This window comes from Asticcacaulis sp. MM231 (assembly GCF_964186625.1).
Taxonomy (GTDB): domain Bacteria; phylum Pseudomonadota; class Alphaproteobacteria; order Caulobacterales; family Caulobacteraceae; genus Asticcacaulis.
This window is the reverse complement of the sequence record NZ_OZ075108.1, coordinates 3,375,499-3,430,405: the sequence shown is the minus strand read 5'-3', so window position 1 is coordinate 3,430,405 and position 54,907 is coordinate 3,375,499. Positions and strand designations below refer to the sequence as shown.

Annotated in this window: 59 protein-coding genes, 3 pseudogenes and 1 riboswitch (2 of these 63 running past the window's edge); of the genes and pseudogenes, 35 read left to right on the top strand and 27 right to left on the bottom strand. The window is 59.7% G+C overall.

Features of this window, described 5'->3' with window-relative positions:
• The 13 genes and pseudogenes from ABQ278_RS16780 to rplU all read right to left on the bottom strand — a co-directional run.
• Window positions 1-254: pseudogene (locus ABQ278_RS16780) on the bottom strand (DUF1428 domain-containing protein); it reaches 107 nt to the left of the window's first position.
• Window positions 255-349: 95 nt separating this feature from the next.
• Window positions 350-826 (bottom strand): RNA pyrophosphohydrolase, encoded by a 477-nt coding sequence (locus ABQ278_RS16775; RefSeq protein ID WP_349320609.1) that lies wholly within the window; start codon window positions 824-826, stop codon window positions 350-352.
• The gene (locus ABQ278_RS16770; RefSeq protein ID WP_349320608.1) at window positions 823-2,061 is read right to left on the bottom strand and encodes a divergent polysaccharide deacetylase family protein; all 1,239 of its coding nucleotides are present in this window, start codon (window positions 2,059-2,061) and stop codon (window positions 823-825) included. Before ABQ278_RS16770 ends, ABQ278_RS16775 begins: the two co-directional genes overlap by 4 nt.
• Window positions 2,062-2,210: 149 nt before the next feature.
• Window positions 2,211-3,701: a S41 family peptidase gene (locus ABQ278_RS16765; RefSeq protein WP_349320607.1), complete on the bottom strand. Its 1,491-nt coding sequence runs from the start codon at window positions 3,699-3,701 to the stop codon at window positions 2,211-2,213.
• Window positions 3,702-3,925: 224 nt separating this feature from the next.
• On the bottom strand, window positions 3,926-5,065 hold the full coding sequence (locus ABQ278_RS16760) for a peptidoglycan DD-metalloendopeptidase family protein (protein WP_349320606.1): 1,140 nt from the start codon (window positions 5,063-5,065) through the stop codon (window positions 3,926-3,928).
• A 47-nt stretch (window positions 5,066-5,112) separates the two neighbouring features.
• Window positions 5,113-5,775, bottom strand: coding sequence for an HAD family hydrolase (locus tag ABQ278_RS16755; RefSeq protein ID WP_349320605.1), 663 nt, complete (start codon window positions 5,773-5,775; stop codon window positions 5,113-5,115).
• A 139-nt stretch (window positions 5,776-5,914) separates the two neighbouring features.
• On the bottom strand, window positions 5,915-6,406 hold the full coding sequence (gene rlmH, locus ABQ278_RS16750) for a 23S rRNA (pseudouridine(1915)-N(3))-methyltransferase RlmH (protein ID WP_349320604.1): 492 nt from the start codon (window positions 6,404-6,406) through the stop codon (window positions 5,915-5,917).
• Window positions 6,407-6,416: 10 nt separating this feature from the next.
• Window positions 6,417-6,887, bottom strand: a complete 471-nt coding sequence (rsfS, locus tag ABQ278_RS16745; protein WP_026172590.1) for a ribosome silencing factor — start codon at window positions 6,885-6,887, stop codon at window positions 6,417-6,419.
• 116 nt (window positions 6,888-7,003) lie between these two features.
• Window positions 7,004-7,654 carry a nicotinate-nucleotide adenylyltransferase gene (locus tag ABQ278_RS16740; protein ID WP_026172589.1) on the bottom strand — a complete coding sequence of 217 codons (651 nt, stop codon included), beginning with the start codon at window positions 7,652-7,654 and terminating at the stop codon, window positions 7,004-7,006.
• 4 nt (window positions 7,655-7,658) lie between these two features.
• Complete coding sequence (obgE, locus tag ABQ278_RS16735) at window positions 7,659-8,711, bottom strand: GTPase ObgE (RefSeq protein ID WP_349320603.1); 1,053 nt, start codon at window positions 8,709-8,711, stop codon at window positions 7,659-7,661.
• A 100-nt stretch (window positions 8,712-8,811) separates the two neighbouring features.
• Window positions 8,812-9,411: a GNAT family N-acetyltransferase gene (locus ABQ278_RS16730; RefSeq protein ID WP_236621561.1), complete on the bottom strand. Its 600-nt coding sequence runs from the start codon at window positions 9,409-9,411 to the stop codon at window positions 8,812-8,814.
• Window positions 9,412-9,668: 257 nt separating this feature from the next.
• A complete protein-coding gene (gene rpmA / locus ABQ278_RS16725) occupies window positions 9,669-9,938 on the bottom strand; it encodes a 50S ribosomal protein L27 (RefSeq protein WP_018080507.1) in 270 nt (89 codons plus the stop codon).
• Window positions 9,939-9,965: 27 nt separating this feature from the next.
• Complete coding sequence (rplU, locus tag ABQ278_RS16720; protein ID WP_018080506.1) at window positions 9,966-10,490, bottom strand: 50S ribosomal protein L21; 525 nt, start codon at window positions 10,488-10,490, stop codon at window positions 9,966-9,968.
• Window positions 10,491-10,773: 283 nt separating this feature from the next.
• Here rplU and ABQ278_RS16715 point away from each other — a divergent pair.
• From ABQ278_RS16715 to ABQ278_RS16680, 8 genes and pseudogenes are all read left to right on the top strand, one after another.
• A pseudogene (locus tag ABQ278_RS16715) lies at window positions 10,774-11,872 on the top strand (GTP-binding protein).
• A gap of 166 nt (window positions 11,873-12,038) precedes the next feature.
• A complete protein-coding gene (locus ABQ278_RS16710) occupies window positions 12,039-13,031 on the top strand; it encodes a WD40 repeat domain-containing protein (RefSeq protein WP_349320602.1) in 993 nt (330 codons plus the stop codon).
• Window positions 13,032-13,051: 20 nt separating this feature from the next.
• Window positions 13,052-13,840, top strand: a complete 789-nt coding sequence (gene mtgA / locus ABQ278_RS16705; RefSeq protein WP_349320601.1) for a monofunctional biosynthetic peptidoglycan transglycosylase — start codon at window positions 13,052-13,054, stop codon at window positions 13,838-13,840.
• 182 nt (window positions 13,841-14,022) lie between these two features.
• Window positions 14,023-15,102 (top strand): IS630 family transposase, encoded by a 1,080-nt coding sequence (locus ABQ278_RS16700; RefSeq protein WP_349319295.1) that lies wholly within the window; start codon window positions 14,023-14,025, stop codon window positions 15,100-15,102.
• Between the two features lie 86 nt (window positions 15,103-15,188).
• Window positions 15,189-16,487: an IS701 family transposase gene (locus ABQ278_RS16695; protein WP_349320600.1), complete on the top strand. Its 1,299-nt coding sequence runs from the start codon at window positions 15,189-15,191 to the stop codon at window positions 16,485-16,487.
• A 110-nt stretch (window positions 16,488-16,597) separates the two neighbouring features.
• Entirely contained in the window at window positions 16,598-17,080 is a 483-nt protein-coding gene (locus ABQ278_RS16690) for a hypothetical protein (RefSeq protein WP_349320599.1), read from the top strand.
• A gap of 52 nt (window positions 17,081-17,132) precedes the next feature.
• A complete protein-coding gene (locus ABQ278_RS16685) occupies window positions 17,133-19,007 on the top strand; it encodes a M2 family metallopeptidase (RefSeq protein WP_349320598.1) in 1,875 nt (624 codons plus the stop codon).
• A 153-nt stretch (window positions 19,008-19,160) separates the two neighbouring features.
• Window positions 19,161-19,535: a hypothetical protein gene (locus ABQ278_RS16680; RefSeq protein WP_349320597.1), complete on the top strand. Its 375-nt coding sequence runs from the start codon at window positions 19,161-19,163 to the stop codon at window positions 19,533-19,535.
• Window positions 19,536-19,558: 23 nt separating this feature from the next.
• Here the strand turns inward: ABQ278_RS16680 and ABQ278_RS16675 are convergent, their stop codons facing one another.
• A complete protein-coding gene (locus ABQ278_RS16675) occupies window positions 19,559-20,125 on the bottom strand; it encodes an alpha/beta fold hydrolase (protein WP_349320596.1) in 567 nt (188 codons plus the stop codon).
• A gap of 4 nt (window positions 20,126-20,129) precedes the next feature.
• Window positions 20,130-20,549 carry an alpha/beta fold hydrolase gene (locus ABQ278_RS16670; protein ID WP_349320595.1) on the bottom strand — a complete coding sequence of 140 codons (420 nt, stop codon included), beginning with the start codon at window positions 20,547-20,549 and terminating at the stop codon, window positions 20,130-20,132.
• Between the two features lie 91 nt (window positions 20,550-20,640).
• Between ABQ278_RS16670 and ABQ278_RS16665 the strand changes: the two genes are divergently transcribed.
• A complete protein-coding gene (locus ABQ278_RS16665) occupies window positions 20,641-21,405 on the top strand; it encodes a LytTR family DNA-binding domain-containing protein (protein ID WP_349320594.1) in 765 nt (254 codons plus the stop codon).
• Between the two features lie 128 nt (window positions 21,406-21,533).
• On the opposite strand, the gene ABQ278_RS16660 is transcribed toward ABQ278_RS16665, so the two are convergent.
• Window positions 21,534-22,487, bottom strand: coding sequence for a 2-oxoglutarate and iron-dependent oxygenase domain-containing protein (locus ABQ278_RS16660; RefSeq protein WP_349320593.1), 954 nt, complete (start codon window positions 22,485-22,487; stop codon window positions 21,534-21,536).
• A 250-nt stretch (window positions 22,488-22,737) separates the two neighbouring features.
• Between ABQ278_RS16660 and ABQ278_RS16655 the strand changes: the two genes are divergently transcribed.
• Window positions 22,738-24,525 carry a serine protease gene (locus ABQ278_RS16655; RefSeq protein ID WP_349320592.1) on the top strand — a complete coding sequence of 596 codons (1,788 nt, stop codon included), beginning with the start codon at window positions 22,738-22,740 and terminating at the stop codon, window positions 24,523-24,525.
• 246 nt (window positions 24,526-24,771) lie between these two features.
• Window positions 24,772-25,446, top strand: a complete 675-nt coding sequence (locus tag ABQ278_RS16650) for an OmpA family protein (protein ID WP_349320591.1) — start codon at window positions 24,772-24,774, stop codon at window positions 25,444-25,446.
• A gap of 84 nt (window positions 25,447-25,530) precedes the next feature.
• Here the strand turns inward: ABQ278_RS16650 and ABQ278_RS16645 are convergent, their stop codons facing one another.
• Complete coding sequence (locus ABQ278_RS16645) at window positions 25,531-25,740, bottom strand: hypothetical protein (RefSeq protein ID WP_349320590.1); 210 nt, start codon at window positions 25,738-25,740, stop codon at window positions 25,531-25,533.
• Between ABQ278_RS16645 and ABQ278_RS16640 the strand changes: the two genes are divergently transcribed.
• From ABQ278_RS16640 to pseI, 4 genes are all read left to right on the top strand, one after another.
• Complete coding sequence (locus ABQ278_RS16640) at window positions 25,739-26,269, top strand: WecB/TagA/CpsF family glycosyltransferase (RefSeq protein ID WP_349320589.1); 531 nt, start codon at window positions 25,739-25,741, stop codon at window positions 26,267-26,269. The two genes, ABQ278_RS16645 and ABQ278_RS16640, sit on opposite strands and share 2 nt — an antisense overlap.
• Before the next feature lie 117 nt (window positions 26,270-26,386).
• Entirely contained in the window at window positions 26,387-27,439 is a 1,053-nt protein-coding gene (gene pseB / locus ABQ278_RS16635) for a UDP-N-acetylglucosamine 4,6-dehydratase (inverting) (RefSeq protein ID WP_349320588.1), read from the top strand.
• 22 nt (window positions 27,440-27,461) lie between these two features.
• Window positions 27,462-28,649, top strand: a complete 1,188-nt coding sequence (gene pseC / locus ABQ278_RS16630) for a UDP-4-amino-4,6-dideoxy-N-acetyl-beta-L-altrosamine transaminase (protein WP_349320587.1) — start codon at window positions 27,462-27,464, stop codon at window positions 28,647-28,649.
• Window positions 28,646-29,698 carry a pseudaminic acid synthase gene (gene pseI, locus ABQ278_RS16625; RefSeq protein WP_349320586.1) on the top strand — a complete coding sequence of 351 codons (1,053 nt, stop codon included), beginning with the start codon at window positions 28,646-28,648 and terminating at the stop codon, window positions 29,696-29,698. The genes pseC and pseI overlap by 4 nt, the downstream gene beginning before the upstream one ends.
• A 41-nt stretch (window positions 29,699-29,739) precedes the next feature.
• Here pseI and ABQ278_RS16620 read toward each other — a convergent pair whose 3' ends face one another.
• On the bottom strand, window positions 29,740-29,997 hold the full coding sequence (locus ABQ278_RS16620; protein ID WP_349320585.1) for a hypothetical protein: 258 nt from the start codon (window positions 29,995-29,997) through the stop codon (window positions 29,740-29,742).
• Between the two features lie 141 nt (window positions 29,998-30,138).
• Between ABQ278_RS16620 and ABQ278_RS16615 the strand changes: the two are divergent.
• Window positions 30,139-31,177, top strand: a pseudogene (locus tag ABQ278_RS16615) (IS110 family transposase).
• Window positions 31,178-31,386: 209 nt separating this feature from the next.
• Here ABQ278_RS16615 and ABQ278_RS16610 read toward each other — a convergent pair.
• Window positions 31,387-32,127, bottom strand: coding sequence for a hypothetical protein (locus ABQ278_RS16610; protein WP_349320584.1), 741 nt, complete (start codon window positions 32,125-32,127; stop codon window positions 31,387-31,389).
• Between the two features lie 123 nt (window positions 32,128-32,250).
• On the bottom strand, window positions 32,251-33,090 hold the full coding sequence (locus ABQ278_RS16605) for a pirin family protein (protein ID WP_349320583.1): 840 nt from the start codon (window positions 33,088-33,090) through the stop codon (window positions 32,251-32,253).
• A gap of 120 nt (window positions 33,091-33,210) precedes the next feature.
• On the opposite strand from ABQ278_RS16605, the gene ABQ278_RS16600 reads away from it, so the two are divergent.
• Window positions 33,211-33,759, top strand: coding sequence for a glycine zipper 2TM domain-containing protein (locus ABQ278_RS16600; RefSeq protein ID WP_349320582.1), 549 nt, complete (start codon window positions 33,211-33,213; stop codon window positions 33,757-33,759).
• 193 nt (window positions 33,760-33,952) lie between these two features.
• On the opposite strand, the gene ABQ278_RS16595 is transcribed toward ABQ278_RS16600, so the two are convergent.
• Window positions 33,953-34,921, bottom strand: a complete 969-nt coding sequence (locus ABQ278_RS16595; protein ID WP_349320581.1) for an acyltransferase — start codon at window positions 34,919-34,921, stop codon at window positions 33,953-33,955.
• Window positions 34,922-34,994: 73 nt separating this feature from the next.
• Between ABQ278_RS16595 and ABQ278_RS16590 the strand changes: the two genes are divergently transcribed.
• On the top strand, window positions 34,995-35,627 hold the full coding sequence (locus ABQ278_RS16590) for a trimeric intracellular cation channel family protein (RefSeq protein WP_018080486.1): 633 nt from the start codon (window positions 34,995-34,997) through the stop codon (window positions 35,625-35,627).
• 4 nt (window positions 35,628-35,631) lie between these two features.
• Here ABQ278_RS16590 and pseF read toward each other — a convergent pair whose 3' ends face one another.
• From pseF to ABQ278_RS16575, 3 genes are all read right to left on the bottom strand, one after another.
• The gene (gene pseF / locus ABQ278_RS16585) at window positions 35,632-36,318 is read right to left on the bottom strand and encodes a pseudaminic acid cytidylyltransferase (protein WP_349320580.1); all 687 of its coding nucleotides are present in this window, start codon (window positions 36,316-36,318) and stop codon (window positions 35,632-35,634) included.
• Window positions 36,319-36,408: 90 nt separating this feature from the next.
• Window positions 36,409-37,329 (bottom strand): phytanoyl-CoA dioxygenase, encoded by a 921-nt coding sequence (locus tag ABQ278_RS16580; RefSeq protein WP_349320579.1) that lies wholly within the window; start codon window positions 37,327-37,329, stop codon window positions 36,409-36,411.
• Between the two features lie 15 nt (window positions 37,330-37,344).
• The gene (locus tag ABQ278_RS16575; protein ID WP_349320578.1) at window positions 37,345-37,566 is read right to left on the bottom strand and encodes a phosphopantetheine-binding protein; all 222 of its coding nucleotides are present in this window, start codon (window positions 37,564-37,566) and stop codon (window positions 37,345-37,347) included.
• Window positions 37,567-37,701: 135 nt separating this feature from the next.
• Between ABQ278_RS16575 and ABQ278_RS16570 the strand changes: the two genes are divergently transcribed.
• From ABQ278_RS16570 to ABQ278_RS16505, 14 genes are all read left to right on the top strand, one after another.
• Window positions 37,702-38,799 carry a ketoacyl-ACP synthase III gene (locus tag ABQ278_RS16570; RefSeq protein ID WP_349320577.1) on the top strand — a complete coding sequence of 366 codons (1,098 nt, stop codon included), beginning with the start codon at window positions 37,702-37,704 and terminating at the stop codon, window positions 38,797-38,799.
• The gene (locus tag ABQ278_RS16565; protein WP_349320576.1) at window positions 38,799-39,893 is read left to right on the top strand and encodes an aromatic ring-hydroxylating dioxygenase subunit alpha; all 1,095 of its coding nucleotides are present in this window, start codon (window positions 38,799-38,801) and stop codon (window positions 39,891-39,893) included. Before ABQ278_RS16570 ends, ABQ278_RS16565 begins: the two co-directional genes overlap by 1 nt.
• Complete coding sequence (locus ABQ278_RS16560) at window positions 39,890-40,648, top strand: SDR family oxidoreductase (RefSeq protein WP_349320575.1); 759 nt, start codon at window positions 39,890-39,892, stop codon at window positions 40,646-40,648. Before ABQ278_RS16565 ends, ABQ278_RS16560 begins: the two co-directional genes overlap by 4 nt.
• Window positions 40,645-41,463, top strand: coding sequence for an alpha/beta fold hydrolase (locus ABQ278_RS16555; protein WP_349320574.1), 819 nt, complete (start codon window positions 40,645-40,647; stop codon window positions 41,461-41,463). The genes ABQ278_RS16560 and ABQ278_RS16555 overlap by 4 nt, the downstream gene beginning before the upstream one ends.
• Window positions 41,463-41,699 carry an acyl carrier protein gene (locus ABQ278_RS16550; RefSeq protein WP_018080477.1) on the top strand — a complete coding sequence of 79 codons (237 nt, stop codon included), beginning with the start codon at window positions 41,463-41,465 and terminating at the stop codon, window positions 41,697-41,699. Before ABQ278_RS16555 ends, ABQ278_RS16550 begins: the two co-directional genes overlap by 1 nt.
• A gap of 1 nt (window position 41,700) precedes the next feature.
• Window positions 41,701-42,771 (top strand): AMP-binding protein, encoded by a 1,071-nt coding sequence (locus tag ABQ278_RS16545; RefSeq protein WP_349320573.1) that lies wholly within the window; start codon window positions 41,701-41,703, stop codon window positions 42,769-42,771.
• Complete coding sequence (locus ABQ278_RS16540) at window positions 42,768-43,514, top strand: SDR family oxidoreductase (protein ID WP_349320572.1); 747 nt, start codon at window positions 42,768-42,770, stop codon at window positions 43,512-43,514. The genes ABQ278_RS16545 and ABQ278_RS16540 overlap by 4 nt, the downstream gene beginning before the upstream one ends.
• Window positions 43,514-44,518: a ketoacyl-ACP synthase III gene (locus ABQ278_RS16535; RefSeq protein ID WP_349320571.1), complete on the top strand. Its 1,005-nt coding sequence runs from the start codon at window positions 43,514-43,516 to the stop codon at window positions 44,516-44,518. The genes ABQ278_RS16540 and ABQ278_RS16535 overlap by 1 nt, the downstream gene beginning before the upstream one ends.
• Window positions 44,518-45,507 (top strand): UDP-2,4-diacetamido-2,4,6-trideoxy-beta-L-altropyranose hydrolase, encoded by a 990-nt coding sequence (gene pseG / locus ABQ278_RS16530; protein ID WP_349320570.1) that lies wholly within the window; start codon window positions 44,518-44,520, stop codon window positions 45,505-45,507. Before ABQ278_RS16535 ends, pseG begins: the two co-directional genes overlap by 1 nt.
• A complete protein-coding gene (locus tag ABQ278_RS16525; protein WP_349320569.1) occupies window positions 45,500-46,072 on the top strand; it encodes a GNAT family N-acetyltransferase in 573 nt (190 codons plus the stop codon). The genes pseG and ABQ278_RS16525 overlap by 8 nt, the downstream gene beginning before the upstream one ends.
• 46 nt (window positions 46,073-46,118) lie before the next feature.
• Window positions 46,119-46,601: a peptide-methionine (R)-S-oxide reductase MsrB gene (gene msrB / locus ABQ278_RS16520; RefSeq protein WP_349320568.1), complete on the top strand. Its 483-nt coding sequence runs from the start codon at window positions 46,119-46,121 to the stop codon at window positions 46,599-46,601.
• Between the two features lie 86 nt (window positions 46,602-46,687).
• Window positions 46,688-47,131, top strand: coding sequence for a hypothetical protein (locus ABQ278_RS16515; protein WP_349320567.1), 444 nt, complete (start codon window positions 46,688-46,690; stop codon window positions 47,129-47,131).
• Window positions 47,029-47,676 (top strand): CHASE4 domain-containing protein, encoded by a 648-nt coding sequence (locus ABQ278_RS16510; RefSeq protein ID WP_349322183.1) that lies wholly within the window; start codon window positions 47,029-47,031, stop codon window positions 47,674-47,676. The genes ABQ278_RS16515 and ABQ278_RS16510 overlap by 103 nt, the downstream gene beginning before the upstream one ends.
• Entirely contained in the window at window positions 47,603-48,865 is a 1,263-nt protein-coding gene (locus ABQ278_RS16505; protein ID WP_349320566.1) for a bifunctional diguanylate cyclase/phosphodiesterase, read from the top strand. The genes ABQ278_RS16510 and ABQ278_RS16505 overlap by 74 nt, the downstream gene beginning before the upstream one ends.
• Here ABQ278_RS16505 and ABQ278_RS16500 read toward each other — a convergent pair.
• The 3 genes from ABQ278_RS16500 to ABQ278_RS16490 form a co-directional block, all read right to left on the bottom strand.
• A complete protein-coding gene (locus ABQ278_RS16500; RefSeq protein WP_349320565.1) occupies window positions 48,855-49,259 on the bottom strand; it encodes a hypothetical protein in 405 nt (134 codons plus the stop codon). The two genes, ABQ278_RS16505 and ABQ278_RS16500, sit on opposite strands and share 11 nt — an antisense overlap.
• A gap of 323 nt (window positions 49,260-49,582) precedes the next feature.
• Window positions 49,583-51,016 carry an aldehyde dehydrogenase family protein gene (locus tag ABQ278_RS16495; protein ID WP_349320564.1) on the bottom strand — a complete coding sequence of 478 codons (1,434 nt, stop codon included), beginning with the start codon at window positions 51,014-51,016 and terminating at the stop codon, window positions 49,583-49,585.
• A 155-nt stretch (window positions 51,017-51,171) separates the two neighbouring features.
• Window positions 51,172-51,468, bottom strand: a complete 297-nt coding sequence (locus ABQ278_RS16490) for a hypothetical protein (protein WP_349320563.1) — start codon at window positions 51,466-51,468, stop codon at window positions 51,172-51,174.
• A 43-nt stretch (window positions 51,469-51,511) separates the two neighbouring features.
• Window positions 51,512-51,618: riboswitch (SAM-I-IV-variant riboswitch) on the bottom strand.
• A 168-nt stretch (window positions 51,619-51,786) separates the two neighbouring features.
• On the opposite strand from ABQ278_RS16490, the gene ABQ278_RS16485 reads away from it, so the two are divergent.
• From ABQ278_RS16485 to ABQ278_RS16475, 3 genes are all read left to right on the top strand, one after another.
• On the top strand, window positions 51,787-52,947 hold the full coding sequence (locus tag ABQ278_RS16485) for a DegT/DnrJ/EryC1/StrS aminotransferase family protein (RefSeq protein ID WP_349320562.1): 1,161 nt from the start codon (window positions 51,787-51,789) through the stop codon (window positions 52,945-52,947).
• 249 nt (window positions 52,948-53,196) lie between these two features.
• The gene (locus ABQ278_RS16480) at window positions 53,197-54,507 is read left to right on the top strand and encodes an ammonium transporter (RefSeq protein WP_349320561.1); all 1,311 of its coding nucleotides are present in this window, start codon (window positions 53,197-53,199) and stop codon (window positions 54,505-54,507) included.
• A gap of 366 nt (window positions 54,508-54,873) precedes the next feature.
• Window positions 54,874-54,907, top strand: the 5' end (the start) of a protein-coding gene (locus ABQ278_RS16475) for an NAD(P)-dependent oxidoreductase (protein WP_349320560.1). The gene runs 1,445 nt beyond the window's last position; only the first 34 of its 1,479 coding nucleotides appear in the window; it begins with the start codon at window positions 54,874-54,876; the stop codon falls past the right edge of the window.

The window sequence follows — 54,907 nt, the reverse complement described above, 5'->3', positions numbered from 1 at the left end:
CGGCGTCGCGGGCCTCTTTTGATGGCCAGGTGACCCAGGAAAAGACGACCACTTCGTCGGGTTCCAGTTTCACCGCCAGCGGGAAGGATGTGAGCTTGCCATCGGGCACATCGTCGCCCCAGCATATCGACGATATCGATGGCGCCGTGATCTTTCCAGACCTCGGCGGCCATTTGGGCCATCTTGAGATAGGCGTCTTTGTTGTCCTTGCGGACCGGGATGAGAAAGCCGTCGATATAGCCGTATTCGGACATGGTACGCTCCTGTGTGAGGGTGGCGCATTGTCGGCTTTTTCTGCGTCAGAAAAAGGCAGGATGTCGTGCCGGCCTGACACAAGCGCGTGATGGCGTCAGACCAGCGCCTTGAACTCCGCGATCACCTTGCGGTAGCTGTCGCGCTTGAAGTGGACGACGCGGTCGATGACCTTGTCCATGGTGCACCATTCCCAGCGCGAGAATTCCTGCTCGTGATGGGCCTTCAGGTCGATCTCTGATTCATCACCCACAAAGCGATAGGCGAACCAGATCTGCTTCTGACCCTTGAAATTCTTGCCGATCTTCTTGTTGGCCAGCACTTCGGGCGGGAAGTCGTAGACGATCCAGTCCTTTGTCCGGCCCATGGGCTCGACGGATTTGATGCCGGTTTCTTCCCACAGCTCGCGCAAGGCGGCGGCTTCGAGGTCCTCGCCCTCATCGACCCCGCCCTGGGGGAACTGCCAGGCATGGTCACCGTTCACGCCATAGCGATGCCCGATCCAGACCTGACCGGCGGCATTGAAGACGACAAGCCCGACATTGGGGCGATATCCGACAGGCCCTGCGCTCATTGGTGGGCAATCGCGGAAGCGGGCGCGAGCTGGATGCCCTTGGCCTCAAGCTGCTGCGTCCATTTTTGCGCCACGGCCAGGGTGACCGGATAGGAGAAGCCGGTGCCAAGCGCGGCCCCGCGGCTCTTGGCCGTGGCTTCCAGCCCCCCGAGTTGCGCGTAGATGGCGGTGGCGTTGATTTGGTTGTCGATGATGCGGTCAGCCGAGGCGCGCGCCCAGGCGCCATCCAGCCCCTTGGCGGAGCCATCGTCGATAAAGGCGACACCGCGCGATTTCAGGTTCTGCATCAGGGTCGAGACGCCCGACTTATCCTTGAAGAAGGCACCGCCCTGATAGTTCGATACGGCGAAGAACCCCGTGGCGCGCGACAGCGCCCAGTTGAGCTTGCTGATAACATCTTCGGTGCGGGCATTGGCCATCAGGGTCTGCGGGCCGGGGTCGTTATCGGGGAAATTGACCGGCTGCATCGGCACCTCGATCATGACCTCATGACCATTGGCGCGCGCCAGATCGATCCAGTTTTGCAGACCGGCGGCATAGGGCACGAAGGACAGCGTCACCTGCGGCGGCAGATTGATGATCGCCTCTTTGGTGGTGGCCGGGTTGAGGCCGAGACCGCCGACGACCAGCGCCACCATGGGCCGGCCATCGCTCTTGAACGGGCGGGCATAGGCAGTGGCTGGAGTCAGGCCGTTGGCGCCGATCATCGGCAACGGGCCGGTGTCGGTGGTCTGGACCAGCCCGCTGATCGGTGCGGGCGTCAGGGGGGAGGTGGTGAATTTGGGGGCGGCGCCGGCACCCACGCCGTTATCGCCCGGCATGGTGATCACCGCCGTGCCCTGGACGGGCGTGGCATTGGGGTCGTTGAGATTGAAGCCGTCGACCGGCGTATCTGAGAACAGGCCAAGCGAATCGAGGGTGAAAGACTGCATGCCGGACTGACTGTCGTCAGGTTTGGCATGTGGATCGGCCGCGGCAGCGGCAGGCTTGTTGAGGGTGACGCGCACGCTCGGCGAGGCGGCATCGGGGTCGCCGGCGAGGCTCAGAAAGGTGAAGACGGCGGTGGCGAAGAGGCAAAGCGCCGCCACGGGGGCGACATAGGGCTTCCTGAAGGTCTCGGCGATACGTGCGCCCACTAAGCCGGGTAATTCGCGCAGATGCGGCTTTGCGCCACGCGGCGGATCGAAGCGCGGGCGTCCTGGCAGGTCTGACGAGGCTTTGGGTTTGGCGAACATGAATTTTGGCGATTGAGACGTAAAAGCTAAGCCTTGACTGTGACGGATCAGGGTTAACAAAGACTAACGAAAGCTGAAGACTATGCGGTAAAATGCAAAAACCCCGATGCGGGAGCACCGGGGTTTTATAGCTATCACTGTCAGAGCTTTTACTTCTTTTCGACCGAAGACGCCGAGCTTGACGACGAAGCGCTTGCGGAAGACGAAGATGATGACGACGCGGCGGAGGATGCCGTGCCGGCCTTCTTGGCGTCCGGACCGGCCAGTTTGGCCTTGGCGTCGAACTTGGCGCCCGGCTTATCGACCAGATCGCTGTCGGCCAGCTTGGCGCCGCGCGGGTGGGCCGCGGCCAGCTTGACGTCGCCATTGTATTTCAGCACGTCGAGTGCGCGGGTCAGTTCGAAATCGCCGGTCTTGGTGTCGAAATCTTCCGGCGGCACTTCCTGAACGGCGTGGGCCGAGCGACGCGACTTGCCTTCGTCGGCATCCAGCGCATTGCCATAGGCGGCTTCGGTATACTGCATGGCCGAGGTGGCGATGTATTTCGCCTGTTCCTTCGTTTGCGCCACTTCGAGATCAGGCTCGATGCCGGTCTTCTGAATCGACTGACCGGACGGCGTGTAATAACGCGCCGTGGTCAGCTTGACGGCGCGGTTCTGACCGAGGTCGATCACGCTCTGGACCGAACCCTTGCCGAAGCTTGTCAGGCCGACAATGCTGGCGCGATGCTGGTCTTTCAGCGCGCCCGACACGATTTCCGCCGCCGACGCCGTGCCCGGATTGATCAGCACGACGATGGGCTTGCCGTTCAGCATATCGCCCTTCTTGGCCTGATAGCGGATGATATCCTTCGGATCGCGGCCGCGCTGGCTGACAATTTCGCCGCCATCGAGGAACAGATCGGCCACGCCGACCGATTGTTCCAAAAGGCCGCCCGGATTGTTGCGCAGATCGAGCACGAGGCCCTTCATGGTCGGATTCTTGGCGATCAGATCGGCCAGTTGCGTCTTGGCGTCATTGGCGGTGGTTTCCGAGAAGCTGGCGATACGCAGATAGCCGAAATCGCCTTCCATGCGCGTCTTGACCGACTTTACGGTGATGATTTCGCGTGTCAGCGGCACATCAAACGGCTCGGTCTTGCCGACGCGTACGATGGTGACGATCAGCTTGGTGTTGGGCTCGCCCTTCATCTTGGTGATGGCGTCGTTGAGCGGAAGGCCGATGATGCTGGTGCCATCGATGGCGGTGATGTAGTCGCCCGATTCGATTCCGGCCTTTTGGGCAGGGGTGTCGTCGATCGGCGTCACCACCTTCACCGCGCCATCCTCGCTGGAGACCTCAAGACCGATGCCGCCGTAGGAGCCGCGCGTCTTTTCCTTTAAATCCGTATAGTCGTCGTCGGACAGATAGTTGGAATGCGGATCAAGGCTGGCCAGCATGCCTTCGAGGGCTGCGTTGATCAGCTTCTTCGAATTGACCGGCACGACGTAATCCTGCTGAACCAGGGCCAGCACATTGCCGAACAGCTCAAGCTGCTGGTAGGTGTCCGAACGCGGCGAAAACACCGGCTGATTGGCATAGGCCACGGCCCCGATGCTCAGGGCGATAACGGCGACACCACCTAGGTACAGATTCTTCATAAAGGTCCTCAAAGGGAAAGCTACTCAACCTACATATAAGAGTGTGAGTGTGGCGTAAACGGGGCGTTGTTATTTAAGTTGGAACGCGGCTTTCAGGTTGCAACGAGCGAAGCGATTCCAGTTGCTTTTTTTGCAACTGGCAAGCCCGACCGGGCGCCCGAGCCTATGCGAGGAGCCCATTCTTATTGTTTAAATAATCTGGCGGCGTCTGAGCTGAAAAATTTTTAACGGCTGGAAACTTGTAATTGCGTGGCGGGATTGACCGGATCTTCACCGCGGCGCAGTTCCATATAGAGCAGGGTCTTCTTCTCCGACAGGTTCGGCATCCGGCCTAGCGGCTCCTGCCGCCCGACCGTCTGGCCCTTATCGACATAGATACGGCCGATTCCGGTGATGACGACGCGGTAATTGTTCCCGATATTGAGAATGACGACTTGGCCGTAGGAGTCAAGCGGGCCGGCGAACTCGACCTCGCCCTCGGCCGGCGAGGTGACCTGAGCGCCTGGCAGGGCGGCGTAGGTGGTGCCGCGATTGGACGGGCCGGCGCCATCGGCTTGCGCGAAGGCGCGGGTGACGTCACCGACCACTGGCTGCATCAGATGCGTGTTATCGGCCGGTGCGATACCAAGCATTTTCAGCGGGATATCGCCGCGCAGGCGGGCCTCTTTTGCCTTCAGTTCGGTGGCGCGGGCGTCCATCTGGTCGGCCTGGCCCAGAAGCTGGTCTTCCAGCCCCATCTTCTGGCTGATCAGGCGTTCGATCTCGTCGCGCTGATCGGAAATGTCACTTTCCGACACGAACAGGGCGTCATTTTGTGCTGCGGCCTGACGGCGTAGATTGACCAGATCGTTGTTCTGCTTGACCAGTCCGTTGGTGCGCTTTTGCAGCTCAGGCGTGATGGCGCGCATGATGATGGCGGCCAGCACGGCATCATTGGCCTTGCGGGGGGTGACAAAAAGCGCCGGCGGGGGATTACGCGAATAGATTTGCAGGGCGCTGAGCAGGCGGGCTTGCTTGGCGCGCTCAACGCTCAGCTTGCGCGTGATGTCGATTTCCTGCTGGTTGAGGGTTTCGAGACGGGCGCGGAAGATGGCCGAGCGCGTTTCACCGGTGCCCTGCTTCTTGGAGATGTCGATGATCTGCTGGCGCAGGGCTTCTATTTCCTGCGCGATCTGACGAGCATTGCGGCGCTGGGTGTCGCTCTTGCGTTCTTCGGCGCGGCGCTGGGTGGACAGATTATCAAGCGCGGCGCGATCGGCGGCGTTGAGGTCTTTCAGGCGCGTCTGCGCATCCGTCTGCATCGCCCCGAGCAGGGCGAAGACGGCAAGGCCGCTTAGCAGCAAATGGCGCGAAGACGCGAGCATGGTCTTGAGATAAGACGGTTCGCCTGAATTCTCAAGACGTGGTTTGATCAGGCCGCCAGGCGGATATAGCCGTCGCTGTCGATATGCGGGATGAGATCACGATAGGCCGGGATTTGCGGATGCGCGCTGGCCAGGGGCTGGTGGTGCGTTTCGGTGATGACGACGACGCGCGCGCCGGCGGCGTGGCCGGCTTCGATCCCGACGGCGGCGTCTTCGAACACCAGACAATCGGCGATATCGACGCCCAGCTTTTGCGCCGCCAGACGATAGCCCTGCGGATCGGGCTTACCGGCGCTCACGTCTTCGGCGGTGATCAGCAGAGGCGGAGCGGGCAGACCGGCTGCCTTGATGCGGGCTTCGGCCAGGGCGCGCGGCGCTGAGGTGACGATGGCCCAGCGATCGGCGGGCAGGGCGCTCAGAAATTTATGGGCACCGGAAATTTCCACGATACCGTCGGCGGTTTTAATCTCATCCTGCGTAATGCCATGCGCCTCGACTGCCGGATCAAGGCCCGGAATTTTCAGGGCGGCGATCGTATCAACCGAGCGGGCGCCGTGAATGGTGGGCAGGAAGGCTTCAACATCAAGCCCCTGACGTTTGGCCCAGGCGCCCCAGACGCGCTCGGCCGAGGCCATGGAATTCAGCAACGTACCGTCCATATCAAACAGAAAAGCGCGGTAACGACCTTCCAGCAACGCATTTACACTCATGACGACACCCACTCCATACCAAGTTTTACCGCGCCCACGTATAAATGGTGCAGTGCAAAATGTCATGGGGTGTAAGGCTAATTTTTGTTTTGACGCACTTTTTGATCTGAAAAGTGCGTTACACTTTTCGGAAAGTGCTCTAATCGCGATGATAGGGCAATCCGGCCAGAATGGTGGTGGCGCGGTACATCTGTTCGGCCAGCATCACGCGCACAAGGGCGTGCGGCCAAGTCTGTGGCCCGAAGGCAAGCGAAAAGGCCGAGGCTTTCAGCAGGGCCGGATCAAGGCCATCGGCCCCGCCGATCAGAAAGGTGACGCGACGCTCGCCGCGGTCCTTGTAGGTATTCAGGCGCGTGGCGATCTGGCGCGAAGTCAGTGGCTCGCCATGCTCATCGCAGGTGATCAGGATGCCGCCCTCACTGAGTGCGACCTTGATCGCCTCCATCTCCTGTGCTTTCAGCAGCGCTGAGGTGGCGGCCTTGGCGCCTTTTTTGGCTTCGACCTCGAGCAGGTCCACAGGCGAAATGCCTAAACCGCGCCCGGTTAAGGTGGCGCGGTTCAGATAGTCTTTCACGAGGGTGTTTTCGACGGTCGCGCCCAGTTTCCCGACGGCGCAGAGCGTGAGACGCATCAGGCCTAGCCTAGGCTTGAATCGTGTGGCCCGTGCCGTCAGCCGACAGCGACCAGATCTTTTCGATATTGTAGAAGGCGCGGACTTCCGGACGGAAGATATGCACAACAACATCGCCCACATCGATCAGAACCCAATCGCAAGCCGGCAGGCCTTCGATCTTGGCCTTGCCGAAGCCTTTTTCCTTGAGGGCGCGCACGACGTGATCGGCCAGCGCGCCGACATGGCGGTGCGAACGACCGGATGCGATGATCAGGGTATCGGCGACCGAGGACTTGCCTTTGAGATCGATACATACGATGTCCTGAGCCTTGTCATCGTCGAGACGTTCGACGATCAGGGTTTCCAGCGGCAGCATATCTTCGGTCGAGGGAGCTTCGTGGGAAGCGTTGACAACAGCTTCGGGAGCCTCAAACTGAGGGGCTTCGGGCGCAGTTTGCGCGGGTTGACGAGACAGGGCTTGGGTTCCTTTATGATCCACTATGCAAGCGCATTCCAAAAAAGTGTCAGAACTTTTTGGATCAAAATGCGCGTCTTGAAGAGGGTACATAGCACAAACTGCGCCAGAGGTCACCCTTTCATCGGGATTATCGTGTTTTAGCGTTTTGCCTTCAATTTCAGGCGTAAAGCCGTCGATGAATGGCTGTGTAACGGACCTTTGATATAGGTCCAGGCGGGAGGGCGGCGAAGGGCCAGGGTCGAGGCGGCGCGTTCATCGATCCGGTAGTGACCGAAACGCTGTGCCGCGGGTGAGAAGCGCGCCTTCATCAAGGCGCCGGGACGCGACACGACGGCGATCGGCACCATATGGACGATCTGTGTCCAGCCGCGCCACTTATGGAATTGCGCCAGGCTGTCGCCCCCCATGATCCAGACAAAATGAACGCCGGGATAGCGGGCCTTGAGGGCGCGCAGGGTATCGAGCGTATAGGTGGCGTGGATGCGCGTCTCGAAGTCGGAGATGATATCCATCGGGCCGATAAAGGGCTTTATCTGCGCGATACGGGTGCTTAAGGGCGCGGTCTCCGCCTTCGACTTCAGCGGGTTCTGCGGTGACACCAGCCAGATGATGCGGTCGAGCCCCAGCTTTTCACGCGCCGTGGCGGCGACGTGGCGATGCCCCTCGTGCGCCGGATTGAATGATCCGCCAAACAGGCCGATCTTCATGCCGGGTTCGAGATGAAAACCGCTGCGCAATCCCCCGGAGGAGACGGCAGGCCGCATCGGGGCAAGGCCAGCGCGAAACACGCTTTCAGGTGTCCATCGGGTTATAGGGCGCCGGCACGTCGGGTGTCGGATGCGCCTCTTCCAGCTTCTCGCCGGTGATGGTTTCCAGCGCCGCGAACAGCAGATCGCGCACGCCTTCGCCGGTGACGCCGGAGATCAGGAATGGGGTCTGGCCGCTGACCTTCTTGATCTTGGCGGCCAGCTTCTTGCGGGCGTCCTTGTCGAGCGCGTCGCACTTGTTGATGGCCACCAGTTCGGTCTTGGAGCCGAGGATCTCGTCGTAGGCGTTCAGTTCCTTGCGGATCACCTTGTACGATCCCACCGGATCGTCCTGGGTGCCGTCGATCAGGTGGATCAGCACCTTGGTGCGCTCGACGTGGCCGAGGAACTTGGTGCCGAGGCCGGCGCCTTCCGAAGCGCCCTCGATCAGGCCGGGAATATCGGCCATGACGAAGCGCTGCTCAGGGCCAAGATCGATGACGCCGAGATTGGGCACCAGCGTGGTGAAGGGATAGTCGGCGATCTTGGGCTTGGCGGCGCTGGAGGCGGCCAGGAAGGTCGACTTGCCGGCATTGGGCAGGCCCACGAGACCGGCGTCGGCGATCAGCTTGAGGCGCAGCCAGATCCACCGCTCCTCGCCATCCTGACCGGGCAGGGCGAATTTCGGCGCCTGATTGATCGGCCCCTTGAAGCGCGTATTGCCCCATCCGCCATTGCCGCCCTTGGCCAGCATAAAGCTTTTGCCCTCGACATCGAGATCGACGATCAGGGTTTCGTGGTCTTCTTCGAAGACTTCGGTGCCGACGGGCACATACATCACGATGTCTTCGGCATTGGCGCCGTGCATCTGCCGTCCCATGCCGTGGGTGCCGGTCTTGGCCTTGAAGTGCTGCTGATAGCGGTAATCGATCAGGGTGTTGAGGCCTTCCTTGGCCACGATCCACACATCGCCGCCCTTGCCGCCGTCGCCGCCGTCGGGGCCGCCATTGGGGATGAACTTTTCACGGCGAAACGAAACGGCGCCGGCGCCGCCGTTACCGGAACGGATATAGATTTTACACTGATCGAGGAATTTCATTGGGGTTCTTTGAAGCAAAACGTTTGAAAAAGCAAGAAACCCCACCACCACGTCGATAAATCGACGCGCTGATGGGGAGACGTTTCTTGCTCGGTGCGTTTTACAGTATGCGGATCATATGGAGCGCGAGGTGTTCGCCTTCGCGCGCCAGTGAGGTTTCCAGCGTCTTGCGGCCGGTATAGAGGAAGTCGGCGCTGATCAGGGCGCGGGCCGAAGGCTCGTTGTCGGCAAAGTGCGCCGCATGGACGATGCGGTGAACCTTGCGCTTCTTGCACCAGCGCAGCAGGCCGTCCGTCGCCTCGATCGCATAGCCCTGCCCCTGATAGGCGGGGGCGATAAAGACGCTGAGGTTAGGGCCAAACGCATGGATGCCGCCGGAGGTGCCGCAGGCCGATTTGGTCAGGCTGATGACGCCGATCAGGCGGTCATCCTCCAGTCGGATCGCCCAGTGACTCAAAAGATTGGGGCTGACGGGCGTCGCCGACATCTTGGCCAGCAGGGCCTCGGCCTCGTTTCGGTTCAGCGGGTGCGGAATGGCATGGGTCATGCGCGCCGAGTTCTTGTCAGCGAATACGGCCATGAAGGTGTCGAGGTCCGTCTTTCGCAAAGGCGTCAGGCTGAGGCGCGTGGTTTCGATGCTGCGGCCGCCATGCGGGGCTGCGGCTTTTTCGTGATCGGGCCGGATGTGTTCGTTGCGCATGATCATCTCTCTCACTCCGTAGCCCCGGCGCTGGTATAGCCGCAGGCTGAGGTCTATTTAGGGTCAAACTGTGTCAGTTCCACCACAGGTCTCGAAGAGCGGGATCACATTCAGTTGTTTCTAATTTGGCCGTTGCTTCCAAATTCGGCACAACTGAAAACGAAAAACGGGAGCCCGGTAAAATCCGGACTCCCGCTCTAAACTCGGTCCGGATCGGCTTAAAAACTTAAGCACGATCCGAAATATCGAAGGCGTGCTTATTCAGCGGCCGCAGCCACCGGCAGGATCGACACGTAACAACGGTCGTCGCGCTTTGTGGTGAACTTCACATTGCCTGTCGCCGTGGCGAAGAGGGTGTGATCGCGGCCGAGGCCGACATTGTCACCAGCGAAGAACTTGGTGCCGCGTTGACGAACCAAGATGTTGCCGGCGAGAACGAGTTCGCCGCCGTACTTCTTGACGCCAAGACGCTTGGACTGTGAGTCGCGGCCGTTACGTGACGAGCCGCCAGATTTTTTGTGGGCCATGGGAGGGTGTCCTCTTAAACTTTAATCTTACGCTTCGCCAGAATCGTCGGCTGCGGTGGTTTCGGTCTTCTTCTTGGCGGGGGCCTTCTTGGGCTTTTCAGCCGCAACAGGGGCCTCAGCTTCGACAGCCGGGGTTGCGATGGCGGCGGCCAGGTTGCGCGGCGCCAGGTTACGGGCGCGGGCGTCGAGTTCGGCCTTCGTGGTCAGCGAAACGGTGCCTTCCCACTTTGCCGACTTGCCGGCGCCGAGGATCGAGGTGATGCGCAGAACCGACTGCAGTTGGCGATGGCCGCGGGTACGGCGATAACCCTGACGACGGGTCTTCTTGAAGATGCGAACCTTCTCGCCCTTGCGGGTTTCGATCAGGGTGGCTTCGACAACGCCGCCGTCAACCAGCGGGGCGCCGACGACTGCACCGGCTTCATCGCCGAGCATCAGCACTTCGTTGAACTTAACAGCCGCGCCGGCTTCGCCTTCGAGCTTTTCGACAACGATCAGATCGCCAGCCGATACACGGTATTGCTTACCGCCTGTTTTGATGACCGCGTACATGGTCAAGAACCTTTGCGTAGGCACGGGGCTTTATAGAGAAAAGTCCTGCGCGGGAGAATGGAAAAACGCCCCAGGAACCATAAGGCTCCGGGCGAGAGGCGGCGACTTATACAAGGATATGTCGGTGAGTCAACGGGTTTAGAAGCGTAATTGGCTATTTTATTGCCGCCACACTTTCAAAACAAAGTCCTCACCTGCTTCTATATAACTCAAGGCTTGATTTCAATGCGCGAAGGCTTAACTAAGCGGCAGACCCTTTCCACCTTTATAAAGTAACACCACCATGGCCGATACCGCTTCTGTCACCGCAAAAACCCCCGTCACCGTCCTGACCGGCTATCTGGGCGCCGGCAAGACGACCCTGCTCAACCGCATCCTGTCGGAAAACCATGGCAAGAAATACGCCGTCATCGTCAATGAGTTCGGCGAAATCGGCATCGACAACGACTTGATCGTCGGCGCCGATGAAGAAGTGTTTGAAATGAACAATGGCTGTATCTGCTGCACGGTGCGCGGCGACCTGATCCGTATCCTGGCCGGTCTGATGAAGCGCAAAGGCCGGTTTGACGCCATCATCGTCGAGACTACGGGCCTGGCCGATCCTGGCCCGGTGGCGCAGACCTTCTTTGTCGATGAGGACATCAAGGCCAAGACCTATCTCGAATTCGGTGACCGCCCTGGTCGATGCCCTGCACTTTGATGAAGCGCTCAGGACCGACCGCGTGGTCAAGGAACAGATCGCCTTTGCCGACCATATTATCCTCAACAAAACCGATCTGGTTGATGACGCCAAGCTTGATGAGATTGAAGGCCGCCTGAAGGGCCTGAACCCGCTGGCCAGCATCACGCGCGCCCAGCGGTCTTTCGTCGATATCGCTTCGCTGCTCAATCAGCACCGCTTTGATCTGACCAAGATGGACAGCATCGGTCATGATGATCACGACCATCATCACCACGATCACGATCATCATGGTCACGATCACGGGCATGACCACCACCACCATGATCACGGCCCCGCGCACGGTGAGGCCGGTCACGTCCATGATGAGCATTGCAGCCACACCATCAATCCGATCCACGACGAAGAGATCAAGAGCATCTCGCTGAGCGCCGCAACGCCGATCGATGGCATTCGCTTTACCCAGTGGCTCGATAAGCTGCTGGCCGAAAAGGGACAGGACATCCTGCGCGCCAAGGGCATTCTCGACGTGAAGGGTGAGGACAAGCGTCTGGTCTTCCAGGCCGTTCACATGATCCTCGAAGGCGAGCTGCAGGGCGAATGGCGCGAAGGCGAAAAGCGTGTGTCGCGCGCCGTGTTTATCGGCCGTCATCTCGATACGGCGGCGATCAAGGCCGGCTTTGAGGCTTGCATCGCGGCGTAAGCCATCAGTTCCTCCCCTGTTTACGGGGGAGGGGCTTTGTCTCCCTCCCAAAGCGCCCCCTCCGTCAGCGACACCGGCTCTGCGAGCCTCGCGCTGACACCTCCCCCGATAAATCAGGGGAGGAGAAGGGTGTTCAAATCCCATCTCCTTGCTTATAAGCGCCCTCATGACCTTTGCTTATCAAAACTCCTTCGACTCCTATGTGGTCGCCGCCCTGTTCGATGCGCTCGATGAGCCCGTGGTGGCGCTGGCCGATGGCCGCGTCGTTTTCCCCGAAGCCAACGCGCGCTATGACGCGCACCCTGACGCCAGCATCCTGAGCGCTGTCATCCACCCGACCGGCCTTGGCGTCATCACCGGTGGCGATGATGGCCGCGTGGTGTGGACAACGAAGGAAGCCGGCCCGATCGAATTGGCGTCGCACAAGGGGGCGTGGATCGACGTCATCGCTGTGGCGCCCGAAGGCCAGGTGATCGCCTACGCCACCGCCAAGAAGGTACATGTGCTCGATCTGCTCAAGAAAGAGAGCAAAATCTTCACGCATGAGCATTCGGTCTCCGATCTCGTCTTCGATCCGAAGGCGCGCAAGCTCTACTGCGCCACCTATAATGGCGTGGTTGTGTGGTTCGCCCGCATCGATGAAAAGCAAAAGCCGACCAAGCTGTTCTGGGCCGGTTCACACACGAAAATCGCCATGGCGCCGTCGAGCGAATTCGTCATCACCGCCATGCAGGAAAGTGCCCTGCACGGTTGGCGGCTGAAGGATTCGAAAGACATGCGGATGGGCGGCTATCCCGCCAAGATCAAGAGCCTGAACTTCTTTGCCAAGGGCAAGCTTCTGGCCACCTCCGGCGCCAATGGCGCGGTGGTCTGGCCCTTCCTGCGCGCCAACGGCCCGATGGGCGAGGAAGCTTCCGAGATCAATCCGCTGGAAGGCACCATGGTCAGTTGCGTGGCAGGTGCGCCCGAGGAAACCATTCTGGCCGCCGGCACCGAGGACGGCCGCGTCTGGCTGGCTGAGCTGCAATCGACCCACATTGAGTGGATCAAGGGCGAAAAGGGCGCGGCCATCACCTCGCTGTCGCTCTCCGGCGAGGGCACGCGCATTCTGTTTGGTGATGAGGACGGAACCGTCTATATATTCGAACCTGCGGAGTAATTTGGACGCTGGGGGCGTGCATGAGTGACGGTAAGGGCGATGAGCCGGAGAATGACATTCCGGGTCTGAGTGAAGAGGTCATCTATGATGCCCCTCCGGAAGACACCACACCACCACCACCTGTAAAGCCTGTGCCTCTTAAACGTAAATTCCGTCCGTTCCGTTTCGCCGTCGGCTGTGTCGTCGGCTTCTTCGCCTTTTCGATCCTGTCGGTCGCCATCCATCGCTTTGTGCCGGTGCCGATTACGCTGCTGATGATCGAGCGGCTTGGTCATGGTAATGGCCTCGATCACCGCTGGGTGCCGGCGTCGCAGATCTCGGACAATCTCAAGCGCGCCGTCATCGCCTCGGAAGACGCCAAGTTCTGCACGCACGACGGCTTCGATATCCAGGCCATCGAAAAGGCCCAACGCTACAACGCCACCCACAAGAAGAAGCGCGGCGCTTCGACCATTTCGCAGCAGACCGCCAAGAATGTCTTCCTGTGGCCAGATCGTTCGTGGGTGCGCAAGGGTTTTGAGGTCTATTACACCTTCCTGATCGAGCATATGTGGTCGAAGGACCGGATCATGGAGGTCTATCTCAATTCGATCGAGATGGGGCCTGGCGTCTATGGCGCCGAGGCCGCCTCGCAATACTGGTTTGGTCACAGCGCAAAGACGCTCAGCCGCGCGGAAGCGGCGCAACTGGCGGCCATCCTGCCCAATCCGATCAAGCGCAAGGCCAAGGGCAACAAGCGCTCCGGCCGCATCGCCGCCAATGCGCGGACCGTGGTCAGTCAGGGGCTGGATGCCTGCGCGGCGGAATAGATAAGAGGCAAGCTTTGGGGGAATACGGCTATGCTCAATATATTGACTACTGGATATTCGATGGTGATGTACGGATGCCTAGTCTTCTTGCTCTTTAATTTTGCCATCACATTCCTGCTGCCTAGTGTTGCGGAATCAACGGATGGATTCCCTTGATCTTGCAAATATGCGAGTCTGTGTCGATGGACATGGACAAAAGGCTGTTGCTGTCGCCTGAGGCTCGGGTGCGGTTGGAAGGTTGGGTGGCGGACCGGAACACGCCGCAGAAGCTTGTTTGGCGTGCGCGGATCGTGCTGATGTGGGCGGACGCGGCGAGTTTGGCGTCGATTGTGCGGACGCTGGGCAAGACCAAGAAGACGGCCTACCGCTGGCGCGATCGTTATCTTGAGCAGGGTGTCGATGGGCTTGGGCGCGACGCGACCCGGCCTGGCCGTAAGACGCCGTTGAGCGCCGAAGTCATTGCGCGTGTGGTCGAGATGACGCTGCGACAGAAGCCACCGGCTGCCACGCAATGGAGCGCGCGCACGCTTGCCAAGGCGGTGGGTCTGAGCCACACCAGCGTACAGCGCATTTGGAGCGCGCATGGGCTCAAGCCCCATTTGACCAAGACGTTCAAACTGTCGAACGACAAGCAGTTCGTCGAGAAGGTGACGGACGTCGTCGGTCTCTATCTTGATCCGCCGGACCGGGCACTGGTGTTCTCGGTCGATGAGAAGTCACAGATCCAGGCGCTGGACCGCACCCAACCGGGCCTGCCAATGAAGAAGGGGCGGGCGGGAACGATGACCCACGACTATAAGCGGCATGGCACGACGACACTGTTCGCCGCCCTCGATGTCGCCACCGGCAGGGTGATCGGCGAATGCATGAAACGTCATCGGCACCAGGAATGGCTCAAATTCCTTCGACTCATCGACCGCAGCACGCCCAAGGGCTTCGACCTGCACCTGATCGCCGACAACTATGCCACCCATAAGCATCCGGCGGTCAAAGCATGGCTGGCCAAACATCCTCGCTTCCACATGCATTTCACCCCCACTTCGGCGTCCTGGCTCAATCAGGTCGAACGCTTTTTCGGCTTGATAACAGGCGATCGCATCCGCTGCGGCGTGTTCAAGAGTGTCGCCGAACTCGAAGGCGCAATTCAAGACTATCTCGATCATCACAACGCCGATCCAAAGCCCTTCGTTTGGACCAAATCCGCTACAGACATTCTTGAAAAGGTCGCCAGGGGGCGACAGGCGTTAAAGTCACAACACTAGCACTACTTTGGCAGAAAATGAATTTTGAGGATTCCCCCGGCTGACATTGCGTGATTCATAGAGAGCCAGCTTTAAGGAGACTGGCGATGTCGGAACATTGGCGCGTAGATTTGGAAGATTGGTTGACGCCCTTCCTGGTGGCCTTGCGGCATAAGACCCGGATGCGGCTGTGCCCTGCCTATATTGCAGGCCTGATTGGCCCGGGTGACCGCAAGAGTGTCCAGCCGATGGCCGCCCGCGATGGCGAGTTTGGCTATGACCAACTCCATCATTTTGTCTCTGACGGCGTTTGGGAAAGTGGACCGCTTGAAGCCGTTCTCCTGAAGGAGGCCGACCGTCTGGTGGGGGATGATGCCGGTTATCTTGTCATCGATGACACGGCGCTGCCGAAAAAGGGCAGCCATTCGGTTGGCGTGGCGGCGCAATATGCTTCCTCGCTTGGCAAGACGTCCAACTGCCAGTCGCTTGTTTCGGTGACGCTGGCATCGCGCGAAGTGCCTGTGATGGTGGGCCTGCGCCTGTTCTTGCCCGAGAGTTGGACGAATGATGTCGCGCGGATGAACCGGGCTCGGGTCCCGCAAGAATGCCAGGTTGCCCTGACAAAGCCGGAGATCGCCATTGAGGAAATTGATCGTGTTATAGCCTCTGGGGCCCGGTTCGGGTGCGTGCTGGCCGATGCTGGCTATGGGTCAAGCGGGCCGTTCCGCGAGGCCCTGAGCAAGCGCGACCTGTTGTGGGCCGTCGGCATATCACGGCGTCAGAATGTGTATCAGGCAGACGTCGGCCTAATCTTCCCGGAAGCGGCAACCGGAAGGCGGCGCAAATACCATGTCCCTGACGATGTTGCTGTCTCTGCCGAAAAGATGTTGGCTGATGGGAAATGGAAGAAAGTAAGTTGGCGGCGCGGAACCAAAGGCAAGCTGAACTGCCAGTTTGCCGCTTGCCGCGTTCGGGTCGCAGATGGCCACAGGCATCGTATGAGCGACGGTCGTGTCCAAGCCATGCCTGGCGAGGAGGAGGTCTGGCTGGTCGGGGAAAGGCGTTCAACCGGAGAACAGAAATACTACCTGTCAAACCTGCCTGCCGACGCCCCCCTCAAGATGCTAGCCGCGGCTATCAAGGCAAGGTGGATCTGCGAACAGGCACATCAGCAACTCAAGGAAGAGCTTGGGCTTGATCACTTCGAAGGCAGGTCATGGACCGGTTTGCACCGACATTGTCTAATGGCGATGATCGCTTTTGCATTTCTCCAATCCCGCCGCCTCAAAGCAGCGGGACGAAAAAAAAGTCGGGGGGCCACCGCCTCAGCCGACAATGCCCGCCATCCGCCAGGCCATTCTCGACCTCTTCATGCGACCGCCACCAAGGCGCTGTCCCCACTGTGACAAACGCCTCGCCGAGCCCGCCAAGAATAATATGCCAAAGTAGTGCTAGATGGCGAAGCAAGCGTAACCGTCTGGCCGGATACAATGGTGTGTCTGCGCGAGAGATTGATGTGCTGTTTTTGAGCGCACGCAAACCTTTGAACAGCTTTTTCAGTTTTGCCTTTGCAATGGTTCTGATTTTCTTTGGCTGCGTTATGATCGCCAGCCCGCTTCTGCTCTTGCCGCTCCAGTATGTACCCTTCCATACCGTCTTGCTGATTGCTTTGAAAACGAGCGTGCCGGTGCTCATACTCTCGCCCATGCTGGTAGGGCTCTGGTTGGTCGTGAAGGCCAGATCTATTGCGGCAGCCAATGATATTAATCACCACCTAAATTCTATGGTAGCGCAGGATGGAGTAGAAAAGCCTAAACGCGAAATAACACTGGCCATTCCATCGGATAAATTCAGAATTTATGGTTTTGGGTTCATTCTCATGAGCGCCTATTTGGCATATAAGTTCTTTCCGAATCCGGGTTTGCCGGACTTGCCGGATTTTGAGGATGTGATTTTCAAGCTTCTTGATTGGTTGAAAGCGCATAATGAATGGTCTTGACGCCCGCCACCAAATGCCTTTCCCTCTCGGCATTCACCTTGGGAGGTCTGTTATGAAGCGTCTATTAGCGTCCGCCGCGTGTCTTGCCCTGCTGACGGGCTGCGCCACCACCTCAGCCCCGATGGCGCCGGTCGCCGAAGCACCGCCTGCCGCCCCCGAACCGGCGGCCCCGCCGGTCGCGGCCGCCAAGCCCACCCCGGCCGAAGCCAAGGCCTTCGCCGATGAGGCCGAAGCCAAGCTGGCAGCGCTCAACGAATATGCCCAGCATGTGCAGTGGATGGGCGCCACCTTCATCAATTATGACACAGAGTGGCTCCAGACCCGCGCCGATGCCGCGCTCAATGAGGCTCAGGTCAGCCTGGCGCTGCAAGCCGCTAAATATAATGACGTTGATGTCGATGCGGTGACGCGCCGCAAGCTGTTGCTGTTGCGGGTGTCGCAGGTTTTACCGGCGGCCGACAAACCCGGCGCCGCGGCCGATCTGGCGGCGGTCAATACCCGCCTGGGTTCGACCTATTCGACCGGAAAATTCACCTGGAACGGCAAGGTCTATAATCTCGACGAGGCCTCGCGCACCATGGCCGCGTCGCGCGATCCGAAGGTCACCCGCGCCATGTGGGAAGGCTGGATGAGCATTGCCGCGCCCATGAAGGGCGACTACGCCAAGCTGGCGCAGCTTTCCAATGCCGGCGCCGAAGGGCTGGGCTTCAAGGATACCGGCGCGCTGTGGCGTTCGGGTTATGACATGGCGCCGGATGCCTTCGCCACCGAGACCGACCGCCTGTGGTCGCAGGTCGCGCCCTTCTATAAAAATCTGCATTGCTATACGCGCCGCAAGCTCAATGAGAAATATGGCGATAGCGTGCAGCCGAAGTTCGGACCGATCCGCGCCGACCTGCTCGGCAATATGTGGGCGCAGGATTGGTCGAACATCTATGACGTGGTGGCGCCAAAAGGCATCAAGTCGTCCTATAGCCTCGATAAGCTGCTGGTGCAGAAGAAGTACGATCCCATCAAGATGGTCAAGACCGGCGAGAGCTTCTACACCTCGCTCGGTTTCGCGGCCCTGCCGCAGACCTTCTGGGAGCGCTCGCAGTTCACCCGTCCGAAGGACCGCGAAGTCGTCTGCCACGCCTCGGCCTGGGACGTCGATAACCTGTCCGACGTGCGCATCAAGATGTGTACCAATGTCAATGGCGAGGACTTCTACACCGTCCACCACGAACTGGGGCACAACTTCTATCAGCGCGCCTACAAGGATCAGCCGTTCCTGTTCAAGAACAGCGCCAATGACGGTTTCCACGAAGCGATCGGTGATTTCGTCGGCCTGAGTTCGGTGACCCCGACCTATCTCAACCAGATCGGCCTGCTCGATAAGGTGCCGGACGAATCCGAGGATATCCCTTACCTGCTCAAGATGGCCTTGCAGAAGGTTGCCTTCCTGCCGTTCGGCGTGGAGGTCGATCGCTGGCGCTGGGAGGTGTTCTCCGGCAAGATCACCGAGGCGCAGTATAATCAGCGCTGGTGGGAACTGGTGGGCAAGTATCAGGGGCTTTCGGCGCCGGCCGTGCGTCCGTCCAATGCCTTCGATCCGGGCGCGAAATACCACGTGGCGGCCAGCGTGCCCTATACGCGCTATTTCCTGGCGGCGATCCTCCAGTTCCAGTTCCAGCGCGCGGCCTGCGATCAGGCCGGCTGGAAGGGTCCGCTGGCGCGTTGCTCGATCTATGGCGAGCGCGCCGTGGGTGAAAAGCTGAACGCCATGCTGGAGATGGGGCAATCAAAGCCCTGGCCGGACGCGCTGGAAGCCTTCACCGGCAAGCGCGACATGGATGCGACGGCGATTCTGGATTATTTCGCACCGCTGAATGCGTGGTTGGAAGAACAGAATAAGGGCCAGACCTGCGGCTGGGAAGGCTCGATATAAGGTATGGGGTTTGGGGCCTGCGGCCCCAAGTCTTCTCTCTTTCCGAAGAAGCCCGGCCCCTTTGAGGGACAGGCTTCTTCGGAACAAGGCAAGGTTTGTAGGGTCACAGACCCCACGCCCCATAGCTATACGCAATGATCTCTGGAGTATGCCTTGGTAAATTATGCCGCTCAAGATACCTATTATGTAGTTCAAAGCGGAACGTGGTGGCTTCCGGTTGTTATACTTGGGGGGGCGCTCGTAGCTGTTTGGCTGATGACGTTCTGGAAAGGCATCAAGACGGGAAGGCTAACTGCAATTGTCATTGCCATTGGTTTCGGCATTTTGACGCTCGTGCCTTATGTCTCAATGTATATCAATCTGGTCAAATTTGGCGCAGACATTTCAGTAATATTACCTTCTCTGCTGTCGTCGCTAGGCATGGTCGAGATTGTATGGTTGCCGTTGGCTTGGTTGACCGTGATTTATGGCAATTGGCTTTACCGGAAGCGCATCCGCGTGAAGACCAGCAGTCAGGTATTTGACTGACTGGGACCCCAAACCCCATAGGTTTATCTCAGCATATCGACCGCTGTATCGGTTTCTGCGGCTAAGGCTTTTTCATCAAACATCATCGTCATGTGTCCCTGATCCGGCAGAATTGTCACAGCGATCTTCGTATTGGCCTTACCGATTTCGACAGGATAAGCCGAAGCTGTGAAAAGCTCATCATGGGCGCCGATCAGGATGCGCGTCGGTTGCCGGATCGCCGCCAGTCTGGCCTGCCAGTCCTGTTGCAGATTGGCTGATGCCAGCAGGGCGTGACTATAGGTGCGCGGACGCTGGTTGTCGTTTTCCGGCACCGCCATGGCCAGAACGGTCAGGTGGTCAAGCGCCGAAATACCGAAGCGGTTGAGAATGGTCAGGACGACGATGCGCGGCACGCTGACCACCGTCCAACCGCCCTGCGAGGGGCGATCCATGGGTGTGTTGGGCGCGATGAAAGGCGACAGCGCCAGATAGCCGTTGAAGTTACCGGCATAGCGACTTGATGCGGTGCGCAGGATGACGGCACCGCCCATCGAATGCCCGATCAGCAGGCGCTTCTCGCCGGGATGTTCGCGTTCAATAAGCTTCACCAGATCATCGAGATCGTCTTCGTATTGCCCGCGATAGACGATATCTCCAAGCCGGCCGTTCGGGCCGGGAACTTATGCCATGACCGCGCAGATCAGGCGCGTAGACGGTGATGCCGCGCGCGGCATAGGCCTTGGCCAGACCGTGAACGGCCAGTGACGTGCCGGAGGAGCCATGCACCAGAATGGCCACGCCGCCAACGGGTTTGCCGGCATAATAATGATAGGCGAGCTTACCGCCATCCCGCGCCGTCAGGTAATGATAAGCGGGCAGTTCGCGGCTGAAACGCGCGAACGGATCATTGGCCTTTTCGACGGCGGCGATAGGGGGCGGCGCTTTCGGGGCTGTGAAGATCAGTATGCCGCCGACGACAGTGATCATGACAAGAGGTATAAGGATAAGACCGCGAAGAAGGTGTTTGAGCATGGGGCTCTCCTGTGAATGTGACCTCGCTTGCTTATGGGGCGCGTGCCTCGTAGTCTTGGCGTCTTTCGTGGATGGTCGCCAAATTTCGCCAATGGATTCGTTTCGTCTCTTACGCTTTCGCTATGCGCCGCATCGCTCATTGCAGGCGTTGCTGACCATGCCTTTTCTGGGGCTGTTGCTGGCCTTGTTCGGGCCTTTCGGCAGCTATACCACCATGGATTTCTGGGAGCGTTGCGCACATTTTTCGCTGTGTTTTACGGTTATTGGCTTCGTTATCATGGAGGGCGCTTACCGGCTGGCGCGGCGCTTTTTCGCCGGCAATTGGCCCTTGTGGGTAGCGTTGCTTTACGATGCCGTTCTGGTCTTGCCGGCGGCCGTTATCGTCTGGGGCTCGCTGCATGTTTTCGGCCGAGGCGCCTTGCGGTTTGTTCACTTCACGGACCTGCTGTGGCAGAACCTGTTCGTGATATGGGTGGTGCAGGCCGGCATCACGCTGGTGGCATGGCTGCGCCATAGCCGGTTGCCAAAGAATGAGCCAGCGGTGGCAGGGGAGGCGTTCCCCCTGGCGCATCGCTTGCCGTTCGCGCTGAAACGCAGCGCTGTGCTGGCCATGTCGTCGGAAGATCATTATCTGCGCATTTACACGGCGCGCGGCGAGGCGCTGATCCATATGACCCTGACCGAGGCGGTCGAATTGTTAAAAGACGGCTTCCAGATTCATCGTTCGCACTGGGTCCACGATGGTGCGGTCAAGGATTACAGAAACGGCTTGGTCGAGTTGAATACGGGTTTGAAGCTGCCGTTAAGCCGCCATCGTCGGAAAGAGTTCGAGGCGTGGCTGGAACAGATGACATAACTTACGGGGTTTGGGGCCAATGGCCCCAAGACTTCATCTCTTTTCAAAGAAAAACCCGACCCCAAAAGGGCCGGGTTTTTCTTTGAAGGGGTAAGGTTTGTGGGGTCACAGACCCCACGCCCCGTAAGTTACGCCAGCTTGATCTCGCGCAGCCTCTGCATCAGGAAGTCCTGCGCCGTGATCGGTTCGGCCCCCAGATCGGGATGCTCAGGCGTGATGCAGTTCGGCAGGGTTTCGATCACATAGGGCGGCTCGAAATGCAGGAAGAACGGCGTCGAATACCGCGCGAAATCCTTGCGCCCCTCAGCCGGATTGATGACGCGGTGCTGGGTCGACGGCAGAACCCTGTTGGTCAGGCGTGACAGCATGTCGCCGATATTGCAGACAATGCAGTCGGCGGGAGGGGTGATCGGCAGCCACTGGCCGTCGCGGTCGAGCAGTTGCAGGCCGGGCTCCTCAGCGCCCAGCAACAGGGTGATGACATTGATATCGCCATGCGCGCCGGCGCGGACGCTCTCACCCGGCGTGGTCATCGGCGGATAGTGCAGCAGGCGCAACACGCTGTTGCCATCCTTGACCGTGGACGTGAAAAACTCCGCATCGAGCTTCAGATAGGTGGCGATGGCGCGCAGCACCTTCTTGCCGAGCGTATCGAGCGCTTCGTAGAGCGCGTAGGTGCTGGCATGGAAGCCGGCGATCTCCTGCGGCCACAGGTTTTCCGGCATATAGTCCGTATACGGATGACCTGCGGGGAGCTCGCGGCCGATATGCCAGAATTCCTTGAGATCGTGGTGCGTGGCGCCCTTGGCGGTCTCGATGCCGAAGGGCGTATAACCCCGCGCGCCGCCCATGCCGGTCTGGCGATAATGCAACTTGGTGGCTTCGGGCAGGGCGAAGAAGGCCTTGGTGGCGCTGAGCGCCCGATCAAGCAAGGCCGGATCAAGCCCATGGCCGCCAAGCACTGCGAAGCCGTAACGCTCGAACGCCGCGCCAAGGCTCTGTGAAAAGGCAGCGAAATCGGCCTCATACAGTGCTAGCGGTACAGGCGGAATAGCGGAAACGGGGGCGGGGGTATCGGGCATGTCAGGCACTCTTGAAAGGGTTGGGCCTTCATAAGCTGCCAGCCCTTAGCCGACAAGAGCAACTAAAATCCCACAACCCCGATTAACCTTCGCTCAGGGGATGATTTTTGCAACAAACTCGGTTATGACCGCAGGAGGTGTAACGCAACTCGTGATGAGGGCGCGGTGTTTTGTGCTGCTAAGGCGGATACGGGTTGTTTCGAGTATGGGTGAGGGTCGTAAGGTTAGGATGTGGACGAGGGCAGCCGGCATGGTTATGGCCGCCGCGTCCCTGTTATGCCTGACCATCGCCAGTCTGCCGAGCCATGGCTGGGCGCAGAGTGACAGTGCGGATTCCAACCCCTCCATCGCGCAGCAGATTGCCGATTCCGACCTGCAGCCGGTCAATTCCACCAAGGCTTTGAGAAGCTCCGAGCAGTCGGTGGTGCGCGTTCTGGTCGTCTATCGCGGCTATGGCGGCGTGCCGCTCGATACGGTCGGCATGGGCTCAGGTTTTGTGGTGGCGCCCGGCTATATCGTCACCAATTACCACGTCATCCAGGTGCCGCCCGAAGCTTCCAGCGCCGATATCTATATCGTGCCGCATAAGGATTCCGGCGCCAGCTACCAGCCGGTGCAACTGGTCAAGCCGTGGGTCGAAGGCGATCTGGCCCTGCTGGCCGCGCCCGGGCTGAAAATCCCGCCGCTCAAGCTGTATCTGACCCCTTACAAGAACGAACGCGTCGTTTCGATGGGCTATCCGGACGTCACGGATCACCTGCTGAACCGCTCCGGCACCGCCTTGCTGGAACCGGCCGACGCCTATGTGACGCAAGGCTCCATCGCGCTGTTTGCCTCCACCAACCCGGACGGCAGCCGCGTCGAGACCCTGTTCCACACCGCGCCGATCAACCATGGCAATTCCGGCGGACCGCTGCTCAATGAATGCGGTCAGGTGGTCGGAGTCAACACCTGGACGGCGCCCTCCACCATGTCGGCCGGCGGCAATCTCGATATTTCGGCGGGCCAGTTCGTCGCCACCCATGTGTCGGCGCTCAACACCTTCCTGAGCTCGGCGGGTGTCAGCCCAGGCCTGGTCAGCGCGCCTTGTTACGCCAAGAGCGAGGACGAGATCGTCAAGGACGATGCCCTGTCGCGCGTACTGGCCGCCGCCGCCGAAGCGCAGGTTCAGCGCCTGGCCGAGCAGAAGAAGGCCGAAGCCGACCGCGCCACTCTGGAGCGTTTGCAACTGGGCGCCATGATCGTGCTGTCGGGGCTGGTGCTGGTGCTGATCGGCCTGATTATCCGTCGTGAAATCCTGCATCGCGCCGAGATTCATCGCAAGGAACACGGCGCACCGACCGCTTTTTCGGATGAGACGCCGTCGGAGTCACCGAAGCCCGGCAAGACCAAGCCGGTGCGCGCGGAAAGAGTACGGACGGACCATCTCGAAAAGGTGCGCACGGCCATTACCTCGCGCGTCAAGCACCCGATCCCGTGGGGCTGGATCTTCCTGGCGGCCGTCATCATCATCGCTGTGGCGACCTTCCTCATCAAGGATCACGACATTTATCGCCGCCTGACCAAGCCCAAGGTGGCCGCGCCGGTGGCAGCCGCGGCGGCCGTCCACATGGTCTGCGCCATCGACAAGGCGGCGTCGAGTAACCCTTTGAGCGACGCCGGTCCGGTCGAGTTCGATTTTGACGCCATCCACGCCTGCGTCAATGATCGCACGCCCTACGAGCCACAGGCCAATGGCACGCTTTTGCGTTTCACCACCGGTGACGCCAATCCGGTGGCGGCGCGCATGGAACTGGCGGCCGACGCCACCACCTTTATTCGTTACGAATACCGGATGGAGCCGGCGCAGTACGCGGCCTTCAAGGGGCAGATGAGCGCGCTTGGCTCGTTCCGCTGCTCGGCCCATGCCGATCAGGGTGCGTTGACGGCGCTGGCTGACAATCTTGCCCGTGTGCGCGGTTTGTCCCAGACCTATCTGACCATGGCGCCGGAGACCAAGACAGTCTGGCGTTGCGCACCGCAGACCGGGCAAGGTTAACCTGCGCCCTATCTATGCCTTCATGCTGTGTTCAGACGGTTATCTGTAAAGTTTACCCATGAGTTTTTATTTGCGCCTGTGGATCAACACCATGGCCTTATGAAATCCTAACGAGTCCGCGCGGTGTTCCTGCCAGCCTCCTTACCCGTCCTGTGCGATGGTTAAGGGGCTGACCTGAATTTGGCCCCGCCATTTTAAGGCTGACCGCCGAACGCGGTCGAAAACATACATCTGAGGAGTTATTCAATGCGTACTTTCAAACTGTCGAGCCGCAACGTGGTTCTGGCCCTGACCGGCGCGGCCTTTCTGCTGGCTGGTTGTGAAACCGTCGATACCAGCAATGGCGTCAAGACGAGCAGCAAGACCAAGTCCGGCGCCCTGATCGGCGCAGGCGCAGGTGCCGTGCTGGGCGCCCTATCCAACAAGAACGACCGCCGTAAGAACGCCGTCATTGGCGCCGGTATCGGCGCCTTGGCCGGTGCGGGCGTTGGCGCTTATATGGATCGCCAGTCCAAGGACCTGCGCGCCCAACTGGAATCGCGCGGCGTCTATGTCACCCGTCAAGGCGACAACATCGTCCTCAACCTGCCGTCGGACGTGACCTTCTCGACCGGCAGCGCCGATATCGCCGGTTCCTTCCTGCCGGTGCTGGATGATGTCGCCACCATCCTGAACCAGTATCCTTCGACCTATATCGACGTGGTCGGCCATGCCGACAGCCAGGGTTCGGACGCGTTTAACCTCGATCTGTCCGAGCGCCGCGCCAATGCCACGGCCGGTTATCTGGTGGCCCGCAAGGTCAAGAGCGAGCGTATCTATGTCGCCGGTATGGGTGAATCGCGTCCGATCGCCAGCAATGATACCGCCGAAGGCCGCGCCAAGAACCGCCGCGTTGAGATCACCCTGCGCCCGGTGGAATAAGACTTATTTACCCTGTTTTTTGAGGGAATATCAAAGTTACGGGTTTAGATTGGCGGCATGAAAACACCATGCCGCTTTTCGCTTTTAGGGGCTGAGGTCGATAGAGTGACCCCTGCCTGTGTGATGGAGTTCGTTGGCCGCAAGGTGGCGGCGAAAGAGCGCGCCATCGTGGCCAATCACAACCTGCACAGCCTTTATTTGTTCCAGAAGCGCGCCGACATGCGTGCCTTTTACGAAAAGGCCGATCTGATCGAGATCGAATTCGACGCCGATGATCGCCTGGGCCAAACTCATGGGCCATCCGGTGTCGCGCGATCATCGCTGCACCTATCTCGATTTCCGCGAAGATTTCTGGGCGTTGGCGCAAACGCATAACTGGCGTGTCTATCATGTCGGCGGTGAAGCCGCGCATAATGACGCCTCGAAGGCGGCGATCCTTGCGCGTTTTCCGAAGGTGCACCTCGACCTGCATACCGGCTTTTTCGACATGAAAGGGGCGGATAACGAGGCGCTATTAGCCGACCTGAAGGCGAAACGTCCGGACGTCCTGCTGGTTGGAATGGGTATGCCGCGTCAGGAAACCTGGATTCTCACCAATCTTGAGCGCTTGCCCGATTGCGTCATCCTGCCGGTCGGGGCCGCCTTTGATTATGAGGCCGGCGTCATGTACACGCCGCCGCGCTGGACGGGCCGGCTTGGCATCGAATGGCTGGTCAGGTTCTTCCATGAACCTCAGCGTCTGTTCGAGCGCTATTTTATCGAACCGTGGTGGCTTATACCGCAAGCCTTACGCGATGTATGGCGTCGCCGCTTGATCGCATGAGAGATCGTAGCGTTGTTAATCTCCATTAACAATCATAGTTAACGCCCCTTTAACCGCACACGGGCAAACTGCCGGCCACGGACGGATTGCGTCCGGATGTCAGTATCAAGGCGCCAGATGACCGCACTTCTTCATCGTGATTTCTCGCCACAGACCGATCCGGTCAAGAACAAGGTCGTGCTGATCACCGGCGGCACCGGCTCGTTCGGTCGCCGCATGGTCCAGACCCTTCTGGAGACATATGATCCGCGCAAGGTGATCATCCTGTCACGTGACGAACTCAAGCAATACGAGATGAAGAACGAGCTGGAGGAACGCTTCGACAAGGTGAAAATGTCGAAGATGCGCTTCTTCCTGGGCGATGTGCGCGACCGCGAACGCCTGAACATGGCCTTCCGCGGCGTCGATGTCGTCATCCATGCGGCGGCGCTGAAGCAGGTGCCGGCGGCTGAATATAACCCGTCGGAATGTATCGCCACCAATATCAATGGCGCGGAAAATGTGGTGGCTGCCGCGTTTGCCGCCCGTGTCAGGCAGGTGGTGGCGCTCTCCACCGACAAGGCGTGCTCGCCGATCAATCTCTATGGCGCCACCAAGCTGGCCTCCGACAAGATCTTCGTCGCCGCCAACAATATGTCGGGTGATATCGGCACGCGCTTTTGCGTGGTGCGCTATGGCAATGTCGTCGGCTCGCGCGGTTCAGTGGTGCCCTTCTTCAAGCGCCTGCTGGAAAAAGGCGCGACTGACCTGCCGATCACCGATCCCCGCATGACGCGCTTCTGGATCTCGCTCGATCAGGGCGTGGCCTTTGTCCTGTCCTGTCTGGAACTGACCCAGGGCGGTGAGATTTTTGTGCCGAAGATCCCGGCGACCCTGGTCACCGATCTGGCCACCGCCATGGCGCCGGAAGCCACCCAGACGGTTATCGGCATCCGTCCCGGTGAGAAGTTGCACGAGATGATGATCTCAGCCGATGACTCCCGCTCGACCTATGAGCTCGACGACCGCTATGTCATCGAGCCGGAATTCGCCGAATATACCCGCAAGAGCTTCTCCAAGGTGCGCGGCATCAGGAAGGTCGATGAGGGCTTCTCCTATGCCAGCGACAACAATGAAGAGCGTCTGGACGCCACAGGCATCAAGGACATGATGAAGGCGTACCTGTCGTGAGGGCTTCTGATAGGGCGATGATATGACCTTTCTTCCCTATGGCCGCCAGTCGATCAGCGAGGCCGATATTGAGGCGGTGGTGGCGGCTCTGCGCTCCGATTTCCTGACCACCGGCCCTCTGGTCGAACGCTTCGAAAAGGCGCTGGCCGATGCCGTGGGTGCTAAGGAGGCGGTGGTGGTTGCCAACGGCACGGCGGCCCTGCATCTGGCGGTCATGACCGAGGAACTGTCGGCGCGCTGCGCCGTGATTGTGCCGGCCATCACCTTCGCTGCCTCGGCCAATTGCGTCGCCTATTGCGGTGCGCCGGTGATCTTCGCCGATGTCGATCCGGTCACAGGCCTGATCACCGATGAAAGTTTCGATGAGGCACTTAAAGTCCTGGAGCGAGATCATCATGGTTATCGTCTCGGTGGGGTGATTCCTGTCCATTATGCCGGCCGGCCTGTCGATCTTTCCCATATTCATGAAGTATGTGACGAGCGCGGTTCGTTCCTTATCGAAGACGCCTGCCACGCCATCGGCACGGTGGGGCCGCAAGGTGCGGTCGGCAGTTGCCAAGCCTCCAACATGGCCTGCTTTTCATTTCACCCCGTCAAGACCCTGACCACCGGCGAGGGCGGGGCGATCACCACCCATGATCCGGTGCTGGCGCAACGCCTGCGCGCCTTGCGTTCACACGGAATCGAGCGCGATCCAGCGCATTTCGTGGGTCTGCGTTATGACGGCGAAGGCGATACCGGCCCGTGGGTCTATGAGCAACAATGCCTAGGTTATAACTATCGTTTGCCGGACCTGAATTGTGCGCTCGGACTGTCACAGTTGCAGCGACTGCCGGACTTCGCAGGCCGCCGCAAAACCCTGGTCAGGGCCTATCAAGCGGTACTGGAAGAAACGAACATTCCGGTAAACTGGAAGTCTTCGGAACATGATGCGGTGTTCCATCTTTTCGCGGTGAACATCGATTTCGCGGGTCTCGGCACCACGCGCGCGGCCGTCATGGCCGGTTTGCGCCAACGCGGTATCGGCACGCAGGTTCATTACATCCCGGTGCATCGCCAGCCATGGTGGCAGACCCAAGCGCTTGCCCAGCGTGCGCTGCCTGGCGCTGATCGTTTTTACCAAAACACACTCTCTTTACCGCTTTATGCTGACATGAGCGATGATGACCCGGCGCGGGTCATTGAGGCGTTGCGTGAGGTGCTGGGATGAGTTTGGAAGTTGTTATCGATGGTCGCAAGATCGGCGCCGATCATGAGCCCTATATCATTTGCGAACTCTCCGGCAATCACAACGGCTCGCTCGATCGCGCCCTGAAAATGATCGATGCGGCGGCTGAGACCGGCTGCGACGCCATCAAGCTCCAGACCTACACCGCCGACACCATCACCCTGGATTCGGACCGGCCGGAGTTTCATCTCCATGGCGGCCTGTGGGACGGCCGTTCGCTTTATGAACTGTATCAGGAAGCCCACACACCGTGGGACTGGCATCCGGCGCTGTTCGAGCGGGCTAAAAAGCACGGTGTGACGATGTTTTCATCGCCCTTCGACGAAACGGCGGTCGATCTGCTGGCGGGGCTTGAGGCGCCGGCCTACAAGATCGCCTCGTTCGAACTGGTTGATCTGCCGCTCGTCGCTTACGTGGCGCAACAGGGCAAGCCGATGATCATGTCGACCGGCATGGCCAATGCGCGTGAGATCGATGCGGCGGTCCAGACCGCGCGCAAGTTCGGCACCGGCGAAATCATCCTCTTGCATTGTGTATCGGAATATCCGGCCAATATCGCTGACGCCAATGTCCGCACCGTGCCCGATCTTGGCCAAAAATTCGGCTGCGTCTCCGGTCTCTCCGACCATACCTTCGGCACCGCGGCCAGCGTGGCGTCGGTGGCGGTGGGCGGCTGCGTGATCGAAAAGCATTTTACCCTCGCCCGCGCGGACGGCGGTCCTGATTCCGGCTTTTCGCTGGAACCCGCCGAGTTTGCGGCGCTGGTGCGTGACTGTAAGGACGCCTGGCGGGCTCTGGGTCGCGTCCATTATGAGACGCTCGGCACCGAGCAGGGTTCGAAAACCTTCCGGCGCTCGCTCTATGTGGTGAAGGACGTCAAGGCCGGCGAGGCGCTGACCAAGGACAATATACGCTCGATCCGTCCGGGCCTTGGCCTTCCGCCATCACGCCTGTGGGACGTGGTCGGCAAGGCGGCCAGCCGTGACCTGATGCGTGGTGAGCCGCTCGCCGACGACATGATCTCTCTTTAACTCAAAGCCGCATGGCGGGCTCGCGCCGGCTCGGGCTAGTATTAGTCCGCAGCTGCCGCTTTGATCGTCGGCCGGAACGGGTTCCAGCCCTTGCGCATCTTCAGGAAGGGGCGCTCGTAATAGGCGTAGGAGAGGGTTGCGATGACCAGGGTGACAGGGACGGTCATCAGGAAAAGCTCAACGGCAAAGACATGGTCTGAGATATTGGGCAGATGGTCGGTAATAAAACGGTCCATCCGCGCTATGATCAGCATATGGAACACATAGAAGCCGTAGGACACGACACCGACGAAGTGCATCGGGGCGATTTCCATAAAGATGGGGTAACGGGCCGGCTTTAGCCAGGGCTTGCGCTTTGGTGGTCGTCCCTCAGAATGATGGTGTCATCAACCAACGGCGTCAGGTTAGTGGCCTGCGCCAAGCATCATCGAGAGACGACCATGAAATACTATGCCGGAATTGATGTGTCTTTGGAACGTTCAAGTGTATGCGTTGTCGATGCGGCGGGCAAAATTTGTCGCAAAGGCGAAGCGTTGAGCGATCCTGAAATCCCTGGTCGCGTGGTTTGCGGCCTTCGGAGCTGAGCTCGAGCTCATCGGCCTTGAAGCCGGTCCGTTGTCGCAATGGCTCTATGCCGAGATGACGGCCAAAGGGTTATCCTGCGAACTGATCGAGACCCGGCATGTGCGCACGGCGTTTAAAATTATGCCGGTCAAGACCGACAAGAAGGATGCTCGCGGCATTGCTCAACTGATGCGGCTGGGCTGGTTCCGCCCTGTACATTGCAAATCTCAGCCGGCTCAGGAAGTCCGTGCGGTCTTGACCGCACGCAAGCTTCTGCAAACAAAGCTTCTAGACATCGAGAAAAGTCTTCGTGGTATTCTTCGGGGCTTTGGCCTGAAGGTCGGCGCCATATCAACCGGAGGATTCGAAGCTCGGATACTTGAACTTTGCGAAGGTCATGAGACGCTGACGCAGATCGCCAGGTCAATACTCGACGCCCGACAGGCCCTTCTGGAGCAGTTCAACCTTCTCCATCGAAAGGTTCTAGCTATGGCAAAGGCCGACCAGCGAACGTGTCGACTGATGACCATACCCGGCGTCGGCCCTCTAACCTCGCTGACTTTTGTATCTGCTATCGACCAAGCCGAGCGGTTCTCCTCGTCACGCGACATTGGTCCACACTTCGGACTGACCCCGCGAAAGTATCAGTCAGGAGAAACAGACTACACCGGCCGCATCTCAAAGACGGGGGATGCCAGCGTACGCACAGCTCTTTACGAGGCGGCGAACACAATCATGATCCGGCCCAGCAAAGCCATACGCCTGAAAGCGTGGGCGACAGCGATTGCCACGCGCTCGGGCCTGAAAAAGGCCAAGGTCGCCTTGGCCAGGAAGCTCGGCGTCATCATGCATGCCATGCTCCGCAATGGGCAGGACTTTGCGGCTACCCAAACAGAAAGGGCTGCCATGGCCTGACATATTACACCCTCAGGCCGCTCTACCATCCTCGGCCTGAGCCAGGTCCCTTCGCCGGGACGCGAGGATCGGTCAGACCGCATGTCCGCTCGCAGCCGAATAGGACTGCGACCTAAAGATTGGTCGGCCGAGCCTTTTTCCTACACCATCATGCAGCGCTCTCAGAGATGACTGCGGACAGAAGCACGAAGCCGGCGATCGGAAATGGCTCAAAAGGGATTGACTTTAAGTGGCCCGTTACAGAAGCGGACAAAGCCGGTTTGCGGGAATGCACTTATGGAAAGGACAAGCGCTGTAGCGAACAGGGGCGTAAATACAGTCGTTGTCGCGTCGTTGATCACAGCCAGATGCCCCTGGGAAAGGCCGCAGAAAACGATCAGGGCAAAAATACCGATCAGCAACGGATCGGCATAAGGGCGTAAGGACTCCAGCGTGACCTTGCCTACGCGAATATCCGCCAGCCTGCTCAAGCCGGCAAGCCCGCCGAGCGTTGCAAAGTAAAAGCCGAGAAACGACGTATAAATCGGCGTGAAGAAGGTTTGGGTTAAGCCGAGCGCTCCACCGAGCGCGATGGAAAAGACTGAAAAGCCAATAAGAAGGCGTTTCCAGTATTTTCCCGGCACGAACAGCAGCAAGGGTGCCAACAGGAAATAAAATTGCTGCTCCACGGCCAGCGACCAGAAGTGGCCAATCGAGTTCAGCATATTTTCCGGCGTGAACTCAGCATATATGTTGCCTGTATAGGTGAGGAACCACGGCAGGCCGCGCATCATGCACATATATTCGTAGCTGCTGGGCGCGAACTGACAATAGATATAGAGCGCCAGCAGAAAGCTGCTGATCACGAAAAAGATCCAGACGCAAATGCTGGCAAGGCCCCCCTCCGGTATGCCCGCATGGCAGGCGCATACCTCAACGGCGCAAAAAGCCGCGCAAACCATCGAGGCCAAGCACAGCCTTGCGGTTGCAAAGGATCGGATCAAAGATCGTCCTGCGAAAGAAACCCGTCAATGCCTGCATAGTCGTCCCCATAAGTCCTGAATAAACTTATCAGATAGAAGTAGATACGACAACTAGCCGAACTTACCCGCCTGATAATCGGCATAGGCTTGATGGATTTCCTGCATGGTGTTCATGACGAAAGGACCATGCGCGACGATCGGCTCGTTGATCGGCGCGGCGTGGCCGAACAGAAGGACGCTGTCTTTTACCGCTTCGATATCGACCAGATCGCCCTCGCCAAATTCGACCAGGTTGAAGTGACTGACATCGGTGCCATTGACCGCGACATCGCCGCGCACGACATAGCAGAAAACATCGCGGCCTGTGAGGCCGTCGAACATGATCCGGCCGCCGGCCTTCATATCGAGCGCGGTCATGAAGACGCCGGTCAGGGAGGTAATCGCACCTTTAAGGTCGCGCCATTCGCCGGAAATGAGATTGAGCGTCACCCCCTCGGCCTCGATGGTGGGGATCTGGTTTTTCTGCACGCCCGTATAGCGCGGCGCGGTCATTTTCAGGTGTGACGGCAGGTTGACCCAGAGCTGGAGAATCTCCATCGGGCCGCCGGCGCGTTTGAAGGCTTCGGGCGATACCTCTTCGTGGACGAGACCGCTGCCGGCCGTCATCCACTGCACGCCGCCGGCGAGGATGACGCTTTCGTGGCCGCCGGAATCGCGGTGGGCCAGATCGCCTTCCAGGATGAAGGTCACGGTCTCGAAGCCGCGATGCGGATGCGGGCCGAACGGCAGGCCGCGATTGCCCGGCGCGTAGGTCTGCGGGCCGTGGTGTTTGAGGAAGAGAAAGGCGCCGATATTGTTGAGCCTTCGGCTGGGCACGGGGCGGCGCGTCACCAGATCGGCGATATCATCGCGCGTGGCGGGATGCAGGTCGAGAACCGGTTTGGTGGTCATGTCAGGTACTCCTTTACAAGCGGGCGCACGCTGACCGTATATGACACAGAGGTCAAGCGGCAGGCCATGCGAAGGTCATAATTTTAGGATAGGTTCCCCTCTACAGTTGGAGCTGAGCGTATGAAACATCATCTTTTACTATGCGGCATGGCAGCCGGCGCCATTGTGATGCTGGCCCAGCCGGTTCTGGCGCAAGAGATGCGCCCCTACAGCCAGATCGAGTTGCAACAGGCGTATGAACGCGGTCGCGCCGATCAGGCGCGCGACACACGTAGCGCCACCACCCTGCCGCGTGACCAGTCCGATGGCTACTGCTATCAGCGCCAGGCCAGCGCCCGCGCCACCGGCACGATTGTTGGTGCTGTCCTGGGCGGGATGGTCGGCAACGGTCTGTCTGATCGTTGGAACCGTGGCGGGAATACGATCGGCGGCGCCATGGTCGGAGGCATACTGGGCTCGTCAGTCGGCGGTGATAGCGTGGCCTGCTATCAGGACGCCTACTACGCCTATGACGACGGCTATTATGCCCCGCCACCCCCACCGCGCGGCTATGTCACCGTTTTTTACAGCAGCCGTCCGTCCTATGGCTATGGCCAAGTCTATCGCCGCCCCTATGGTTATGACCGCCCCTATGACCGCCCCTATTACGGCCACCGTCACCGCTGGTAAGGTGAGTTGCCCTTAACATTTAAGCCCGCGAAGCCGGAGACAGCTTCGCGGGTTTTTGATTGAGCTTGAGAAAGGGGCGCTCTATCAGGAGGTAGGTCAGGCAGGCGATGAGCAGGCTGATGAGCGAGGCGATGACGAAAACGGCGCCTGAATAGGCCAGCTCGCCAAAGACGAAAGGCAGGGCGTCGACGATTTAGCCAGCCAGCAGTATGCCGAACAGATGGATAATGTAAAATCCATAAGACACGATACCCAACAGGTGCAACGGCCATACCTCGAGCAGGCGTACCAACCGGCTTAGTTGTGCGGACGCCGTGGTGATCAGCAAGGCGCCGGCGATCAGGGGCAGGCTGAACAGGCTCAGCATAAAGCCCTTTGGGCTGCCGTGCAGCGCCGACGAGATGACAATCAGGGCCATGAGAGCCAACAGAAGTGGGTCAGCGAAACGGCGCAGTTTGACCTGCAGGTTGTAACCGCCTAAGCCCGCCAGACCACCCAGACTGATGGCGTAAAAGCCTGAGAACGAATTGGTATAACTGCCGAGTTCAGTATCGTGGCGGTAAAACACGAGGACGATGACCATCAGCAGAAGGGCGCCGGTTATGAGCGCCGGGCGCCACAAACGGCTAGGTAACATAAGGAAGCAGGGCGCGAAGAGGAAGTAAAACTGCTTCTCGATCGCCAGTGACCAGAACACACTAAAGGCGTCGACCCAGTCGTGGATCACATGCGTTATATAGAGGTTGGTCGTATAGGTAACGAACCAGGGCCATCCTTTGAGCAGTTCGAGGTATTGCTCGTCTTGCGGTGAGACCTGACCCCATAGCCATACCGCCAGCAGGATGCCGTAATAGATCGGCAGGATACGCAGGGCGCGGTCTGTCATCAACAGGCGGATCTCTTCCAGCACGCGTGTTTGGTCGTTTTCGATGGGCTGGCGGGCGCGGAAGAGAATGGGAAAAATAAGGAAACCACTGATCGCAAAGAAGATCCAGACGGCGATGAGCGACAGGGCATCCAGTGGCAAGCCGCAATGATCCCCCACGACCGCCAGGGCACACAAGGCGCGCAAGCCATCCAGGCGATTGCCTTGCGCTTCAGCAAGGGGCCGGTGATCTCCCGATCTATGAAAGCTTTTAAGGTCTGCACGTTCGTCCCCCATGGTTGTAAAAACCTCGGTAGCATATCGCCCACGCACTGGCACTACCCTTAACGGATGTGATAAGTCGCCCGTCATGACCGCTTTTGAGACCGCCCTTTACTGGCTTGACTATGCCGCCGTCGCCGTTTTCGCCGCATCGGGCGCTTTGGCCGCCGCGCGCACACGTCAGGATATCGTCACCTTCGGCTTCTTCGCCGCCATTACGGGCGTCGGCGGCGGCACCATGCGAGACCTGCTGATCGGTGCGCCGGTCTTCTGGGTGCAGCGGCCCGGCTATATTGTGGCCTGTCTGGTGGCGGCGGTAGGGGTTTGGATCTTCGCCAGGCGCGGCTGGCGCTTCCGTGCGCTGCTGTGGCTCGACGCCGTCGGGCTGGCGGCCTATGCGGTCGTCGGAACGGCCAAGGCCCTGAGCCTCGGTGTTCACCCCTTCTCGGCGATCATCATGGGGGTTCTGACCTCGTGTTTCGGGGGCGTGATCCGTGACGTGCTGGCGGGAGAACCCAATCTGCTGATGAGCCGCGAAATCTATGTCACGGCGGCCCTGCTCAGCGCGGGCGTCTTCGCGGGTATGACCCTGATGGGGGCCGATTTCTGGCTGGCGGCCCTGGTCGGATTTTTCGCTGGTGTGGCCCTGCGGGCCTGCGCCATCCGCTACAATCTGCGCCTGCCAGGCTTTGCGCAGGGCGGCGGTGAGACGGAATACTAGAACGCTAAACGCCTTTCAGCACGCGGTAGGTCACTTCCGCGACTTCCCAGTCTTCGGGCGAATCGATATCGACCACCTGCGTGCGAGGCAGGATGACCGGCGCGGAGATGGGGGAGAAAGCGGTTTCACCGTTCACCCAGGCGTCGCTCCAGCCCCAGTAGAATTGCGCCGCATCATGATAGGCGGGTTCCAGATCCTGTGAGCGCTTGGTCAGGTTTTCCGGCCAGAACATATCGACGCTGCCATCGGCGGTCTTTTTCAGGGCGCGCTGGATCGGGAAGGCGTACGAGGTGACGGAAAAAGCAAAGCGCTTGCCCTGCAATCTGTCCCAGCCTTCTCTCAGGCGTTCGGGATCGAGCAGCGGGGCGGTGGCGTAGATGCAGCAGGCGGCGTCATAGGCCATACCGTGTTCAGCGAACCATTGCAGGGCATGGACGACGACCGCACCGGTGCCGGCATGATCATTGGCGAGATCGGCGGGGCGCATGAAGGGGATATCGGCGCCGAAGGACCGCGCAACATCGGCGATTTCCTCGTCATCGGTCGAGACAACGATGCTGTCGAACAGGCCGGACTCTTGCGCCGCGCGGATGGAATAGCCGATCATGGGCTGGCCGAAAAACGGCTTGATGTTCTTGCGCGGAATACGTTTCGAGCCGCCGCGGGCGGGGATGATGGCGACGCGTTTCATACAAGCGCAATCCGACAAGGTATCGGCACTTTTCGGATAAAGTGCGCGACCAGGAAAGGAACTGAAATGGGGTTATTCTTCATAAAAGTCTCATTTCAGGAAGAGCTTATTGATATAGGGATCATGCTGCGGCACGCGTTCCATTAGCGGCTGTTTGGGAGACAGCGGCGACGGGTAGAGATTATACTCGATCGCCAGCAGCAGGCGCGGCTTGTCGGCCGGCAACTGCCCTTTATGGAAGCCGTAAACATCCTCAAGGAACCACGAGCCGGCCGGCGCAGTGATGGTCTCGATGGCGTCCGCGCCGAAGGCCTCGATGATGGCGTCGTCGGTCTGGGCCTTGCCGCTTTCCAGCCGCCGATCCTGATGCGAGCCCCTGACGTATGTGTGCGGCCCTGACATCGCGTCGATATCGGTCAGATAATAGAAAGCCTTGAAGCAGCGCGAACAGTCGTAATCGCGGTGAAAGCGTTGGACGCCCTTGGCGGTGTTGCGGCCGGGATACCCCCAGGCGGCCCCGATATTGTCGATCACCGGCTTGCAGCCGAGATAGGCCTCGGCGACGGCCAGAATATCCGGATCATTCATCAGGTCGAGCATGTGCGGCGCGCGCAGAACCTCTTCCCAGGTATAATATCCGATATTGATCTCATCAGACGGTGGCTGATCCCAGTCAAAAAGACCAAGGTGCGGGCGATAGGGATCGTGGCACGGGGTGGTCTTGAAATAGCTGACAAGATCGCTGAGCACGCCGGCCGGCAGGGGCGGTTGCAAGCCCGTCAGGCCATCGCGGCGCAACTGCTCATGCAGGATCGCCTGAGCGTCGGTTAGCCTGAAGCCCGGCGTTTTGGGCGAAAAGGCCGCAAGCGTGCGGGAGAAGCCGTTGCGCTGATCGAGCCCCAGCACCGGCAGCAGGTCATAGGCCGGGTTGCGGGCGTCTTCGCGGGCGCGCTGAAAGAAGCGCTGCCAGTTCGGCACGCGGGTCTTCAGGCGCTCGGCTAAAGAAACCATGACAGGCCCGACTTTCTACAGGCCGACGAGCGCCGCCAGGTCGTTCAGGGTCTTGGCGTCCTTCAGCATTTCGGCATCGACGATCTGGTCCATATCGCTATCGACCATGGCGACGAACGAGATGACCGACAGGCTGTCCCAGTTGCCGATATCGTTGATGGTCTCAGCGCCGGTCAAGCCAGCGGGATCGGCTTCGAGGATCTCGGCGACGGCGGCGAAAAAGGCGGGCTTATCCATGGGGGTACTCCGGAAACGTAAGGCTTCAGTGAAATCCTGATTCCGTCAATATTCCCTTAAAGGGTTAATGCGAAGTGTTATGGTGGGGTCGCGCAAGCGAATCACCGATAAGCGTTGCGTAATTGAGGTGCGGTCATGACCGAGGCAGTTCTGAAAGGCGTCAGTTTACGTGGCATACGTGCCTGCGTGCCGGCGCAAACGCGCACCCTGGCCGAGGAAAACCTGATCCCCGACGAGGCGGAGCGCGAACGCCTGATCGGCACGATTGGTGTGCGTTCGCGTCATATCGCCCGTCCGGATATCCTGACCTCTGATCTGTGTCAGAAAGCGGCGGATGGCCTGCTTGATGAACTGGGCTGGGCGCGCGACTTTATCGATGTGCTGATCATGGTGACGCAAAGCGCCGATTTCGTCATTCCCTCCACCGCCTGCGCCCTGCAGGCGCGCTTGGGGCTAGGTTCCTGCCTCGCCTTCGATATCAATCTCGGCTGTTCCGGCTATGCCTATGGCCTGTGGACGGCGGCCTCGCTGATGCAGACCCTGAAAGTCTCCGGCCGTCCGGCGCGGGCTCTGGTTCTGGCCGGTGACGTCAGTACCTCGAAGCTTCTGGAAGGCGATCGCAGCACCATTCCGCTGTTTGGTGACGCCGGCTCGGCCACGGCGCTGGAAATTGATCCGCAGGCGGACGACATGCCAAATTCTCGCTGGCCAAACTCTGACTGGTATGGTGTCTTTGGCACAGATGGTTCGGGTGCGGCGCATATCATGGTCGAAGCCGGTGGTTTGAAGCACCCCTTGTTGCCGCCGAAAGAGCCGCACAGCCCCGAAAAACTTGAGGAGTTGTACCGCAAGTCGCGCCTGCATCTTAACGGCACCGAGGTTTTCAATTTCACGCTGAAAAACGTGCCGGGCCTGGTCAAAGCGATCTTTGAAACGTCGGGCACGACGATCGAAGACGTCGATTACGTCCTGTTCCATCAGGCCAATGTCTTCATGCTCAACCATTTGCGCAAGAAGTCGGGCCTGCCGGAAGACAAGGTGCCGGTGGCCATGGAAACCTTCGGCAACACCTCGTCGGCCTCGATTCCGCTGACCATCGCTGCGAAACTCTCGCAGGTTTTCGATAAGCCGCAAAGCCTGATCATGATGGGTTTCGGCGTCGGCTGGTCGTGGAGCGCCATCAAGTTGACCGTCGGCCCCATGCCGGCCCCGCAGATCGTCGAGCTGGCCTGATGACGTATCAGGACAGACTTGGACATATTCCGGCAGATCATTACTGGCGCGAGGACGTCCTGGCGGCCGAGATCGAGCATGTTTTCAAGCCGTCGTGGTTATGCGTCGGTTTTGTGCGCGATCTGCAAAACGACAAGGATTTTATCACGGCGCAGATCGGGCCGCATTCCATCGTGGTGCAGAATTTCGGCGGTGAGCTGAAGGCCTTCCGCAATGTCTGCTCGCATCGTTTCTCGAAGATTCAGTGCGGCAAGGGCAATCGCATCCTGCAATGCCCCTATCACGGCTGGACCTATGATGACTTCGGCAAGCCGATCGGCGTGCCGCTCAATAAGCAAAGCTTTGGGCTCGATGAGACCGATAAGGTGGCGCTGTCGCTGGAGAGCTATGAACTGGAAACGGTCGGTCATTTCGTCTTCGTGCGGATGAAGCGTGGCGGCCCTTCAGTGGCCGAATTCCTCGGCAGTTTTTATGACGATCTCAAACACGTCAGCGAGATTTGCCCGGACCATTTCGAACAGGAAAGCTATGACTGGGCGGCCAACTGGAAGCTTGGCATGGATAACGCCGCTGAAGGCTATCATGTGCCGCTGGTCCATGCTGAAAGCTTTGGCCTGATCCTCAGCATCGACCTGAAAATCTCGACCGACGCCGAGCACAGCCGCTATGTCGGCCATCTGAAAGAGCGCTCGCTGAAATGGTGGGGGCAGGTGGCGAAAAGCATCAGGCTCGAGCCCTCCGAACGCTATCCGCAATATGGCAACTTCCTGATCTTCCCCAATATCGTCGTCACCTTTTCCGCCGGCGCCTTCCTGACCTTCCAGACCTTCGAGCCGACGGGGCCGCAAACCCTGCGCATCCACTCGACCTCCTGGCTGGCCAGGAACAATGGGCGGGCCGCGCGCGGCATGGTGATCGACAGCCTGAAAGCTTTCTCCGCGCAGGTGCGTAACGAGGACCGCGACATCTGCGCCGTGGCGCAATTTGGCACACGCGATGCCCCCCCCGAGCGCCCGCCTGTTCTGGGCGAACTGGAAGGCCGCATCGCCCATTTTCAGCAGGCCTACGCGAAGCGCATGGAAAGTGTAATATGACATTTAATCCCATGTCCCTCGAAGGCCGTACCATCCTCGTCACTGGCGCCACCAGCGGTATCGGCAAGGCGACGGCCATCTATCTGTCGAAGCTGGGCGCGCGCGTCGTGGCTTCGGGGCGCAATGAGGCGCGCCTGGACGAAACATTGGCAGCGTTAGAAGGTCATGGCCATATCGGCCGTCTGTTTGATCTTGCCGATCTAGACGCCATCGTGCCGTGGCTGAAAGCCCTGTGCGCCGACATCGGGCCGCTCAACGGCATCGCCCATTGCGCCGGCGTGCAGGCCACTAAGCCGATCCAGTCGATCAACTCGGCCTTCGTGATGGACGTCCTGACGCAGAATCTCGGCGCTGCCCTGATGCTGGCGCAGGCCTTCCGCCTCAAGGCCTGCCACGGTTCTCCGGCCTCTCTGGTCTATTGCTCGTCGTCGGCCGCGCTGCGCACAGCGCCCGGCAATGTGGTCTATGCCTCATCCAAGGGGGGCATCGTTTCGGCCGTGAAGGGACTGGGCGTCGAACTGGTGCGCGATGGCGTGCGGGTCAACGCGGTCGCGCCGGCCATGGTCGATACGCCGATGTCGGATCAGTTTCGCACTATCCTCTCGGAAGAGAATTTCAAACGCGTGGTCGATATGCACCCGCTTGGCCTCGGAAGGCCGGACGATGTCGCCGCCGCCATAGCTTTCCTCCTGGCCGACACCTCGCGCTGGATCACCGGTTCGATACTGTCCGTAGACGGAGGATTTCTGGCGTGAACGCACATGCGCCGATCAAGCCGTCGCGTAAAATCAGTCTGTCGCTGTCGGAAAAGCACAGCCACGGACCGCTCAGCTATCTCGAAATGGGCAATCCGGCGGGTGAAACCGTGGTCTTTGTCCATGGGTTCGGCGCCGACCTCCTGACCTGGCAACTGTGCCTTGTGCCGCTTGCCGCGACATACCGCCTGATCGCGCTCGATCTGCCGGGTCATGGCCGCGGCGCGTCCGATGTTGGCGATGCGTCGCTGGTCTTTATGACCGGCTGGCTGAAAGAAGCGTTTGATGTCCTCGATATTGCGTCCGCGCATATCGTTGGCCATTCCATGGGCGCCAAGATCGCGCTCGGTTTTGTTTTGAGTCATGCTGAGCGCGTCAAATCGCTGTCGCTGATCGCACCGGCGGGGCTTGGTGGCAATTTCCACCTTGACGCGCTGGATGCCTTTTTGGGCGGTGACGATGCTGAAGCCCTGGCACGTCAGTTACTTGGGCCGCGCGGGCAAAATCTCGGCGCGTCCCTGACCGCCTCATTGCAAAATGCGGCGGCCGATCCGGCGCGCCGTGAGGGGCTGAAAGCTTTGCTCGGCAACGCCAAGGCCTATGGTCTGGCGCTTTCGCCCGAAGGTTTTGACTGGAACCGCGTCATGTGTCCGGTTCAGATCATGTGGGGCGACCACGACCGTTTGATCCCCATGCCACAAGCGCATCGCCTGCCCACATCCGCGCCCTTGCACCTGATCGAAGGCGCCGGCCATCTGCCGCATATGGAGGCCTCTGCCACCGTTGTCGCTCACCTGAAGGAATTTTTGCCGTAATGACTGCCCTCGACATGATCCGTGAAGACCTTCGCACGCTCCTGCATGATAAGGGCGCGCAGACCGGCGAGATCAACGCCGATACGCCGCTGCTCAATGGTCCCTATGATATCGACAGCCTCGATCTGGCGACGCTTGTGGTGACTTTGGAAGAAAAAACCGGCCTGACGCCCTTCGCCAACGGCTTTGTGCTGTTCCATACGGCAGGGGAACTTGCCGCACTGTTTGGCGGCTGAAATGGACGCCCTGAACCCCGGTTTCACCCTGATCGAAGGTGATCATACGCTTTCGAGCGACGATTTACGCCCGGATGGCGAGTCGGTCGTCGAGGTTGCGAAAACGGGTGTAAAGGGTGTGGTCGCTGCGCTTCTGGGAACCGGCGATGTTTTCGTGGTGCGCGACGCCTCGGTGCCGTTGCCGCAAGTCGCCGAGGATAAGGTGTGGCTGCAGACGTCCGGTACGACCGGCGCGCCGAAATGGGTGGGGCATAGCCGCGACCGTCTGAAAGCACGGATCAGGGCCGGTGGTGACAGGGCGCGCTGGCTCCTGACCTTTCATCCGGGAAGTTTTGCCGGCCTTCAGGTGATCCTCACCGCTATGGCCGGTGGCCATATCCTGATCGCACCGGGCCATGGTGCCAGCATAGCCGATCTGGCCGATCTGGCGGTGGCGGAACAGGCCACGCATATCTCCGGCACGCCGACCTTCTGGCGCGCCTTCCTCATGGCGCTCGGTGACCGATCGCTGCCCCTCAAAAGCGTGACCCTGGGCGGTGAGGCGGCCGATCAGACCCTGCTGGATGCTGTGAAAGCGCGCTTCCCGCAGGCACATCTGCGTCATATCTACGCCACGACCGAGGCCGGCACCGTCTTTTCGGTACAGGACGGTCTGGCCGGTTTTCCGCGCGACTGGCTGAACGATGATCTGTCCGTCACCGAACAGGAAACGCTCGAAGTGAAAGGGCTCGATACCGGCGATATTGTCGAACTGACGCCAAATCGTGTTCTCTTCAGGGGGCGCCGCGACGCCATGGTCAATGTGGGCGGTGTCAAGGTCTATCCGGAAGCGGTGGAATCATGCCTGTTAGAACTTTCGTTCATACAAGATGTGCGCGTTTCAGCGAGGCCTAATCCCATCACAGGTCATGTGCTGGTGGCGGATATCGTGCTCAAGCCAGATTCCGGTTTTGATGAAGCGCAAATCAAGGCACACTTGCAGGGGCTGCCGCGTGCGCAGCGTCCGGTCAGCCTGCGCTATGTCGACGCGCTCGATATCAGCGCCACCGGCAAGAAATCGAGGTCCGTATGAATGAGCTTCCGCACAAATGGCTGATCGTCAGCGGCGTCAGCCGGGGCCTGGGTCTGGCGCTGGCTCGCGACCTGCTGGCGCAGGGCTATGGCGTGGCCGGTTGCAGCACCACCTTTGGCGAGGATTTGCAGGCGCTGAAGGATGTCCATGGTGGCAAGTTCGTCTGGCAGGCGGTCGATATGGCCGATACAACAGCCATCGAGGCCTTTGTCAGCAGCGCGGTCGCGGCCTTTGACGGTCAGCGCCTATGGGGCGTGGTCAATAATGCCGGCATGTCGGTCGAAGGCATCCTGTCCACCCTGCCGGTCAGCGACATAGAGCGCGTCCTGCAGGTCAATCTGACCGGCGCGATCTGTCTGGCGCGGTCAGCCCTGCGGCGCATGATGAAGACTCGCAAACCCGGTCGCATCATCAATATTTCCTCGATCACGGGCCTGCGCGGCTACACGGGCCTGAGCGCCTACGCGGCGTCCAAGGCTGGCCTGGATGGCTTTTCCCGCGCCTTGTCGCGTGAGGTCGGACGCATCGGCATCACGGTCAATTCGGTAGCGCCGGGCTATATGAAGACGGCGCTGTCCGAAGGTCTGGACGACCGGCAACTCGACCAGATTGTCCGCCGCACCCCCCTTGGCCGGTTGTGCGAGCTGGCCGATATCGTTCATCTGGTGCGCTTCCTGCTGTCCGAAGAGGCCGGCTTTATCACGGGGCAAACCCTGGTGGTTGACGGGGGACTCACGTCCTGATGGTCAGTTTCACAGCCAGAGCCCCGAAACTGTGCGGGATCGTTACCGCAATGCCGGAGGCTGTCAGCGAGAACGCCGACCTGGCGGCCAGTTTTGGCGCCGAAACCATGGCCAAGATCATGGCCGCCACGGGCATCGAGCGCCGTCCGGTCGCTGATCGTCATACGGTCAGCCAGTTGGGTGAGGCCGCGGCTGTGGTGCTGCTGGAAAGGCTGGGCTGGACGCCGGACAGCATCGATCTGCTGATCGTGGTGACTCAAACGCCCGATTATCCGCTGCCCGGCACCGCCAGCTTGCTGCAAAACAGGTTGGGATTGGCCAAATCGACCGCGGCTTTCGATATCAGCCTGGGCTGTTCCGGCTATGTCTACGGGCTTTCGGTCGCCCACGCGATGATGCAGTCCGGCAACATCCGGCGCGCGCTTCTGGTGACGGGCGATATTACCTCGCATATGATTTCGGAGTTGAATCGTGCGCTGGCGCCTTTGTTTGGTGACGCCGTGGCGGTGACGGCGCTCGAACTTTCCGAGCACGGACAGATCGCGTTTGACCTGGGTTCCGATGGCTCCGGTGCGCCCTATCTGATCTCAAAAACCGGCGGTCTGGCTGAGCCTGGCGCGCCGGAACTCTTCATGGACGGCACACAGGTCATGGCGTTCTCGCTCAAGCAGGTGGCGCCTTCGATTGAACGCGCGCTCCATGAGGCCGGCAAGACCATGGGCGATATGGACTACGTGGTGCTGCATCAGGCGAACGCCATAATGCTGAAAACGCTCGGCCAGAAGATTAAGGCGCGCGAGGACCAACTGGTTTATGCCGTGCGTGATTTCGGCAATACCACATCGACCTCGATCCCTTTGGCGCTGTGCGATCATCTGAGCAAGGTGGCCGCGGCCCCGCAGCTCACCTTGCTGTTGTGCGGTTTCGGCGTTGGCTGGTCCTGGTCGACGGCGGTGTGGCAAACCGAGGCGCCGCTCTGTCACGATATCATCCGGGTGGCCTGATGCGGCTGTTTATTCGCACCGAAGCCTCGACCCAGATCGGCCTTGGCCATTTCATGCGCTGTTTCGCCATTGCCGAAGAAGCACGAGCCCAAGGCATCGAGGTCACCTTCCTGCTCAATGAACTGGGTGAGGCGGTCATGGCGCGGCTGGAAGAGATCGGCGCCAAAGGTGTGCGCATCGATGGTTCTTTGGGCAGCGCCGCCGATTTCATGGGTATGGCGGCACTGGATTTGACGCGCAAGGATTGGCTGCTGATCGATGGCTATGCCGCTACTGAGGACTATATCGCCCTGCAAAGCCAGGCCGTGCGTGTAGCCGTCGTGGATGATCTCAATGTGCTCGAACGCTTCGATTGCGACCTGCTGATCAATCCGGCGCAGGCGGCGAAACCGGCGGATTACAAGCGAAAAACACGCGCAAGGCTAAGGCTCGGTCCTGACTATGCCCTGATCCGCAAAGAGTTCACCCAAGCCTGTCCGGTTAGCGCGGAGGCACCGTTTGTCACCATCATGTTTGGCGGCAGCGACCCTTCACAGCTCACAAGCCTTTGTATAGAAGGGATCTATCGAAACATAGAAAGTGTCCACGTGAGGACAATCGCGGGTCCCGCCAATGTTCATACAAACGATCTAACAAAATTAGAACAAAAGTTAGAACGATATCGCCTCTACGCGTCTCCCCCAAGTGTAGCAAGGGTTTTGGCTGGCAGCGCCCTGGTGATCACGGCGGCGGGCGGGAGTGTCGGCGAGGTGGCGGCCATGGGCCTGCCGGCGCTGGTTCTGGTGGTCTATGACAATCAGGCCGCGGCGCTGAAGGCCTGCCCCTATCCGGTAATCGATGCGCGCGCCGGACTACCCGATGATCTCGGTGCGCAGGTCAAGGCGCTGCTGGATGACCCGGCGCGTCTGGCCGAGATCGCCCGTAACGCTCATGCCGTGGTCGATGGTGAAGGGCCGCGCCGAATTGTGGAGGCCTTGCGCCATGTATAGTTTTCTCAGCTACCGCCGTATCACACCCGATGACGCCCAGATGCTGCTCGACTGGCGCACCGCGCCGCATATCACGCAATATATGCTGACCGATGTGCCCTACGATATCGAGCGCCAGAAAGCCTGGATCGAGCGCTGCAACGCGCGTGACGATTATCAGCACTGTATTATCCAGATCGAAGGCCGCGACGTCGGCTATGCGTCGATTACCGTCACCGACCGGGCTTCCGGCATTGGGGAAATCGGGGTCTATGTCGGTGATGCGGCCGCGCCCAAAGAACTGACCATCTATAACTTCGTTGGCACGCTCAACCATGCCTTCGTCACGATGGGGCTGCACAAGATCGTCAACCATGTCGTGGCCTGGAACGAGCGCACCGTGCGCCTTCAGCAGTTTAACGGCTATCGCCATGTCGGTGTGTTGAAGGATCACGCCCTGAAGGACGGCGTGCGCCACGACCTGCATATTTTCGAGCTGTCGGCGGCGCACTGGGCGGATTTTCGCAAAAAATTTCCGCACAAGGATAACTGGTGGGGCGAGGAGACCGTATATAGGGAGCAGTAAGTTTCCTCCCACCTGTAAAAGGACGGGAGAAGAAAGGTAAGTCTGGATGACCAAATCTTCGCTCGGTTTCGACCTCACCCCGCCCACGGCAGAGCAAAAGCAGCAACTGGCCGCGCGGCTTGATCCGGAAGCCCGCCGGATCCTGCTCAATGCCGGCACCGAACCGGCCTTCTGCGGCAAGTTCGATGAATACGAAGACGAGGGCGCCTATGTCTGCAATCTCTGCGACCTGCCGCTCTTCGACAGCCACGCCAAGTTCCATTCGGGCTCCGGCTGGCCAAGCTTTTATCAAGGCATCGACAAGGATCACATCCGCAACATTGTCGACCGCTCTCATGGCATGACGCGGATCGAAATCCGCTGCGCCCGCTGCGATTCACACCTTGGCCATGTCTTTGAAGACGGCCCAAGGCCCACCGGCCTGCGTTACTGTTTGAATTCTGTGGCGATGGAGTTCATTCCTGAAGGCCAGCCCCTGCCGGACCGCCTGGGCCGTGGGGCACCCGAGGGCGACGTGCTCAAGCTCTGAAAACCCTGAAATACCCGCATACCGCTTGTAAGTAAGAAATTCACGTTTGCACAGCATACTATCTCTCTTCTGAGGGATAGGTGCACATGCAGAAGCTGTTGCAATGGGTTGTCAATCTTAAGGCGCGGACCCTGTTCACGCTGGTGTTCGTGTCCGGTATCGTTCTGGTGATGGCCGTGATGGTGCTGCTCCATACGTCGCTGGCGATCGTCACCGAGAAGACCAACGATATTGATACCCACCGGGCGCAGGAAACGGCGCAGGCCGCCCTCACGACCCAGACCGCCAGCCTGACCGAAACCCTGCTGGACAATGCTGTGTGGAACGGTGGTCAGGAACAGATCTATGGCCGCGGTCTTGAAACGCAATGGCTGCGGTCGACCTGGGCGGCAAGGCCAGCGATCGCAACGGTTATGACGGCGTCTATATCCTTGATGAACAATACCGCATCCTGTGGGGGGCATCGCGCGGCAAGGCCTATATGCGCGGCGGGCTGGAGCGTTTCGGCAAGGACTTCAAAGCGCAGGTAGAGCACAATGGCGCCCTGTTGCGCGACGGCAAGGGCGTGGTGACAGGCTTTTCCAAAACCCGTTCAGGCCCGGCTCTGGTCGCCATCACCCTGATCCGGCGTTCGGATTCCGGCATTGCCAATCTGGGCACCGTGCGGCGTTATCTGGTCATGACGCGCCACCTGACACCGGCCAAACTCAGCGCGATGAGCGAGACCTTTGGGCTGGCCGGTTTGCGTCTGGCCCCGGCGGCGGAACAGGTTGCGCCGGCTTATGCTTTGCGTGGCGAGGCCGGCAAGATTGGCCAACTGACCTGGACGGAGCGCCGGCCCGGCAAGGAGGCTGCGCGTGCGGCGTCCGGCAGTATTCGCCAAGTCGCGGGCGTTACGGCGCTGATTATCCTGATCTTTGTTTTGGTCAGCGCTTTTGCCCTCTATAAAATGGCCAAGAGCGAGAAACTGGCGCGGACCCTGGCCCTGACCGATGGCCTGAGTGGCCTGCCCAATCGCCGGGCGCTGTTCGAACTGGTGCAGAAATCCAGAATTCGGCGGGTCTTCGGTCTATAAGACCGTCGTTTATCTCGATCTCGATGGCTTCAAGGAGGTCAATGATATTTACGGTCACGCCATCGGTGACAAGCTTATTGTGATGGTGGCGGCGATGCTGAAAAGCAAGCTGCCGCCCGGCGCCATGCTGGCGCGCATGGGCGGTGACGAATTCGCCATGGTGCTGACAGGGTCCGAGGCCATGAAGCCCTCCCTGGATTTTGCCCAGAGTGTCCTCGATTTTTTCGCGCGGCCCGTCCATATAGACGAACGCAGTCTGCAGGTTGGCGCCAGTATCGGCGTCGCCACGGCGGATATCAAGGCGGTGCGTAGCGAGGAACTGTTCCGCCGTGCCGATATGGCGATGTATGAGTCCAAGAGCGCCGGCAAGAACCGCATTACCCTCTACGACGCCACGCTCGATGCCGAGCGCCTGCGCAAGACCGAGATCGAGGATGGTATTCGTAAAGGTCTGGAAAATGACGAATTCGATGTTGTCTATCAGCCGATCGTCGAGGCCCGCAGCGGTGTGATCAGCAGCGTCGAGGCGCTGGTGCGCTGGCCGCGACGCCCCGAAGGGGCGATGATGCCGGACCAGTTTATCGATGTCGCCGAGTGCAGCGGCCTGATCCATCCGCTGGGCCAGTTCGTGCTGCGGAAGGCCTGTCTCGATCTCGGCGCCGTGCCGGGTTTGCGCCTGAGCGTCAACTTGTCGCCGGCGCAGTTCCGCGATCCGGAGCTTGAGGCCAAGGTGGCAAAAACGCTGGAAGAGACAGGTTTCCCGGTGGAACGGCTGGAGCTGGAAGTGACGGAAGGCTACCTGATCGAAAATCCTGCGCGGGCTGTCGCCGCCATCGCCAATCTCAAGGCGCTGGGGGTTTCGATGGCGCTGGATGATTTCGGCACCGGTTATTCGAGCATCGGCTATCTGCGCCGTTATGCCTTCGACAAGATCAAGATCGACAAGTCTCTGGCGGGAACGGTGGACCGCGATCCGCAGGCGGCCGCGCTTGTGGCCGGCACGGTGGCTATCGCCCAGGCCCTGCATATCTCGGTGACGGCCGAGGGCGTCGAGACGGAGGACCATGTGCGCCTGCTGAAACTGGCCGGCTGTCAGTACCTGCAGGGCTTTTACTACAGCCGCCCGAAACCGCTTGCGGAGGTGCTGGAGTGGTGCGAAAAAGCGAGCGCGGACAAGCTTACGGCCTGACGGCGGCCATCACGGCCGCAAACCTATCCTTGTCCTTGTCTTTCAAAGCCAGAAGGTCTTCGATTAAGCGATCCTGACGTGCCGCCTGAGCCGCCTGTTTAGCGAGGTCAATTCGGCCTTTTAGCTCTTCCAGGGCTTTAACGCGGGTGTCATCCTTCAGCGTTGGATTGACCTTCTCGGCTTCCTTAACCAGCACGTCGACAACGTCCATCAGGCGGCCGATCTGGCGACCGTAGGAGTCCTGCGAAACGATGCGACGTTCCGTATCCGGCGCCGAGGAATTACTTTCATTAACGGTGAAGAACGACCAGCCTGGCAGGATCGGCTGATTGAGATTGGCTGGCGCAATGGATGGCCAGTTGTTCGGGTCTAACCACGGGAAGAAGGCGGACATGGGACAAGCCTTTCTGGAGAATGGGAAGTAGGTTACTGTATCCTAAATTGCGTGAAGATGGCAGGGATATGCGAACATTCGATTCGATGGTCTATGGCGGAATAAGAGGTGTAATGTTGCCTTATTGGCCAGGTTTTTTAACCGTCGAGGGAATATTCTCTGATGTTTGAAAGAGATAATTGATAGTGCGAAATGTGTGGGAGAGGCAACTGTATTGGCTACTTGCTCATTCTGGTGACGCGCCGACAATTATTTTCAAAATCGAACAATAAAAAAGCGGCCCCTTTCGGAGCCGCTTTTCACTTTATCCGTGTTCGGACGGTTTAGCCGGCGAACTGATAAGCCGTCTTCACGATGGTGTAGAATTCCTTGGCGTACGCGCCTTGTTCGCGCGGGCCGAAGCTGGAACCCTTACGGCCACCGAACGGGACGTGGTAGTCAACACCGGCGGTCGGCAGATTGACCATGACCATGCCGGCTTCCGAACGGCGCTTGAAGGTTTCGGCCGACTTCAGCGACGAGGTGCAGATGCCTGCCGACAGACCGAACTCGGTGTCGTTGGCGACCTTGATGGCTTCTTCGAGATCCTTGACGCGGATGACCGAGGCGACCGGTCCGAAGACCTCTTCCTTGTTGATCGACATGTCCGGGGTGGTCTTGTCGATCAGGGTCGGGGCGTAATAGTAGCCGGGGGTGCCAAAGGTCAGGTCTTCGCCGCCGGAGAGCACCACGCCGCCTTCAGCCTTGGCCTTGGCGACCGCGTCACGGGCGATGGTGAGTTGTTCCTGCGAAGCGATCGGGCCCATCTGGACGCCGTCAGCTCTGCTGTCGCCGACCTTGATGGCCTTGGCGGCTTCGGCAAGCTTGGCGACGAACTGGTCGGCGATGCCTTCGGTGACGATGATGCGCGACGAGGCCGTGCAGCGGTGACCGGAGGAGAAGAAGGACGAGTTCAGCACCGAATTGACGGCGATGTTGAGGTCGGCGTCATCGAGCACGACGACGGGGTTCTTGCCGCCCATTTCGCACTGGACGCGCTTGCCCTTGGCCACGGCCTGATCACGGACGCGGGTGCCGGTGGGCACGGAGCCGGTGAAGGAGATGGCGTCACAGCCGTCGATCAGCAGCGGGCCGGCGACCGAGCCACGGGCGAAGACCACGTTCAGCACGCCCTTGGGCAGGCCGGCGCGGTTGAGGATGTCGGCCAGTTCCCACGCACAGGCGGGGGTCAGTTCGGCAGGCTTGCAGACAACCGTGTTGCCGAAAGCGATGGCCGGGGCCATCTTCCAGGCCGGGATGGCGATGGGGAAGTTCCACGGGCAGATCAGGCCAATGACGCCGACCGGCTCGCGGGTGATTTCCACCTTGACGCCAGGACGGACGGAATCGAGCACTTCGCCATGGGCGCGCAGGGCTTCACCGGCAAAATACTTGAAGATGTGACCGGCGCGGGTGACTTCGCCGATACCTTCCGGCAGGGTCTTGCCTTCTTCGCGCGACAACAGCGCGCCGAGTTCGGCCTTGCGGGCGAGGATTTCGGTGCCGGCGTTGTCGAGCACATCGAAGCGCTGTTGCGGCGTCGAGAACTGCCAGGTCAGATAAGCTTCCTTCGCCGCGGCGATGGCGGCCGAGACCTCGGCTTCACCCGCTGTCGAATAGGTGCCGACGATGTCGTTGGTGTCCGAAGGGTTGATGTCGTTGAAGGTCTTGTCGATGACGACCCATTCGCCGTTGATCAGATTGCCTTTAGTGGTCATGGCCGAAGCTCTCCTGAGGATGTGTGTGGCGTTATGAAGCAAGCACTGGGACGGCTCTATAGGCCGTTGTGGTAGCGCTCACAAGGGAATGTTGTGCGCCTCTATATAGTCAGACAATAGTGGTTTGTCATCGGCAGAGGCCGTAGATTTTGAAATTATACACGGCTGATCAGGTGTTCAACCTGCGCTCCGGCGACGCCGGGCAGGTGCGCCAGCCGGTCGGTCATGCGACGGGCTTCCCCGGGCGTCAAGCCGCTCACGCGAAAGCGATGCTGGTAAGCGCCACTCAGCCTATATTGCTGCAAGCGGCTTATAGCCAAACCCATGCGGCTGACTGTGCTGTCGATGTCAAAAGGAGACAGCGTGGTGAGGGAAACGATGTGGCTGAGGCTGGCGAAAACATCGCGGGCCAGATCGTCGTCGGGTTCGGTGAAGGAGACGTGCGCGTTCAAGTTTCAGGCCCATAAGCATGAAGGTCTCGAAAGGGAGGCTGGATAGATCCCGTTTCGTTGCCGGACATCGGCCGCATCGCTCTTTGAGGAGCCGCCACCTTGCCGGGGAAGGCAGGTTGGCGCGGAGGTGATCCGCTCTTGATGCTCGCTCCCTATAGCTGGCTCGCGCGTCGATATCAACTAAAATCGTATACGATGTTAAGCTTTACTGAAACCTTGGGTAATGTCTTTTGAGGTGCATTGAATCCTTGGGCGCTTTAAAGGCAACTGGCCGCTCACAACATTCAGGCGGGCGGGCAGCTTCAAGGTTCAAGTATCATGGCAATTCCGTTTATCGACCTCGGTATCCAGCGCGAACGTATCGGCGCGAAGATCGAGGAGGCTGTCCTCAAGGTGATCAAGCACGGCGCCTATATCATGGGGCCTGAGGTGCGCAGCTTCGAGGCCAATATGTCGGCCTTCGCCGGCTCGAAGCACACCCTGTCCTGCGCCAACGGCACCGATGCTATCGAGCTGATCCTTCTGGGATTGGGTGTCGGTAAGGGCGATGCCGTGTTCGTGCCGGCTTTTACCTTTGTTGCCACCGCTGAAGTCGTGCCGATGACCGGCGCCGAGCCGGTGTTCGTCGATATCCAGGCCGACACCTACAATATCGATCCGGTCAAGCTGGAAGCGTCCATCGAGGCTGTGCTAAAAGAGGGCCGCCTTAAGCCCGCCGCCATCATCGCTGTTGATCTGTTTGGTCAGCCGGCCGATTATCCGGCGCTTTCGGTCATTGCCAAAAAGTACGGCCTCCATCTGATCTGCAACTCGGCACAGGGCTTTGGCTGCACCATCGAGGGCAAGCAGCCGCTGGAATGGTGCGTGGCGACGGCGACCAGCTTCTATCCGGCCAAGCCGCTGGGCTGTTATGGTGATGGCGGCGCGGTCGCCACCAATGACGACGCCCTGATGGAGCGCTTGGTGTCGTTCCGCGTCCACGGCGGCGCCACCGCCACCGACGCGGCGACCATGAATTACACCCACGAGGCCAAGTACCTCAATGTCCGCATCGGCATGAATTCGCGCCTCGATACCATCCAGGCGGCTGTGCTGATCGAAAAACTCAACATCTTCGCCGAGGAAATCGCCCTGCGCCAGAATGTGGCGAGGCGTTATAATGAGCTGCTGGGGGGCAAGGTGATCTCGGTGCCGCACGTGAAGGAAGGTTATGTCTCGACCTGGGCGCAATACACCATCGAGCACGCCAACCGCGACGCGCTGCAGTTGCACCTGCGCGAAAAGGGCGTGCCGTCGGCGGTCTATTATCCGATTCCGCTGCATCAGCAGCCGGGCTACAGCATGTTCACCTCTGGCACCGGCGATCTGGCGGTCTCGGAGGCCAAGTCGAAGACCGTGATCAGCCTGCCGTTCAGCCCCTATCTCGATGCGGCCACACAGGATGAGATCGTCGCGGCCGTGTTGTCGTTTGAGGGCTGAAAAGCAAACTGACGCGATTCTTGAGCAACATGACGGTCGGGCGCGGTATTTTGCCATGGGGTCGGAAAATTTCTCAAAATGAGTTGGCTTTGCGGAAAAATTTGTCTTTTAATCGCGGCAATCTTCCGCTATGGACAAAAAATACCCTCGATCTCGCGTGTGCACACACATGGATGAAAAGTCCGTGCGCTGAAAAACGGTGTGCTGCGTAAAGAGCCGGGCTTTGCAATACTAAGAGGCTAAAACCATATGGCGATATTACAGGTCAGTGCAGCGGCGGCAACGGCAGAGGCGGCGAAGCCCGTACTGCTGGCGCATCAGGCTGTGCTCGATCTCAGCGCCGGCGATACCGCCTGGATGCTGGTCGCCACCTGCCTCGTGCTGTTCATGACCCTGCCGGGGCTGGCGCTGTTTTACGGCGGCATGGTGCGCAAGAAGAACCTGCTCTCGACGCTCGCCCAATCGGTCGCCACCTCGGTGATCGCCTCGGTGATCTGGATCTTCATCGGCTACAGCTTCGCGTTTGGCGTCGGCGGTGGTGATGCGGCCAGCTTCATCAACAAGTTCATCGGCGGTTTTGATGTCGCCCTGCTGAATGGCGTCAAGCCTGACACGGCCTATAGCGCCGCGCCGCACCTGCCGGAATATCTCTGGGTCGCCTATCAGATGACCTTCGCCATCATCACGCCGGCCCTGATCGCCGGTGCGATCGCCGAGCGCATGAAGTTTTCCGCGTTTGTGCTGTTTGTCGCCCTGTGGAGCGTGCTGGTCTATGCGCCGGTCTGTCACTGGGTGTGGGGCGGTGGTTTCCTGGGCGCCATGGGCGTGCTCGATTTCGCCGGCGGCGCCGTGGTGCACGTCAATTCCGGTGTCGCCGGTCTGGTCGCCTGTCTGGTCATCGGCAAGCGCAAGGGGTTCGGCCGTGACAACATGGCCCCGCATAACCTTGCCTACACCATGATCGGCGCCTCCATGCTGCTGGTCGGCTGGATCGGCTTTAACGCCGGTTCGGAATGGACGGCGGATTCGCTGGCGAGCGTGGCCATGCTCAACACCATCGTCGCCGCCATGACCGGCGCGGTCGGCTGGATCATTCCCGAATGGATCGAGCGCAAGCAGCCGACCCTGCTCGGCATGGTCTCCGGTCTCGTAGCCGGTCTTGTCGGCATCACCCCGGCTGCTGGCTTCGTCAACCCGACCGGCGCCCTGGCCATCGGCCTCCTCACCGGCGTGGCCTGCTATTTTGGCACGACTTACGTCAAGAACATGTTCCGCTACGATGACAGCCTAGACGCCTTCGGTGTACACGGCATCGGCGGTTTCGTTGGCGCCCTGCTGACGGCGGTTTTCGTCGACACAACGATAAATACAGGCGACGCGGCGGCCCACGCCACCGTGCTCAAACAGTTGATTGGCCTTGTGGTGGTCATCGGCTGGAGCGCTCTTGTTACCTTCCTTATCCTCATGGTCTGCAAATACACAACAGGCCTTCGCGTAACAGAGGAAGAGGAGATCGAGGGTCTCGATCAATCGCAGCACGGGGAGACCCTGCACGGATAAAACCAAAAGGCTGAAAGGCTGGACTGAGTTTTCCCCCTCGCGATTGACCAGAGACCCACCCGGAAACGGGCGGTCACGAGGTCAGCCGAGGGGGTTCGCATGTCAGGGCCTGAGGCGTTATAGACTTCCGAAGCTTTCGCTTCGGCAAGGCCAGGTGGTCAGAGGCGAGGTTTCGCCGAGCCATGTGGCGCTTGAGCTGGTAATAAAAGAAACAACAACGGCAAATATGTCATCTGTGGTAAAAAAGCCGCCGAACGTTTGCCGGGATTGAGATTAGAACTTTTCTTTGCAAGGGTTTTGCGCTTTTAGCACGCTTGTTAAAGAGTATTGGGCCGCTGGGCTCGCTTCGAGTGAGAAGGTAGTGAGATGGATACGAACCGTTTCGTGATTGAAGTCAAAA

What these genes read in the sequence shown, in the direction of transcription:
- ABQ278_RS16755 (WP_349320605.1), bottom strand. Translation starts at nt 5,775, where the DNA reads ATGAGTGTAAATGCGTTGCTGGAAGGTCGTTACCGCGCTTTTCTGTTT.
- ABQ278_RS16525 (WP_349320569.1), top strand. Translation starts at nt 45,500, where the DNA reads ATGTATAGTTTTCTCAGCTACCGCCGTATCACACCCGATGACGCCCAG.
- ABQ278_RS16700 (WP_349319295.1), top strand. Translation starts at nt 14,023, where the DNA reads ATGGACATGGACAAAAGGCTGTTGCTGTCGCCTGAGGCTCGGGTGCGG.
- rlmH (WP_349320604.1), bottom strand. Translation starts at nt 6,406, where the DNA reads ATGCGTCTCACGCTCTGCGCCGTCGGGAAACTGGGCGCGACCGTCGAA.
- ABQ278_RS16480 (WP_349320561.1), top strand. Translation starts at nt 53,197, where the DNA reads ATGGCGATATTACAGGTCAGTGCAGCGGCGGCAACGGCAGAGGCGGCG.
- ABQ278_RS16545 (WP_349320573.1), top strand. Translation starts at nt 41,701, where the DNA reads ATGGACGCCCTGAACCCCGGTTTCACCCTGATCGAAGGTGATCATACG.
- ABQ278_RS16580 (WP_349320579.1), bottom strand. Translation starts at nt 37,329, where the DNA reads ATGGTTTCTTTAGCCGAGCGCCTGAAGACCCGCGTGCCGAACTGGCAG.
- ABQ278_RS16710 (WP_349320602.1), top strand. Translation starts at nt 12,039, where the DNA reads ATGACCTTTGCTTATCAAAACTCCTTCGACTCCTATGTGGTCGCCGCC.
- ABQ278_RS16660 (WP_349320593.1), bottom strand. Translation starts at nt 22,487, where the DNA reads ATGCCCGATACCCCCGCCCCCGTTTCCGCTATTCCGCCTGTACCGCTA.
- ABQ278_RS16730 (WP_236621561.1), bottom strand. Translation starts at nt 9,411, where the DNA reads ATGCGCAACGAACACATCCGGCCCGATCACGAAAAAGCCGCAGCCCCG.
- ABQ278_RS16640 (WP_349320589.1), top strand. Translation starts at nt 25,739, where the DNA reads ATGGGCCATCCGGTGTCGCGCGATCATCGCTGCACCTATCTCGATTTC.
- pseB (WP_349320588.1), top strand. Translation starts at nt 26,387, where the DNA reads ATGACCGCACTTCTTCATCGTGATTTCTCGCCACAGACCGATCCGGTC.
- ABQ278_RS16495 (WP_349320564.1), bottom strand. Translation starts at nt 51,016, where the DNA reads ATGACCACTAAAGGCAATCTGATCAACGGCGAATGGGTCGTCATCGAC.
- ABQ278_RS16515 (WP_349320567.1), top strand. Translation starts at nt 46,688, where the DNA reads ATGCAGAAGCTGTTGCAATGGGTTGTCAATCTTAAGGCGCGGACCCTG.
- ABQ278_RS16670 (WP_349320595.1), bottom strand. Translation starts at nt 20,549, where the DNA reads ATGCTCAAACACCTTCTTCGCGGTCTTATCCTTATACCTCTTGTCATG.
- pseG (WP_349320570.1), top strand. Translation starts at nt 44,518, where the DNA reads ATGCGGCTGTTTATTCGCACCGAAGCCTCGACCCAGATCGGCCTTGGC.
- ABQ278_RS16620 (WP_349320585.1), bottom strand. Translation starts at nt 29,997, where the DNA reads ATGCACTTCGTCGGTGTCGTGTCCTACGGCTTCTATGTGTTCCATATG.
- rpmA (WP_018080507.1), bottom strand. Translation starts at nt 9,938, where the DNA reads ATGGCCCACAAAAAATCTGGCGGCTCGTCACGTAACGGCCGCGACTCA.
- mtgA (WP_349320601.1), top strand. Translation starts at nt 13,052, where the DNA reads ATGAGTGACGGTAAGGGCGATGAGCCGGAGAATGACATTCCGGGTCTG.
- ABQ278_RS16550 (WP_018080477.1), top strand. Translation starts at nt 41,463, where the DNA reads ATGACTGCCCTCGACATGATCCGTGAAGACCTTCGCACGCTCCTGCAT.
- ABQ278_RS16570 (WP_349320577.1), top strand. Translation starts at nt 37,702, where the DNA reads ATGACCGAGGCAGTTCTGAAAGGCGTCAGTTTACGTGGCATACGTGCC.
- ABQ278_RS16685 (WP_349320598.1), top strand. Translation starts at nt 17,133, where the DNA reads ATGAAGCGTCTATTAGCGTCCGCCGCGTGTCTTGCCCTGCTGACGGGC.
- obgE (WP_349320603.1), bottom strand. Translation starts at nt 8,711, where the DNA reads ATGAAATTCCTCGATCAGTGTAAAATCTATATCCGTTCCGGTAACGGC.
- ABQ278_RS16500 (WP_349320565.1), bottom strand. Translation starts at nt 49,259, where the DNA reads ATGTCCGCCTTCTTCCCGTGGTTAGACCCGAACAACTGGCCATCCATT.
- pseI (WP_349320586.1), top strand. Translation starts at nt 28,646, where the DNA reads ATGAGTTTGGAAGTTGTTATCGATGGTCGCAAGATCGGCGCCGATCAT.
- pseC (WP_349320587.1), top strand. Translation starts at nt 27,462, where the DNA reads ATGACCTTTCTTCCCTATGGCCGCCAGTCGATCAGCGAGGCCGATATT.
- msrB (WP_349320568.1), top strand. Translation starts at nt 46,119, where the DNA reads ATGACCAAATCTTCGCTCGGTTTCGACCTCACCCCGCCCACGGCAGAG.
- ABQ278_RS16565 (WP_349320576.1), top strand. Translation starts at nt 38,799, where the DNA reads ATGACGTATCAGGACAGACTTGGACATATTCCGGCAGATCATTACTGG.
- ABQ278_RS16600 (WP_349320582.1), top strand. Translation starts at nt 33,211, where the DNA reads ATGAAACATCATCTTTTACTATGCGGCATGGCAGCCGGCGCCATTGTG.
- rplU (WP_018080506.1), bottom strand. Translation starts at nt 10,490, where the DNA reads ATGTACGCGGTCATCAAAACAGGCGGTAAGCAATACCGTGTATCGGCT.
- ABQ278_RS16575 (WP_349320578.1), bottom strand. Translation starts at nt 37,566, where the DNA reads ATGGATAAGCCCGCCTTTTTCGCCGCCGTCGCCGAGATCCTCGAAGCC.
- ABQ278_RS16760 (WP_349320606.1), bottom strand. Translation starts at nt 5,065, where the DNA reads ATGCTCGCGTCTTCGCGCCATTTGCTGCTAAGCGGCCTTGCCGTCTTC.
- ABQ278_RS16770 (WP_349320608.1), bottom strand. Translation starts at nt 2,061, where the DNA reads ATGTTCGCCAAACCCAAAGCCTCGTCAGACCTGCCAGGACGCCCGCGC.
- ABQ278_RS16650 (WP_349320591.1), top strand. Translation starts at nt 24,772, where the DNA reads ATGCGTACTTTCAAACTGTCGAGCCGCAACGTGGTTCTGGCCCTGACC.
- ABQ278_RS16535 (WP_349320571.1), top strand. Translation starts at nt 43,514, where the DNA reads ATGGTCAGTTTCACAGCCAGAGCCCCGAAACTGTGCGGGATCGTTACC.
- ABQ278_RS16655 (WP_349320592.1), top strand. Translation starts at nt 22,738, where the DNA reads ATGGTTATGGCCGCCGCGTCCCTGTTATGCCTGACCATCGCCAGTCTG.
- ABQ278_RS16560 (WP_349320575.1), top strand. Translation starts at nt 39,890, where the DNA reads ATGACATTTAATCCCATGTCCCTCGAAGGCCGTACCATCCTCGTCACT.
- ABQ278_RS16665 (WP_349320594.1), top strand. Translation starts at nt 20,641, where the DNA reads ATGGATTCGTTTCGTCTCTTACGCTTTCGCTATGCGCCGCATCGCTCA.
- ABQ278_RS16605 (WP_349320583.1), bottom strand. Translation starts at nt 33,090, where the DNA reads ATGACCACCAAACCGGTTCTCGACCTGCATCCCGCCACGCGCGATGAT.
- ABQ278_RS16590 (WP_018080486.1), top strand. Translation starts at nt 34,995, where the DNA reads ATGACCGCTTTTGAGACCGCCCTTTACTGGCTTGACTATGCCGCCGTC.
- ABQ278_RS16695 (WP_349320600.1), top strand. Translation starts at nt 15,189, where the DNA reads ATGTCGGAACATTGGCGCGTAGATTTGGAAGATTGGTTGACGCCCTTC.
- ABQ278_RS16540 (WP_349320572.1), top strand. Translation starts at nt 42,768, where the DNA reads ATGAATGAGCTTCCGCACAAATGGCTGATCGTCAGCGGCGTCAGCCGG.
- ABQ278_RS16645 (WP_349320590.1), bottom strand. Translation starts at nt 25,740, where the DNA reads ATGAGTTTGGCCCAGGCGATCATCGGCGTCGAATTCGATCTCGATCAG.
- ABQ278_RS16595 (WP_349320581.1), bottom strand. Translation starts at nt 34,921, where the DNA reads ATGGGGGACGAACGTGCAGACCTTAAAAGCTTTCATAGATCGGGAGAT.
- pseF (WP_349320580.1), bottom strand. Translation starts at nt 36,318, where the DNA reads ATGAAACGCGTCGCCATCATCCCCGCCCGCGGCGGCTCGAAACGTATT.
- ABQ278_RS16765 (WP_349320607.1), bottom strand. Translation starts at nt 3,701, where the DNA reads ATGAAGAATCTGTACCTAGGTGGTGTCGCCGTTATCGCCCTGAGCATC.
- ABQ278_RS16485 (WP_349320562.1), top strand. Translation starts at nt 51,787, where the DNA reads ATGGCAATTCCGTTTATCGACCTCGGTATCCAGCGCGAACGTATCGGC.
- ABQ278_RS16775 (WP_349320609.1), bottom strand. Translation starts at nt 826, where the DNA reads ATGAGCGCAGGGCCTGTCGGATATCGCCCCAATGTCGGGCTTGTCGTC.